The 57,671-nt window shown below is 74.2% G+C and carries 47 protein-coding genes and 1 riboswitch (1 of these 48 running past the window's edge); of the genes, 31 read left to right on the forward strand and 16 right to left on the reverse strand.

Annotated features, from left to right (window positions below; genetic code table 11):
• Positions 1-106: 106 nt before the first annotated feature.
• Genes AB0F01_RS19950 through AB0F01_RS19960 form a run of 3 tightly spaced genes read left to right on the forward strand, consistent with a single transcriptional unit; the run spans position 107 to position 2,705 of the window.
• Positions 107-1,066: a dihydrodipicolinate synthase family protein gene (locus tag AB0F01_RS19950; RefSeq protein WP_362097659.1), complete on the forward strand. Its 960-nt coding sequence runs from the start codon at positions 107-109 to the stop codon at positions 1,064-1,066.
• Positions 1,063-2,034 (forward strand): ROK family protein, encoded by a 972-nt coding sequence (locus AB0F01_RS19955; protein ID WP_362097216.1) that lies wholly within the window; start codon positions 1,063-1,065, stop codon positions 2,032-2,034. The genes AB0F01_RS19950 and AB0F01_RS19955 overlap by 4 nt, the downstream gene beginning before the upstream one ends.
• On the forward strand, positions 2,031-2,705 hold the full coding sequence (locus AB0F01_RS19960) for a putative N-acetylmannosamine-6-phosphate 2-epimerase (protein WP_362097219.1): 675 nt from the start codon (positions 2,031-2,033) through the stop codon (positions 2,703-2,705). Before AB0F01_RS19955 ends, AB0F01_RS19960 begins: the two co-directional genes overlap by 4 nt.
• 679 nt (positions 2,706-3,384) lie before the next feature.
• On the opposite strand, the gene AB0F01_RS19965 is transcribed toward AB0F01_RS19960, so the two are convergent.
• Entirely contained in the window at positions 3,385-4,173 is a 789-nt protein-coding gene (locus AB0F01_RS19965; RefSeq protein WP_362097221.1) for a GntR family transcriptional regulator, read from the reverse strand.
• A 368-nt stretch (positions 4,174-4,541) separates the two neighbouring features.
• Here AB0F01_RS19965 and AB0F01_RS19970 point away from each other — a divergent pair, with 368 nt between their 5' ends.
• From AB0F01_RS19970 to AB0F01_RS19985, 4 genes are all read left to right on the forward strand, one after another.
• Entirely contained in the window at positions 4,542-5,819 is a 1,278-nt protein-coding gene (locus AB0F01_RS19970) for an extracellular solute-binding protein (protein ID WP_362097224.1), read from the forward strand.
• Positions 5,820-5,908: 89 nt separating this feature from the next.
• Positions 5,909-6,895 carry a sugar ABC transporter permease gene (locus tag AB0F01_RS19975; RefSeq protein WP_362097226.1) on the forward strand — a complete coding sequence of 329 codons (987 nt, stop codon included), beginning with the start codon at positions 5,909-5,911 and terminating at the stop codon, positions 6,893-6,895.
• A complete protein-coding gene (locus tag AB0F01_RS19980; RefSeq protein ID WP_362097229.1) occupies positions 6,892-7,722 on the forward strand; it encodes a carbohydrate ABC transporter permease in 831 nt (276 codons plus the stop codon). The genes AB0F01_RS19975 and AB0F01_RS19980 overlap by 4 nt, the downstream gene beginning before the upstream one ends.
• Positions 7,723-7,732: 10 nt before the next feature.
• Positions 7,733-9,223, forward strand: coding sequence for a glycoside hydrolase family 3 protein (locus AB0F01_RS19985; protein WP_362097231.1), 1,491 nt, complete (start codon positions 7,733-7,735; stop codon positions 9,221-9,223).
• Between the two features lie 75 nt (positions 9,224-9,298).
• On the opposite strand, the gene AB0F01_RS19990 is transcribed toward AB0F01_RS19985, so the two are convergent.
• From AB0F01_RS19990 to AB0F01_RS20000, 3 genes are all read right to left on the reverse strand, one after another.
• Positions 9,299-10,315, reverse strand: coding sequence for a hemolysin family protein (locus tag AB0F01_RS19990; RefSeq protein ID WP_362097233.1), 1,017 nt, complete (start codon positions 10,313-10,315; stop codon positions 9,299-9,301).
• On the reverse strand, positions 10,312-11,658 hold the full coding sequence (locus AB0F01_RS19995) for a hemolysin family protein (RefSeq protein ID WP_362097236.1): 1,347 nt from the start codon (positions 11,656-11,658) through the stop codon (positions 10,312-10,314). Before AB0F01_RS19995 ends, AB0F01_RS19990 begins: the two co-directional genes overlap by 4 nt.
• Positions 11,659-11,978: 320 nt before the next feature.
• Positions 11,979-12,434 (reverse strand): TerB family tellurite resistance protein, encoded by a 456-nt coding sequence (locus AB0F01_RS20000; protein ID WP_164335231.1) that lies wholly within the window; start codon positions 12,432-12,434, stop codon positions 11,979-11,981.
• Between the two features lie 402 nt (positions 12,435-12,836).
• On the opposite strand from AB0F01_RS20000, the gene AB0F01_RS20005 reads away from it, so the two are divergent.
• From AB0F01_RS20005 to AB0F01_RS20020, 4 genes are all read left to right on the forward strand, one after another.
• Positions 12,837-13,232 (forward strand): cell division protein SepF, encoded by a 396-nt coding sequence (locus AB0F01_RS20005; RefSeq protein WP_362097239.1) that lies wholly within the window; start codon positions 12,837-12,839, stop codon positions 13,230-13,232.
• 184 nt (positions 13,233-13,416) lie between these two features.
• Positions 13,417-14,733, forward strand: coding sequence for an ATP-binding protein (locus AB0F01_RS20010; protein WP_362097242.1), 1,317 nt, complete (start codon positions 13,417-13,419; stop codon positions 14,731-14,733).
• Positions 14,726-15,073: a nucleotide pyrophosphohydrolase gene (locus AB0F01_RS20015; RefSeq protein WP_362097245.1), complete on the forward strand. Its 348-nt coding sequence runs from the start codon at positions 14,726-14,728 to the stop codon at positions 15,071-15,073. Before AB0F01_RS20010 ends, AB0F01_RS20015 begins: the two co-directional genes overlap by 8 nt.
• 278 nt (positions 15,074-15,351) lie before the next feature.
• Positions 15,352-15,822, forward strand: a complete 471-nt coding sequence (locus AB0F01_RS20020) for a DUF6099 family protein (RefSeq protein ID WP_362097247.1) — start codon at positions 15,352-15,354, stop codon at positions 15,820-15,822.
• 37 nt (positions 15,823-15,859) lie between these two features.
• Here AB0F01_RS20020 and AB0F01_RS20025 read toward each other — a convergent pair whose 3' ends face one another.
• On the reverse strand, positions 15,860-16,141 hold the full coding sequence (locus AB0F01_RS20025; RefSeq protein ID WP_362097694.1) for a hypothetical protein: 282 nt from the start codon (positions 16,139-16,141) through the stop codon (positions 15,860-15,862).
• Positions 16,142-16,385: 244 nt separating this feature from the next.
• Between AB0F01_RS20025 and AB0F01_RS20030 the strand changes: the two genes are divergently transcribed.
• The 5 genes from AB0F01_RS20030 to argF all read left to right on the forward strand — a co-directional run bounded on the left by AB0F01_RS20030 (position 16,386) and on the right by argF (position 24,406).
• A complete protein-coding gene (locus AB0F01_RS20030) occupies positions 16,386-17,309 on the forward strand; it encodes an LLM class F420-dependent oxidoreductase (RefSeq protein WP_362097250.1) in 924 nt (307 codons plus the stop codon).
• Positions 17,310-17,569: 260 nt separating this feature from the next.
• Positions 17,570-19,090, forward strand: a complete 1,521-nt coding sequence (locus AB0F01_RS20035) for a 3' terminal RNA ribose 2'-O-methyltransferase Hen1 (RefSeq protein WP_362097662.1) — start codon at positions 17,570-17,572, stop codon at positions 19,088-19,090.
• Entirely contained in the window at positions 19,087-21,651 is a 2,565-nt protein-coding gene (locus AB0F01_RS20040) for a polynucleotide kinase-phosphatase (RefSeq protein WP_362097253.1), read from the forward strand. Before AB0F01_RS20035 ends, AB0F01_RS20040 begins: the two co-directional genes overlap by 4 nt.
• Before the next feature lie 307 nt (positions 21,652-21,958).
• Positions 21,959-23,185 carry an arginine deiminase gene (locus tag AB0F01_RS20045; RefSeq protein WP_362097256.1) on the forward strand — a complete coding sequence of 409 codons (1,227 nt, stop codon included), beginning with the start codon at positions 21,959-21,961 and terminating at the stop codon, positions 23,183-23,185.
• 213 nt (positions 23,186-23,398) lie between these two features.
• Positions 23,399-24,406: an ornithine carbamoyltransferase gene (gene argF / locus AB0F01_RS20050; protein WP_362097259.1), complete on the forward strand. Its 1,008-nt coding sequence runs from the start codon at positions 23,399-23,401 to the stop codon at positions 24,404-24,406.
• Positions 24,407-24,469: 63 nt separating this feature from the next.
• Here the strand turns inward: argF and AB0F01_RS20055 are convergent, their stop codons facing one another.
• The gene (locus tag AB0F01_RS20055; RefSeq protein WP_362097261.1) at positions 24,470-24,925 is read right to left on the reverse strand and encodes an ATP-binding protein; all 456 of its coding nucleotides are present in this window, start codon (positions 24,923-24,925) and stop codon (positions 24,470-24,472) included.
• Positions 24,926-25,258: 333 nt separating this feature from the next.
• On the opposite strand from AB0F01_RS20055, the gene AB0F01_RS20060 reads away from it, so the two are divergent.
• Positions 25,259-26,086 (forward strand): enoyl-CoA hydratase family protein, encoded by an 828-nt coding sequence (locus AB0F01_RS20060; RefSeq protein WP_362097263.1) that lies wholly within the window; start codon positions 25,259-25,261, stop codon positions 26,084-26,086.
• On the forward strand, positions 26,071-28,377 hold the full coding sequence (locus AB0F01_RS20065; RefSeq protein ID WP_362097266.1) for a bifunctional salicylyl-CoA 5-hydroxylase/oxidoreductase: 2,307 nt from the start codon (positions 26,071-26,073) through the stop codon (positions 28,375-28,377). The genes AB0F01_RS20060 and AB0F01_RS20065 overlap by 16 nt, the downstream gene beginning before the upstream one ends.
• A gap of 81 nt (positions 28,378-28,458) precedes the next feature.
• Here the strand turns inward: AB0F01_RS20065 and AB0F01_RS20070 are convergent, their stop codons facing one another.
• Positions 28,459-29,271, reverse strand: a complete 813-nt coding sequence (locus AB0F01_RS20070; protein WP_362097269.1) for a PaaX family transcriptional regulator C-terminal domain-containing protein — start codon at positions 29,269-29,271, stop codon at positions 28,459-28,461.
• 1 nt (position 29,272) lies between these two features.
• Positions 29,273-30,970, reverse strand: coding sequence for an AMP-binding protein (locus tag AB0F01_RS20075; protein WP_362097272.1), 1,698 nt, complete (start codon positions 30,968-30,970; stop codon positions 29,273-29,275).
• A 187-nt stretch (positions 30,971-31,157) separates the two neighbouring features.
• Between AB0F01_RS20075 and AB0F01_RS20080 the strand changes: the two genes are divergently transcribed.
• Both AB0F01_RS20080 and AB0F01_RS20085 read left to right on the forward strand, forming a co-directional pair.
• On the forward strand, positions 31,158-32,285 hold the full coding sequence (locus AB0F01_RS20080; protein WP_362097275.1) for an acyl-CoA dehydrogenase family protein: 1,128 nt from the start codon (positions 31,158-31,160) through the stop codon (positions 32,283-32,285).
• A 119-nt stretch (positions 32,286-32,404) separates the two neighbouring features.
• Positions 32,405-32,803: a RidA family protein gene (locus AB0F01_RS20085; protein ID WP_362097278.1), complete on the forward strand. Its 399-nt coding sequence runs from the start codon at positions 32,405-32,407 to the stop codon at positions 32,801-32,803.
• 67 nt (positions 32,804-32,870) lie between these two features.
• On the opposite strand, the gene AB0F01_RS20090 is transcribed toward AB0F01_RS20085, so the two are convergent.
• Positions 32,871-33,065 carry a DUF5999 family protein gene (locus AB0F01_RS20090; RefSeq protein ID WP_362097281.1) on the reverse strand — a complete coding sequence of 65 codons (195 nt, stop codon included), beginning with the start codon at positions 33,063-33,065 and terminating at the stop codon, positions 32,871-32,873.
• Positions 33,066-33,302: 237 nt separating this feature from the next.
• Here AB0F01_RS20090 and AB0F01_RS20095 point away from each other — a divergent pair, with 237 nt between their 5' ends.
• Positions 33,303-33,758, forward strand: coding sequence for a DUF6299 family protein (locus AB0F01_RS20095; RefSeq protein ID WP_362097284.1), 456 nt, complete (start codon positions 33,303-33,305; stop codon positions 33,756-33,758).
• Positions 33,759-33,851: 93 nt separating this feature from the next.
• Positions 33,852-34,889, forward strand: coding sequence for a hypothetical protein (locus AB0F01_RS20100; protein ID WP_362097286.1), 1,038 nt, complete (start codon positions 33,852-33,854; stop codon positions 34,887-34,889).
• A gap of 92 nt (positions 34,890-34,981) precedes the next feature.
• On the opposite strand, the gene AB0F01_RS20105 is transcribed toward AB0F01_RS20100, so the two are convergent.
• On the reverse strand, positions 34,982-36,040 hold the full coding sequence (locus AB0F01_RS20105) for a helix-turn-helix domain-containing protein (RefSeq protein WP_362097289.1): 1,059 nt from the start codon (positions 36,038-36,040) through the stop codon (positions 34,982-34,984).
• A 308-nt stretch (positions 36,041-36,348) separates the two neighbouring features.
• Here AB0F01_RS20105 and AB0F01_RS20110 point away from each other — a divergent pair, with 308 nt between their 5' ends.
• The 4 genes from AB0F01_RS20110 (at position 36,349) to AB0F01_RS20125 (ending at position 45,347) form a co-directional block, all read left to right on the forward strand.
• Complete coding sequence (locus tag AB0F01_RS20110; protein WP_362097292.1) at positions 36,349-36,828, forward strand: hypothetical protein; 480 nt, start codon at positions 36,349-36,351, stop codon at positions 36,826-36,828.
• A 199-nt stretch (positions 36,829-37,027) separates the two neighbouring features.
• The gene (locus tag AB0F01_RS20115) at positions 37,028-39,073 is read left to right on the forward strand and encodes a flotillin family protein (protein ID WP_362097295.1); all 2,046 of its coding nucleotides are present in this window, start codon (positions 37,028-37,030) and stop codon (positions 39,071-39,073) included.
• Between the two features lie 68 nt (positions 39,074-39,141).
• Positions 39,142-44,244 (forward strand): DNA repair ATPase, encoded by a 5,103-nt coding sequence (locus tag AB0F01_RS20120; protein WP_362097298.1) that lies wholly within the window; start codon positions 39,142-39,144, stop codon positions 44,242-44,244.
• Positions 44,245-44,552: 308 nt separating this feature from the next.
• Entirely contained in the window at positions 44,553-45,347 is a 795-nt protein-coding gene (locus AB0F01_RS20125) for an SGNH/GDSL hydrolase family protein (RefSeq protein WP_362097300.1), read from the forward strand.
• 145 nt (positions 45,348-45,492) lie between these two features.
• On the opposite strand, the gene AB0F01_RS20130 is transcribed toward AB0F01_RS20125, so the two are convergent.
• The 4 genes from AB0F01_RS20130 to AB0F01_RS20145 are packed head-to-tail and all read right to left on the reverse strand — an operon-like array spanning position 45,493 to position 48,406.
• Positions 45,493-46,452, reverse strand: coding sequence for an ATP-binding cassette domain-containing protein (locus AB0F01_RS20130; RefSeq protein ID WP_362097303.1), 960 nt, complete (start codon positions 46,450-46,452; stop codon positions 45,493-45,495).
• On the reverse strand, positions 46,449-47,198 hold the full coding sequence (gene cbiQ / locus AB0F01_RS20135) for a cobalt ECF transporter T component CbiQ (protein ID WP_362097306.1): 750 nt from the start codon (positions 47,196-47,198) through the stop codon (positions 46,449-46,451). Before cbiQ ends, AB0F01_RS20130 begins: the two co-directional genes overlap by 4 nt.
• Before the next feature lie 6 nt (positions 47,199-47,204).
• On the reverse strand, positions 47,205-47,618 hold the full coding sequence (locus AB0F01_RS20140; RefSeq protein WP_362097309.1) for an energy-coupling factor ABC transporter substrate-binding protein: 414 nt from the start codon (positions 47,616-47,618) through the stop codon (positions 47,205-47,207).
• The gene (locus tag AB0F01_RS20145) at positions 47,615-48,406 is read right to left on the reverse strand and encodes an energy-coupling factor ABC transporter permease (protein ID WP_362097312.1); all 792 of its coding nucleotides are present in this window, start codon (positions 48,404-48,406) and stop codon (positions 47,615-47,617) included. The genes AB0F01_RS20140 and AB0F01_RS20145 overlap by 4 nt, the downstream gene beginning before the upstream one ends.
• A gap of 29 nt (positions 48,407-48,435) precedes the next feature.
• Positions 48,436-48,620, reverse strand: a riboswitch (cobalamin riboswitch).
• Positions 48,621-48,802: 182 nt separating this feature from the next.
• On the opposite strand from AB0F01_RS20145, the gene AB0F01_RS20150 reads away from it, so the two are divergent.
• The 5 genes from AB0F01_RS20150 to AB0F01_RS20170 are packed head-to-tail and all read left to right on the forward strand — an operon-like array spanning position 48,803 to position 53,942.
• Positions 48,803-50,392, forward strand: coding sequence for an ABC transporter substrate-binding protein (locus AB0F01_RS20150; RefSeq protein WP_362097315.1), 1,590 nt, complete (start codon positions 48,803-48,805; stop codon positions 50,390-50,392).
• Positions 50,393-50,412: 20 nt separating this feature from the next.
• Positions 50,413-51,381 (forward strand): ABC transporter permease, encoded by a 969-nt coding sequence (locus tag AB0F01_RS20155; RefSeq protein WP_362097664.1) that lies wholly within the window; start codon positions 50,413-50,415, stop codon positions 51,379-51,381.
• A gap of 5 nt (positions 51,382-51,386) precedes the next feature.
• Positions 51,387-52,283, forward strand: coding sequence for an ABC transporter permease (locus AB0F01_RS20160; RefSeq protein WP_362097318.1), 897 nt, complete (start codon positions 51,387-51,389; stop codon positions 52,281-52,283).
• Entirely contained in the window at positions 52,280-53,257 is a 978-nt protein-coding gene (locus AB0F01_RS20165) for an ABC transporter ATP-binding protein (RefSeq protein WP_362097321.1), read from the forward strand. Before AB0F01_RS20160 ends, AB0F01_RS20165 begins: the two co-directional genes overlap by 4 nt.
• Entirely contained in the window at positions 53,250-53,942 is a 693-nt protein-coding gene (locus tag AB0F01_RS20170; protein ID WP_362097324.1) for an ATP-binding cassette domain-containing protein, read from the forward strand. The genes AB0F01_RS20165 and AB0F01_RS20170 overlap by 8 nt, the downstream gene beginning before the upstream one ends.
• 218 nt (positions 53,943-54,160) lie before the next feature.
• Here AB0F01_RS20170 and AB0F01_RS20175 read toward each other — a convergent pair whose 3' ends face one another.
• Both AB0F01_RS20175 and AB0F01_RS20180 read right to left on the reverse strand, forming a co-directional pair.
• Positions 54,161-56,833, reverse strand: coding sequence for a SpoIIE family protein phosphatase (locus tag AB0F01_RS20175; RefSeq protein ID WP_362097327.1), 2,673 nt, complete (start codon positions 56,831-56,833; stop codon positions 54,161-54,163).
• Between the two features lie 420 nt (positions 56,834-57,253).
• On the reverse strand, positions 57,254-57,671 hold the final stretch of the coding sequence (locus tag AB0F01_RS20180) for a LysR substrate-binding domain-containing protein (RefSeq protein WP_362097330.1). The gene runs 497 nt beyond the window's last position; the window shows 418 of its 915 coding nt (coding positions 498-915); its start codon lies beyond the right edge, outside the window — the gene reads right to left on this strand; the stop codon is at positions 57,254-57,256.

The raw sequence follows: 57,671 nt of genomic DNA on the forward strand, positions 1-57,671 counted from the left end.
GCCCGCCCAGGACGAGCGCTACATGGTGATCGGCCGCGCGCCGGTCCGGCCGGCGCGCGGCGGCCCGTTCCCCCGATCCACCACTCGCAAGCCCAGGAGAACTCCCATGTCCCCGTCCCAGCCGCTGCGCGGCGTCGTCCCTCCCGTCTGCACCCCCCTGGACGCGTCGGGCGAGGTCGACACCGTCTCGCTCACCCGGCACGTCGAGCACCTCGTGGGCGGTGGGGTGCACGGGCTGTTCGCCCTGGGGTCCAGCAGCGAGGTCGCCTTCCTCACCGACCGGCAGCGCGACGTGACCCTGCGGACCGTCGTGGAGACCGTCGCCGGCCGCGTCCCCGTCCTCGCCGGGGTCATCGACATGACCACGCCCCGCGTGCTGGCCCACGCGGAGGCCGCCCGCGCGGCCGGGGCGGACGCGCTCGTCGCGACCGCGCCCTTCTACGCCCGCACCCACCCCGTCGAGATCGCCCGCCACTTCCGCACCCTGCGCGAGGCCGTCGACCTGCCCCTGTACGCCTACGACCTCCCGGTCTCCGTGCACAGCAAGCTCTCCGCCGGCCTGGTCCGCGAACTCGCCGAGGACGGCACGCTGGCCGGCCTGAAGGACAGCAGCGGCGACGAGGGCGGACTGCGCCGCCTGATCGTCGCCCTCGGCGGGCGGCACGGTCGCGCCACCGGCCCCGCGCCGGGCTTCAGCATCCTCACCGGCTCCGAACTCACCGTCGACGCCGCCCTGCTGGCGGGCGCCGACGGCGTCGTCCCGGGCCTCGGCAACGTCGACCCCGCCGGATACGTGCGCCTCTACGACGCCGTGCGCGCCGGGGACCTCGGCAGCGCCGTCGAGGAGCAGGAGCGGCTCGTGGAGCTGTTCGGCATGGTCGACGCGGGGCCGGAGAGCGAGATGGGCCGCAACTCCTCCGCCATCGGCGCCTTCAAGCACGCCCTGCGCCTGCTCGGCGTGTTCGCCGAGGGCACCACCGCCGCCCCCCAGGTCCAGCTGGGCGAGGCGTCGGTCGCCCTCGTCGAGGAGCGTCTGCGCGACGCCGGCCTGCTCCCCGTCCGATGACCGTGCGGCACGGCGCACCCTCGGTCATCGGCCTCGACCTGGGCGGCACGAAGATCGCCGCCGCCCTGGTCGCGGACGACGGCACGATCCTGGCCCGGCACTCCCTGCCCACCCCGGCGACGGCCGGCGCCGAAGCGGTGCTCGACGCGCTCGCCCAGGAGGTCCGCGCGGTGTGGGCCCCGGGGGCCACCGCGATCGGCGTCGCCGCCGCGGGCGTCGTCGACCCCGTCACCGGCACCGTCACCAGCGCCACCGACACCATCCGGGGCTGGGCCGGCACCGCCCTGGCGGACGGCCTCGCCGCCCGCACCGGGCTCCCGGTGGCCTGCGACAACGACGTCCGCGCGACGGCCGCGACCGAACTCGCCCCGCTCCCCGGCGGGCACCCGGACGGCGACCGGCCGGGACCCACGATGATCTACGCGGCCGTCGGCACCGGCGTGGGCGGCGCCGTCGCCGTCGACGGTCGCATGCTGAGCGGGGCGGCGGGCGTCGCCGGGCACCTCGGCCACCTGCCGAGCCCCGAGGCCGACGGACTGCCCTGCACCTGCGGCGCCACCGGCCACCTGGAGGCGATCGGATCCGGGCCCGCCATCACCGCCCAGTACACCAGGACCAGCGGCCTGTCCGCCGAGCGCCTGGAGCGGGTGGCCGCCCGTGCGGCCGACGGCGACCCGCACGCCACCGCGGCCATCGCGCTCGGCGCGCGGGCCGTCGGCCGGGCGCTGGGCGGCCTCGCCAACGCCCTCGGCGCCGACCGGGTCGTCGTCGGCGGGGGAGTGCCCCGGATCGGCGCCCGCTACCTCGACGCCCTGAACGAGGCGTTCACCGCCGAACTCATGCGCCCCCTGCGGCACCTGCGTCCGGTGCCGCCGCGCGGCGGACCCGACGCGGCGGTGCTCGGCGCCGCCGCGCTCACCCGCACCCTGCCCCTACACCACCCCCGCACCATCGGAGCACCACGATGACCCCGACCCTGGCCGACACCCTCCGGGGCCGCCTGATCGTCTCCTGCCAGGCCCCGCCCGGCGACCCGATGCGGCACACCGACACCCTGGTCCGGATGGCCCTCGCCGCCCGGGCCGGCGGTGCCGCCGCCGTCCGCGTCAACGACCCGGAGGTCGTCGCGGCCACCGTCGCGGCCGTCGACCTGCCGGTGATCGGGCTGTGGAAGGACGGCGACACCGGCGTCTTCATCACCCCGACGGTGCGGCACGCCCTCGCCCTGGTGGACGCGGGCGCCGCGGTCGTCGCCGCCGACGCCACCGACCGCCCGCGCCCGGACGGCAGTTCCTTCGCCGCCCTGGTGGAGGCCGTGCACGCGGCGGGGGCCCTGGTGATGGCCGACGTCTCGACCTACGAGGAGGGACGCCGGGCGGCCGAGGAGGGCGCCGACTTCGTCGCCTCCACGCTGTCCGGGTACGTGCCGGGCACCCCGCAGCAGGACGGCCCCGACCTGCGGCTCGTGGCCGACCTGGCGGTCGGCGCGGGCGCCCCGGTGATCGCCGAGGGCCGGATCGCCACCCCGGAGCAGGCCGCCGACGCGCTGGCGGCGGGCGCGCTGAGCGTGGTCGTCGGCACGGCCATCACGGCACCGACCGCGCTGACCCGCCGATTCGTCGAGGGGCTGCCGGGCTGAGGGTCGCTGCCGGGTCGACGGGCCGACCGATGGGGCGGCTGGTGCGGCCCGGCCGGTTGAGCGGCTGAGCGACTGAGCCGCCGAGCGGCTGACGCCCGGCCGGTGGTCCGCCGGCCGACGGACCGGGCGTCCTCGGGGCGTCTCGACGGCTCCGTCCCGGCGGCCTCCACGGCTGCGGAGGGCGGCGTGGATCCACGGTGAGCGTGGGCCCGCGCCGCCCTTTCGCGTGTCCGCGTCCCCTCGGGCGGCGGCTGTCGCGGTCACCCCGGCGGGCACGCCGTTGACCGGCGAGCCTCACCCGGCGGAGTCGGCGGAGGCGGCGTGCCCGGCCGGGGTCGGCCGGCGTCCGCCGAAGGCCCGCCGGGGTCCGCCGGAGTCGGCCGAAGCCCGCCGGAGTCGGGGAGGGGCCGGAGCCCGTTGGGGTCGTCCGGAGCCCGTAGAAGCCCGCCGGACCCCGCCCTCTCACCCGGCGACGCGGTCACCCCGCTGCCGCAGCGCCGTCAACGCCCGCCCCGCTGCGGCGATCCCCGACGCCCGCCCCGCTGCCGTCCCGGTCGTCCCGCGCCTGCCCGGCTCCCGCCGCGACCCTCGACGCCCGCCCCGCTGCCGCCCCGGTCATCCCGCGCCTGCCCGGCTCCCGCCTCGGCCCCCGACGCCTGCCCGGCTCCCGCCGCGCCCCTCAACGCCTGCCCCGCCGCTCCGGAGGTGTGAGGGTCGCCGTGAACTTGTAGCGCGAGCCCCGGTACACCGAGCGGACCCACTCCACCGGGGTGCCGTCCTCGTCGCGCGAGTGACGGGACAGCAGCAGCATCGGCAGTCCCACGTCGGTGCCCAGCAGCCCGGCCTCCCGCGGGGTGGCGGGGGAGGTCTCGATGGTCTCGTCGGCCTCCGCGAGGCGCACGCCGTAGACCTCGGACAGGGTCGAGTACAGGGAGGCGCTGCGGGACAGGTGGCGGCGCAGGCGCGGGAAGCGCCGCGCCGCCAGGTGGGTGGCCTCGATGGCCATCGGCTCGCCGCCCGCCAGGCGCAGCCGTTCGATGCGCAGCACCCGGTCGCCCCGGCCCACCTCCAGCAGGGCGGCGAGGTCCTCGTCGGCCGGGACGTATCCCAGGTCCAGGAGCTCGGAGGCGGGGCGGAGTCCCTGCGCGCGCATGTCCTCGGTGTACGAGGTGAGTTGGAGGGTCCGGTACACCTTGGGGCGGGCGACGAAGGTGCCCTTGCCCTGGATGCGGTCCAGGCGCCCCTCGCTCACGAGTTCCTGCAGGGCCTTGCGGACGGTGGTGCGGGAGGTGCGGAACTCGACCGCGAGCAGACGTTCGGCGGGCATGGGGGCACCGGGGCTGCGCTCCTCGGTCATCCGCAGCAACCGCTGCTTGATGCGGTAGTACTTCGGGACGCGGCCGACACGGCCGGGGCGGCCGGGCGTTGCCCCCGGGTCGGCCGGGGCGCTGCTGACGTCCGTGCTCATGACCTGCCTTCCGCCTGGTGTCCGGCGCGCGGACGGCAGGTGCCGGCCGCGGTGCACGTCGGCGGACGGCCGGTGTCGGCGCCGCACGCTCGGCGGTCCCGTTATAACCGCCCCCGGCCGGTTGGTCTAGTCCAACCCTCGACCCGTCCGAGTTTGGGCGGAATCCGGCGCCCCAATTGGCGTTGCCGTGCCGTTATCGACTGGCGCGGGTACGACCCTTGACAGGGCCATAGGTCTAGGCCAAGCTCCCCTTGCTGGTCTAAACCATTTAGAGGAAGCCGGGTCCCAGCCCACCGAGCTGTTGCGCCGTAGTGGGGGTCACCGCCGAGGGCGTGGGTGTGCAAGGCATTCCTGAGGAGGGGTGGCGCGTGAAGCGCAAGCTGATAGCCGCGATCGGAGTCGCGGGCATGCTGTTCTCCGTGGCGGCGTGCGGCGGGAACGACGGTGACGGTGACAAGAAGGCCGGCGCGGACGGCTACGCCGGCCAGACGCTCACGGTCTGGGTGATGGACGGCTCGTCGCCGGACCAGTGGCAGAAGGACCTCACCGCCGAGTTCGAGAAGAAGACCAAGGCGAAGGTCAAGTTCGAGGTACAGCAGTGGAACGGCATCCAGCAGAAGCTGACCACCTCGCTGTCCGAGGAGAACCCGCCGGACGTCTTCGAGATCGGCAACACCCAGACCCCGGCCTACGCCAAGACCGGCGGCCTCGCCGACCTCGGTGACCTCAAGGCCGAGATCGGCGGCGAGTGGACCGAGTCGCTCAACGAGTCGTCCGTCTACGAGGGCAAGCAGTACGCGGCGCCCTGGTACTTCGCCAACCGCGTCGTCCTCTACAACAAGAAGGTCTGGGCGGACGCCGGTCTCAAGGACACCCCCAAGACCCGCGACGAGTTCTACGACGCGCTCCAGACGATCGGTGAGAAGACCGACGCCGAGCCGATCTACCTGCCGGGCCAGAACTGGTACCACTTCGTCGGTCTGGTGATCGGCGAGGGCGGCGAACTGGTGAAGAAGGACGGCGACAAGTACGTCTCCAACCTCGACGACCCGAAGGTCGCCGCCGCCGCGGAGACCTACAAGAAGTTCCAGGCGCTGTCCAAGGCGCCCAAGGACAAGGACGAGGCCACCCCGCAGCAGGGTGAGGTCTTCGCCGACGGCAAGGTCGGCGCGTTCATCGGCATGGGCTGGGAAGCGGGCATCGCGACCGAGGCCAACCCGAAGATCGAGAAGGACATCGGCTACTTCACCATCCCCGGTGCCACGGCCGACAAGCCCGAGGGTGTCTTCCTCGGCGGATCCAACCTCGCCGTCGCCGCGGGCAGCAAGAAGCAGGAGCTCGCCAAGGAGTTCCTGAAGATCGCGCTCTCCGACAAGTTCGAGGGCCAGCTGGCCAAGCTCAACGGCGTCATCCCCAACAAGGAGTCGCTGCAGAGCAACCTGGAGGGCAACGCGCCCGCCGAGGCCGCCGCCCCGGCCGCCGCCGTCGGCGGCACCACGCCGCTGATCCCGCAGTGGGCGGCCGTGGAGAACGACCCGAACCCGATCAAGACGTACCTGACCGCCGTCCTGAACGGCAAGTCCCCGGCCGAGGCCGCGAAGCAGGTCGAGGGCGAGTTCAACAAGCGCCTGGCGCAGCAGCAGTAGTCGCACCGCGAGCGCACGGAACGGGCGGGGGCCGGCCACTCGCCGGCCCCCGCCCGGCGTCGAGTATGTCGAGAAGAGAGATCGCGAGCATGACCGTGCAGACCGAACGGCCGCCCTCCGGCCCGGCGGACGTCCGCAAGGCGGACGACGGGCGGCCCGGCAGGCCGACACCGAGAGCGGCGTCGCGCGTCGGCGCGCTCGCCCCGTACCTGTTGCTGCTGCCCGCCTGTGTGGCCTCCGTGCTGCTGCTCGGCTGGCCGCTGCTCAAGGACGTGCTGCTGTCGTTCCAGAACCTCAACATGACGCAGCTGATCCAGCGCGTCACCGAATGGAACGGAGTCGACAACTACCGGGCGGCCCTCACCAGTGAGGACTTCTGGCGGGTCACCCTTCGCTCGATCCTCTTCACGGCGGTCAACGTCGCCCTGATCATGGTGCTGGGCGCCCTGGTCGGGCTGCTGCTCGCCCGCCTCGGCAAGTGGATGCGGTTCACCCTGCTGCTGGGCCTGGTCCTCGCCTGGGCCATGCCGATCGTGGCCGCCACCACCGTCTACCAGTGGCTGTTCGCGCAGCGCTTCGGCGTCGTCAACTGGGTCCTGGACAAGCTCGGCTGGCACTCCATGGCCGACTACAACTGGACCAGCAGCCAGATGTCGACGTTCTTCGTCATCACCCTGCTGATCGTGTGGATGTCCATCCCGTTCGTGGCGATCAACCTCTACGCGGCGACCACCACCATCCCCAAGGAGCTCTACGAGGCCGCGTCCCTCGACGGCGCCGGCGCCTGGCGGAGCTTCACCACGGTCACCATGCCGTTCCTGCGGCCGTTCCTCTACGCGACCACGTTCCTGGAGGTCATCTGGGTCTTCAAGGCGTTCGTGCAGGTCTACCTCATCAACAAGGGCGGTCCCGACCGGCTCACCGAGATCCTGCCCGTCTACGCCTTCGTCGAGGGTGTCGGCAACCAGCACTACGGCATGGGTGCGGCGATCGCCGTCCTGACCATCGTGATCCTGCTCGCCCTGACCGCCTACTACCTCCGGATCGTGCTCAAGCAAGAGGAGGACGAGCTGTGAAGCGCTCGCTCTTCGGCCGCCTGTGGCCCAACGTCACGGCCGCCGTCCTGTTCATCGGCTTCGTCTTCCCCGTGTACTGGATGTTCAACACGGCCCTCAAGCCGACCGGGGACATCCTCTCCGAGGACCCGGTCTGGTTCCCGGCCGACCTCACCTTCGACCACTTCAGTACCGCGATCAACGTCGACCACTTCTGGACCTACGTCGCCAACTCGCTGACCGTCACCGTCCTGGCCGTGGTCTTCTCCCTGGTGATCGCGCTGGCCGGTTCCTTCGCCCTCGCGCGGATGCGCTTCAAGGGGCGGCGCGGCTTCATCATCGGATTCATGCTGGCCCAGATGGCGCCCTGGGAAGTCATGATCATCGCGATGTACATGATCGTGCGGGACGCGTCCATGCTGAACAGCCTCGTGCCGCTGACGCTCTTCTACATGATGATGATCCTGCCCCTCACCATCCTGACGCTGCGCGGCTTCGTCGCCTCCGTGCCCAAGGAACTGGAGGAGTCCGCCATGGTCGACGGCTGCACCCGGGCCCAGGCGTTCCGCCGGATCATCCTGCCGCTGCTCGCGCCGGGCCTGATGGCCACCTCGCTGTTCGGATTCATCACGGCCTGGAACGAGTTCGCGCTCGTCCTGGTCCTCAACAAGGACCCCGAGTCGCAGACCCTGCCGCTGTGGCTGTCCAGCTTCCAGAGCCAGTTCGGCAACGACTGGGGCGCGACCATGGCCGCCTCGTCGCTCTTCGCCATCCCGATCCTGATCCTCTTCGTCTACCTGCAGCGCAAGGCCGTCAGCGGCCTCACCGCCGGCGCCGTGAAGGGATGACCGCCACCCCATGACGACATTCACCACCGGCACCGACACCCTCACCCGGGACGCGCTCGCCGTCCTGCAACCGGGCTTCGACGGCACCACTGCGCCCGACTGGGTGCGCCGCCGCCTCGGCGAGGGCCTCGCGTCCGTCGCCCTGTTCGGCCGCAACGTCGCCGGCGCCGAACAGGTCGCCGCGCTCACCGCCCAGCTGCGGGCCGAACGGGACGACCTCCTGGTCGCCATCGACGAGGAGAGCGGCGACGTCACCCGCCTGGAGGTCCGCACCGGCTCCTCCTTCCCCGGCGCCCACGCCCTCGGCGCCGTCGACGACACCGGCCTCACCCGGGACGTCGCCCGCGAACTCGGCCGCCGGCTCGCGGCCTGCGGCGTCAACTTCAACTGGGCGCCCTCGGCCGACGTCAACGCCAACCCGGCCAACCCGGTCATCGGGGTGCGCTCCTTCGGCGGGGACACCGCCCTGGTCTCCCGGCACACCGCCGCCTACGTCGAGGGCCTGCAGTCCACCGGCGTGGCCGCCTGCGCCAAGCACTTCCCCGGGCACGGCGACACCAACGTCGACTCCCACCACGCCCTCCCGCACATCGACCTGGACGCCACGACCCTGCACGAGCGCGAACTGGAGCCGTTCCGGGCGGCCATCGCGGCCGGCACCCGGGCCGTCATGAGCGCCCACATCCGGGTCCCCGTACTCGACCCGGACCGCCCCGCCACCCTGTCCCGCCGCATCCTCACCGGCCTGCTCCGCGAGGAACTCGGCTACCGGGGCCTCATCGTCACCGACGGCATGGAGATGCAGGCGATCTCCGGCACCTACGGGCTGGAACACGGGGTGGTCCTCGCCCTCGCCGCCGGCGCCGACGCCATCTGCGTGGGCGGCGGACTGTGCGACGAGGGCACCGTGCAGCGCCTGCAGGACGCGCTCGTCACCGCCGTCCGCACCGGTGAACTCTCCGAGGAGCGGCTCGCCGACGCCGCCGCCCGGGTCCGAGAACTGGCCGCGTGGACGGCGAGCGTCCGCGACGCACCCGACGGCGACGGGGCGCCCCAGCCGGAGATCGGCCTGACGGCGGCCCGCCGCGCGGTCGCGGTCACCCGCACCGCGCCCGCCGCACCGGTCACCGGGCCGGTGTTCGTGGCCACGTTCAGTCCCGCGCCCAACATCGCGGTGGGCGACGAGACCCCCTGGGGGGTCGGGGCCGAACTGGAGCGCCTGCTGCCCGGCACCGCCTCCGGCACCTTCACCGGGCCCGACGCCGGAACGCGGGCCCTGAAGGCGGCGGGCGGGCGCCGCGTCGTCGCGGTGGTCCGCGACGAGCACCGGCATCCCTGGATGGGCACCGCCCTGGACACGCTGCTCCACGCGGATCCGGACACCGTTGTCATCGAGATGGGCGTGCCGCAGTCCGCCCCGCGCGGTGCCCTGCACATCGCCACCCACGGCGCGGCCCGGGTGTGCGGGGTGGCCGCCGCGGAGGCGGTGGTCGCCGGCTGACCGCGGCCGGCCCCGCGGCACGACGCGACGGGAGCCCGGGACACGGCCGACCGTGTCCCGGGCTCCCGTCGTGCGTCAGGCCGCCGGCTGCATCAGCCGGGCCAGCAGGTCGTCCAGGGTGACCATGCCGACCAGACCGCCCTCGGCGTCGCGGACCACCGCCAGGGTGGACCGGCGGCGGCGCAGCACGTCGATCGCGTCGGCGACCGTCGTGGTGACCGTCACCTCCGGCACCGGACGGGCCAGTTCGCGGGCGCTCGTGACGCGCCCCCGGGCCCGGGCCACCAGGGCGTCCCGGGCGTGCACCGAGCCGAGCACGGCGCCGCCGTCCCGGACCAGCAGCCGCGTCCGGTCATGGGCCGCCGCCACCCGCAGCAGCTCCTCCACGCCCGCGCCGCCGGCGACTGAGACGATCTCCGGGGCCGGCACGGCCAGCTCACCCACTGGAGTCTCCGGCTCGGTCAGCGACCGGGTCAGCAGCTGCGAGTCCGCCGCACTGATCAGGCCCAGCCGCTCCGACTCCGCGACCAGGTGCGTCAGCTGCTCCCGGTCGTGGACCGAGGCCAGCTCGTCGCGCGGGGTCACCCGGCACATCCGCACCAGCACGTTGCTCACCGCGTTCAGGACCCGGATGAGCGGCCGGACGGCCTTCACCAGGGCCCGGAACGGCGGTGCGAGCAGCATCGCGGAGCGTTCCGGGTGGGCGATCGCCCACGACTTGGGCGCCATCTCGCCGATCACCATGTGCAGGAACACCACGACGATCATCGCGACGGCGAACGCCACCCCGTAGCTGAGCGCGCTGGGCAGGCCCAGGCTGTGCAGCAGGGGGTCCAGTTCGTGCGAGATGGCGGGCTTGGACACCGAGCCCAGGCCCAGCGTGCACACCGTGATGCCCAGCTGCGCGCCGGCGAGCATCAGCGACAGCTCGCGCATCCCGGCCAGTGCGGCACCGGCGCCGCGCCGCCCGTCGGCCGCCGCCTTCTCCATGCGGTGCCGCTTGGCGGCGACCAGCGCGAACTCGGCGGCCACGAAGAACCCGCTGCCGATGAGCAGCAGCACGGTCACGAAGAGAGCCATCGGGAAACTCATGAACCCTCCTCGACCGGGTGCCGTTCCTCGGTGAGCGACGTGATCCGGACCCGTTCGGCCACGTGCCGGTCGAGCGTGCGCACGTCCAGCACCGCGTGGCCGCCGGCGGGCAGCTCCACGGTGATCCGGTCGTCCACCGTCGGGAAGCGGCCCAGCCGGTCCACGATGAGACCGGCCACCGTCTCGTAGTCGTCCTCCTCGGGCAGCCGGACGCCGGTCGCCTCGGCGACCTCGTCCAGCCGCCGCCCGGCGTCGACCAGCCAGCCGTCACCGTCGGCCACCGCCAGCTGCGCGACCGTGTCGCTCTCGTCGGCGATGTCCCCGACCAGCTCCTCGGCGATGTCCTCGTAGGTGACGATGCCGGCGACACCGCCGTGCTCGTCGAGGACGACGGCGAACTCGTCGTCCTGCTCCCGCATCCGCGCCACCGCGTCCGGCAGCTCCAGCGTGTCCGGCAGCAGCAGGGGCCGCCGGGCCACGTCGGCGGCGGTGGCCCCGGCCAGCCGGGAGGCGGGCAGCGCCATCAGCTCGCGCACCCCCACCACGCCGGTGACGTCGTCGGGGTGGTCGCCCAGCACGGGGTAGTTGGAGTGGCCGTGGGCGGCGATCAGGCCGACCGCCTCCTCGGCGCTCGCGTCCCCGCGCACGAACACGGAGTCCCGGCGCGGCACCATCACCCCGTGCAGGGTGCGCTCGGAGAACTCCAGCGCGTGGTCGAGCAGGGTGGCGGTGTCCCGGGGCAGGGCGCCGTTCTCGTGGGACTCGCCGATCAGGTGGCCCAGCTCCTCCAGCGTGGCACCGTGGTGCAGCTCCTCGACCGGCTCGATGCCGACACGGCGCAGCAGCCGGTCGGCCGCCCCGTCGAAGATCCGCACGACCGGGCCGACGACCTTCAGGTACGCCAGGGTGGACCCGGACAGCGCCTTCGCCAGCCGTTCCGGCACCGCGATCGCGAGGTTCTTCGGGGCCAGCTCGCCCAGCACCATCTGCACGACGGTGGCCAGCACGAACGCCAGCACCACGGAGATGCCGCTCACGGCGGCGTCGGGCAGCCCCACCCCGGACAGGGCGGGCCGCAGCAGGGCCGACACGGACGGCTCGGCGATGAAGCCGACGACCAGTCCGGTGACGGTGATGCCCAGCTGCGCGCCGGACAGCATGAAGGACAGCCGCTCCAGCACCTTCAGGGCGCGGGCGGCCTTCCGGTTCCCGGCCTCGGCCTCACGGGCGAGGGCCAGCCGGTCGGCGGAGACGTAGGCGAACTCCTGGGCCACGAAGTAGCCGGTTCCGGCGGTGAGCACGAACACGGCGAGCAGGCCCAGCAATGCTTCGGCGGCACTCATCGAACACCACCCCGTCGCGTGCCGCGGTCACTCGAAAGGTGACGGGATGGTCGGGGACTGGGTCCCGGGGGGTCCGTCGATCTGGCGGACACGTATGCACTCCTCATGGATGGGTCGGTCTCGGATCCAACGATTATGACCGGGCCCGTGTTCCCGGGCAGGCCGGGCCGATGCCCGCGGGCATCGGCCGACCCGCACGGTGCGGAGTGCCGCGTCCGGACGCCCGGTCCACGGATGTCGGCATGTCCGTGGACCGGGGACGCCCGGTGTCCGTCCGGAGCGGGGAGGTCCGGATCACGGACGTCCCCGCCGGGGCGCGGTCAGAGGTCGAACTCGTGCGGCGGCAGGTCGAGGGCGTAGCACGCCTCGCGGACGACCGCCTGCTCGTCCTTGTCGAAGTCGCCGTCGGCGCCGCCGATGACGATGCCGATCTGGATCACGGCCCGCGCCTCGGCCGGCTTCTTCTTGGCCTTGGCGACCTCCTGGAGCACGCTCACCTTGCCGAAGGCGAAGTCGGCGGTCAGCTTGTTCAGGTTGTCCTCGAACCGTCGGCGCAGGTCGTCGGCGGGGAAGTTCTGCAGCACGTCGTTGGTGCCGATGAGCTGGGCCACGCGCTGCCGCTCGGACGGGTCGACGGTGCCGTCGGCCGCGGCGACCAGGGCGCACATGGCCATGCTCGCGTCCCGGAACGCACCGCTCTTGAGGTCGTTCTTCTTCGCCACCAACTGGTTCTGCATCTGCGACGCGGAATCCTTGAGTCGGTCCCACAGGGCCATGCCCACTCCATGTTTCTCGGTGTGCTCGGGAGGTTCCCGGGCCGGTCGGAGCGCCCGGCCCGCGACGCGGACCCGGCCCCCCATGTCTACAGCACTGTAGAAACTAACGGTCGGGCGCGGAAGTTCCCCGCGTGGGTCCCGGAATGCGGGGCAGCCGGAGGTGTGCGTGCGCGGAGACGGTGCCGCGTGCGCCGGTTCGCACGACGCGCGCGAGGTTCACGCGTCCGTGCGGCGACACGGTCCGCACGGGCGGTACGGCCGGGACGGTGGCCGTCCGGTGCGGGTCCCCCGGCCCGGGCGGTGACGGTCCGGTGATGGCGGAGCGTGTCGTTATTGGGCCGAACGGGTGACCATGCGTAAGAATTGCCCGATGCAGACTGCCAGCGCGACCCAGGACGGAGCATGCCGGTGAGCAGCCACGACGTCACCGACGAACAGTGGGCGGGGCTCGCCCAGGTCGTTCCGCTGCGCGGCCGCGACGCCTGGCCGTCCGCCGTGGACCACCGGTCCGTGCCCGAGGCCGAGACTCAGGCGCGCCGACGCTTCGTCGTCCTGCGCGTCAACATCTTCGCGGACGCCCGCGACGTCGCCGAGACCCTGATGTCCGGCGTTCCGGTGCTGCTCGACCTCACGGGCGCGGAGACGGAGGTCGCCAAGCGCGTGCTGGACTTCAGCACCGGCGTGGTCTTCGGCCTGGCCAGCGGCATGCACCGGGTCGACCGCAACGTGTTCCTGCTCACCCCGGCCGGTATGGAGGTGACCGGCCTCATGGAGGAGGCGGGGGTCCCGGGGGTCTGACGGAGGCGGAGCGGGCTCCGCGCGCCCACGGACCGCCGGCGCGCCGCCCGTGGCCGGACCCGGCCGCGCGGGCGCGCCGGGGTGCGCAGGGGCGTGCGGTGCGGAGGGGTCCGCCTCGCCGTTCGTGGGAAGCCCGCCCGAGCGGAACGGTTCGCCCCGCGGACGCGGTCCTAACGTCCCGTCCATGACCCCGCCCTCCCCGGCCCTCGGCCGACTCCGGCCGCACGCGCCGGACCCCCGCCCCCTCGACGCGGCCCCGGACGGCAGCCGCTCCCTCGACGCCGCCCCGGACCCCCGCTCCTTCGGCACGGCCCGGGACGTCCGCCGCCCCTTCGACGCCGCCACCGGCACCCGTCCGCCCGACGGCGACCCGGCCCACCCCCGTCCCGGCCGGCCGCGGGTGACCGAGCTGCTGCTGTCGGCGTTCGCCGGGCACCGCGGTACCGTCCTGCCGTTCGGACCGCTCACCCTCCTCGCCGGCCCCAGCGGCAGCGGCAAGAGCAGCGCCCTGCGGGCCTACGAGGCGCTCGCCCGGCTCGGCGGCGGGGCGTACCTCGGCGAGGCGTTCCCCGACCCCGGCGCCTGCGTGCCCGAACGCTCCCGGCCCGACGCCCAGCGCCGCCGGGGCTTCCGCATCGGCTGCACCGCCGACGGACCCGAGGGCCCGGTCCGGCTCGAAGTCGCCGTCCAGGCCGAACCCGGCCTGCGCATCGTGGGGGAGCGGCTGACGGCCGGCGGGCGGGTCCTGCTGGAGACCGCGCTGCGCGACCCCGCGCGGCGCGTGGTCCAGGCCGCGTGGCACACCGCCGGGGCCACCCCGGTGACCCGCGGCCCGCTTCCCGACGACCTCCTCGGCACCGCCCTGCTGCCGCTGCGCGTCGCGGGCCGGACGCCGGGCCAGCGCAGGGTGCTCGCCGCCGCCGAGCAGATGGTCGTCGCCCTGCGCTCGGTCTTCGCCTGCGACCCCCGGCCCGGCCGTATGCGCGCCCCCGTCCCGAGGGGCGGCGGGCGGCTCCAGGGCGGTTGCGACAACCTCGCCGACGTGCTCCTGCGGACCCGGACCGAATGCGGACGGCGGCACGCCCTGCTCGTCGCCGCCGTCCGCGCGGGGTGCGCCGGGCCGGTCGCCGACCTGCTCGCCGAACCGGCGCCCGGCGGACGGGTCCGTGCCCTGCTCGACCGCGGCACCGGGGTGCGCACCGACCTCGCACGGCTCGGCGACGGCGAACTGCGCTACGTCGCCCTCGCCCTGGTCCTGCTGACCGGCCCCGGCGTGCTGGAGGTCGACGCGCCCGGCGAGGTCCCCGCCGCCCTGCGGACCCTCACCGTGCTCGCCGACGGCCTCGACCGGGGGCTCGACCCGGGCCAGCGTACGGAGCTGCTGCGCCTGGCGGCCCGGATGTGCGAGCGCGGGCACATCCGGCTGACCGGCACGGTGAGCGACCCCTCCTGGGCCGGCGGGACGGACGGCGTGACGGTGGTACACCTGGACCGTGACTGATCCCCACCACGACGACCCGCCCGCGCTCCTCGACCTGCCGGGACTCCAGCGCCGCCTCGCCGCGTTCGCCGCGGCGCGCGACTGGCAGCCGTACCACACGCCGAAGAACCTCGTCGCCGCCCTCAGCGTCGAGGCGTCCGAACTGGTCGAGATCTTCCAGTGGTTGACGCCGGAGGAGTCGTCCCGGGTGATGGACGACCCGGACACCGCGCACCGCGTCACCGACGAGGTCGCCGATGTCCTGGCCTACCTCCTGCAGTTCTGCGAGGTCCTCGGCGTGGACCCGTTGGCCGCCCTCGCCGCGAAGATCGACCGCAACGAGGACCGCTTCCCGGTCTGAGGCGACAAGGGGGAGACGTCTGAGGAGACAAGGGCGGGACGAAGGGCGAGACATAGGGGTGAGACAGGGGCGACAAGGGCGAGGCAAGGAGGAGACAAGGAGGAGGTAAGGGCTCCGCTTTCACTCTCCGCATACGAACTGCGGTCCGTAGCACGTTCGTATCCCCCGATTTCGGCCTTCCCCTGGCTTTCTGTCTCAGCCTCTCTCACTCTGGGTAATGGACAAGGGAGTTCACGTGGGCGCGTGGGCAGCGCGTCCGGACCGGACGGGGGCAGCGCATGGACGCTGTGCGGCTCATCGAGACGAGCAGGCGGGCCCTGGCGGCGAGCACCGACCTGCCGGGCCTGCTGACCGAGGTGTGGCAGGCGCAGGCGCTCGCCCAGGCGATCGGCAGCCGGCTCGCGGTCTCGGGGCCGCCCGAACTGCGGGGCGAGGCCGTCGGGTTGACCGAACTGGCGGGGCGCGGCTGCGGAGTGCTGGACGTCCCCGGCCTGAAGGGCGTCGACCTGCGCGCGGCCCGGCTCACCGACCTGGGCGACGTCCGGCGGGCGCTGCTGGACCTCGGGGGGCTCCTCGGGGACGTCGGCATCACCCTGGTCGGTCTGGCCTGTGCCGCCCGGGACGAGGCGACGTACTGGCAGTGCATGGAGGCCATCGACGCCGCGGACGAGTCCCGCGACCGGGTCGTCGACATGCTCCGCAAACTGGCCGACCGCGAGGCGGCGTTACCGGAGCGGGAGGCGGGCTGAACCCGCCGGCCCGCTCCCGCGCCACCCCCGGCCGCCCTCAGAGGGTGACCGGGTGCTCCTCGCCCGCCCCCGGCCCAGCCGCTGCCACCGGTCCCGCCGCCGTGACCGGTACCGATCCCCCTCCTGTCCCCGTCCCCGTCCCTGTCCCCGTCCCCGCGCGGTCGCCCGCCGCAGCCGCCCGGTCCGCCGAGGCGTCCCGGAGGTCCGCGTCCAGGGCCGAGAGGTCCGCGTTCAGCGCCGCCATCAGCTCCTCCATCTGCTGCAGCAACCCCTTCGGCTGCCCGCCCCCGCCCTGCTGCGGCACGCTCTCTGTGGACACGACGGCCTCCTCGGCCCCTGGCCCCCGCCGGGGCCGACACGGTGGCGCACCGGCGCACACCGGCCGGCGCGGGCGCCGGGTGGTCCGGCTCCGACCCGGCCAACGATCTTCACCGGGACGGGTCACCGGCCCGGTCGTACCGCGGTCGCCCGACCGTCCCGAATTCACCCGACCGTGGAGCGAAGCGCGGGGGGCGCGCCGGGTCCGGCGGAACGTTCCGGCCAGGAATTGGCAGGATGGAGGCATGGACCTGCGCCTTTTCACCGAGCCCCAGCAGGGGGCCACCTACGACACCCTGCTCACCGTCGCCAAGGCCACCGAGGACCTCGGGTTTGATGCCTTCTTCCGCTCCGACCACTACCTCAGGATGGGTTCCGCGGACGGCCTGCCCGGCCCCACCGACGCCTGGATCACCCTGGCCGGCCTCGCCCGCGAAACCAGCCGCATCCGGCTCGGCACCCTCATGACCGCCGCCACCTTCCGCCTCCCCGGCGTCCTCGCCATCCAGGTCGCCCAGGTCGACCAGATGTCCGGCGGGCGGATCGAACTCGGCCTGGGCGCCGGCTGGTTCGAGGAGGAGCACGCGGCGTACGGGATCCCCTTCCCGAAGGACAAGTTCAGCCGCCTGGAGGAGCAGCTGGAGATCGTCACGGGTCTGTGGGCCACCGGCCCCGGCAAGACCTTCGACTTCCACGGCAAGCACTACGACCTCACCCGGTCGCCCGCCCTGCCCAAGCCGGTCCAGTCCAGGATCCCCGTACTGATCGGCGGCCATGGCGCCGTCCGCACCCCGAGGCTCGCCGCCCGGTACGCGGACGAGTTCAACATCCCCTTCGCGTCCCTGGGGGACACCGAGCGCCAGTTCGGCCGGGTCCGCTCCGCCGCGCAGGAGGCGGGCCGCGACCCGGAGGAGATCGTCCTGTCCAACGCCCTGGTGGTCTGCGTCGGCAAGGACGACGAGGAGGTCGCCCGCCGGGCCGCCGCCATCGGCCGGGAGGTCGACGAGCTCAAGGCCAACGGCCTGGCGGGCTCCCCGGCCGAGGTCGTCGACAAGATCGGACGGTACGCCGAGGCCGGCTCCCGGCGCATCTACCTCCAGGTGCTGGACCTGCACGACCTCGACCACCTGGAACTGATCTCGGCCCAGGTGCAGTCGCAGCTCTCGTAACGCCCCGCGTCCCCGCCACCCACGCCGGACATCCCCGGCACACCCCGACGGGACCGCCCCGCACCCCGGGACGGTCCCGTCCGCCTTTCCGCCCCGGACGCACGCGCGGCTCGCCGGAAGCACGCGCGGGCCCGCCCCGGCATCCCGGCCGGTGCCCGCCCGAAATTCGAAAGTCTTTCGCCGCCCATCCCGGTACGTTGGCACGACGCGCCGGAAAACCGCGCGTTCCCGCACTTCAGAAGGTGTCCCAGGGGTTCACCGTGTTCCTGACGATCAGTACCACCGGCTCTCCCGACAGCCCCGCGACCGACCTCGGTTTCCTGCTGCACAAGCACCCCGACAAGGCGCAGTCCTTCTCCACGACCTGCGGCCGGGCGCACGTCTTCTACCCCGAGGCCGACGCGGAACGCTGCACCGTGGCGCTGCTGCTGGAGGTGGACACGGTCGCCCTGGTGAAGCGGGGGCGGGGCAAGGGCCGCGGCGGCGCACCCGACGCCGCCCTCGCCCAGTACGTCAACGACCGCCCCTACGCGGCCTCCTCGCTGCTCTCGGCCGCCCTCGGCAACGTCTTCTCCAGCGCCCTGCGCGGGGTGTGCGCGGCGCGCCCCGGCATACCCGGCCTGCCGCGTCCGCTGCGCGTCGAGGTACCCGCCCTGCCCGCCCGCGGCGGCGCCGCGCTGGTCCACCGGCTGTTCGAACCGCTCGGCTGGACCGTCACGGCCGATCCCGTGCCGCTGGACACCGAGTTCCCCGAGTGGGGCGACTCCCGCTACGTGCGGCTCGTCCTGGAGTCGGACACCCTCACCCTCGCCGAGGCCCTGCGCCACCTGTACGTGCTGCTGCCGGTCCTCGACGACGCCAAGCACTACTGGGTCTCCCCGGACGAGGTGGACAAGCTGCTGCGCGTCGGTGAGGGCTGGCTGCCCGGCCACCCGGAGCACCGGCTGATCACCAGCCGCTACCTGACCCGCCGCTGGTCGCTGACCCGGCAGGCGCTCGAACGCCTGGAGATGGTCCGGCTCGCCGAGTCCGACGACAGCGACGTCCAGGAGATCGACAACGCGGTCGCCGAGGAGAAGGAGACCGAGGAGAAGCCGACCCCCCTCGCGGTGCAGCGCCGGGACGCCATCCTCGCCGCCCTGCGCGAGGCCGGGGCCGCCCGGGTCCTCGACCTGGGCTGCGGACAGGGCCAGTTGGTGCAGGCGCTGCTCCGCGACCCGGCGTACACCGAGATCGTCGGCGTCGACGTGTCGATGCGCGCCCTGACCATCGCCTCCCGACGGCTGAAGCCGGACCGCATGGGGGAGCGGCAGGCGGCCCGGGTGAGGCTCCTGCAGGGCTCGCTCGCCTACACCGACCGCCGGCTCAAGGGCTACGACGCCGCCGTGCTCAGCGAGGTGATCGAGCACGTCGACCTGCCACGGCTCCCCGCGCTGGAGTACGCCGTGTTCGGCGCCGCCCGCCCCCGCACCGTCGTCGTCACCACACCGAACGTCGAGTACAACGTCCGCTGGGAGACCCTCCCGGCCGGTCACGTCCGGCACGGCGACCACCGCTTCGAGTGGACCCGCGACGAGTTCCGCGCCTGGGCCACGAAGGTGGCCGAACGGCACGGCTACACCGTGGAGTTCGTCCCCGTCGGACCCGACGACCCCGAGGTCGGCCCGCCCACCCAGATGGCCGTGTTCCGCACCGGCACCACCAGCACCACCGGCACCACCGGCACCACCGGCACCACCGGCACCGGCACCGAGACGAAGAAGGAGGCGAAGGCCGCATGACCACCACGACGACCGGGGCGGACGACGCCCGCCCCCAGGGCCGCGTCCTGCCCGTCACCGACCTCTCCCTGGTGGTGCTCGTCGGTGCATCCGGCTCCGGCAAGTCCACCTTCGCCCGGCGCCACTTCAAGCCGACCGAGGTAATCTCCTCGGACTTCTGCCGCGGCCTGGTCGCCGACGACGAGAACGACCAGAGCGCCAGCCGGGACGCCTTCGACGTGCTCCACTACATCGCCGGAAAGCGCCTGGCCGCCGGGCGCCGCACCGTCGTCGACGCCACCAGCGTCCAGCAGGAGTCCCGCAAGCCGCTCATCGAGCTGGCCAAGCGGCACGACGTGCTGCCCATCGCCATCGTGCTCGACGTGCCCGAGGAGGTGTGCGCCGAGCGCAACGCGGCCCGCACCGACCGTGCCGACATGCCCCGCCGGGTCATCCGGCGCCACACCCGCGAACTGCGGCGCTCGCTGCGCCACCTGGAGCGCGAGGGCTTCCGCAAGGTGCACGTGCTGCGCGGCGTCGAGGAGGTCGAGCGGGCCACCGTCGTCACCGAGAAGCGGTTCAACGACCTCACCCACCTCACCGGCCCCTTCGACATCATCGGCGACGTCCACGGCTGCTCCGCCGAACTGGACTCCCTGCTAGCCAAGTTGGGCTACGCCGACGGTGTGCACCCCGAGGGCCGCACCGCCGTGTTCGTCGGCGACCTCGTCGACCGCGGCCCGGACAGCCCCGGCGTGCTGCGGCGGGTGATGGCCATGGTCCGGTCGGGCAACGCGCTGTGCGTGCCCGGCAACCACGAGAACAAGTTCGGCCGCTTCCTCAAGGGCCGCAACGTCCGGCACACCCACGGGCTCGCCGAGACCATCGCCCAGATGGAGGGGGAGAGCGAGGAGTTCCGCGCCGAGGTGCGGGAGTTCATCGACGGACTCGTCAGCCACTACGTCCTCGACGGCGGCAAGCTCGTGGTCTGCCACGCCGGCCTGCCCGAGAAGTACCACGGCCGCACCTCCGGCCGGGTGCGCAGCCACGCCCTGTACGGCGACACCACCGGCGAGACCGACGAGTTCGGCCTGCCCGTACGGTATCCGTGGGCCGAGGACTACCGGGGCCGGGCCGCCGTCGTCTACGGCCACACCCCGGTCCCGGAGGCCACCTGGCTCAACAACACCATCTGCCTCGACACCGGTGCCGTGTTCGGCGGCAAGCTGACCGCGCTGCGCTGGCCGGAGCGGGAACTGGTCGACGTACCGGCCGAGCGGGTCTGGTACGAGCCGACCCGCCCGCTGCGCACGGAAGCCCCCGGCGGTCAGGACGGCCGGCCGCTGGACCTCGCCGACGTGCACGGCCGGCGCGTCGTCGAGACCCGGCACGCGGGCCGGGTGTCCGTGCGGGAGGAGAACGCGGCGGCGGCCCTGGAGGTCATGAGCCGGTTCGCGATCGACCCGCGGCTGCTGCCCTACCTGCCGCCGACCATGGCCCCGACGGCCACCTCGCGCCTCGACGGCTACCTGGAGCACCCGCAGGAGGCGTTCGCCCAGTACGGTCAGGACGGGGTCGCCCGGGTGGTGTGCGAGGAGAAGCACATGGGCTCGCGCGCCGTCGCCCTGGTGTGCCGGGACGCGGAGACGGCCCGGACCCGCTTCGACGCCGTCGGTGTCACCGGCTCCCTCTACACCCGCACGGGCCGCCCCTTCTTCGACGACGCCGCCGTCACCGAGGAGATCCTCGGCCGGCTGCGCTCGGCGGCGACCGCGGCCGGCCTGTGGGAGCGGCTGGAGACGGACTGGCTGCTGCTGGACGCCGAGCTGATGCCGTGGTCCCTGAAGGCCGGCGGGCTGCTGCGCTCCCAGTACGCGGCCGTCGGCGCCGCCTCCGCGGCGGTGTTCCCCGGCGCCCTGACGGCTCTGGAGGGCGCGGCGGCCCGCGGGGTCGACGTGGCGGACCTGCTGGGTGGCCAGCGCGAACGGGCCGCCGCGGCCGACGCGTTCACCCGCGCGTACCGCAACTACTGCTGGACCACCGACGGCCTGGACGGGGTGCGGCTCGCGCCGTTCCAGATCCTGGCCGTGCAGGGCCGCAGCCTCGCCGCGCTGCCGCACGACGAGCAGCTGGCCCTGATCGACCTCATGGTGGAGCACGACGGCACCGGACTGCTGCGGACCACCCGGCGGCTGTACGTCGACACCGGCGACCCGGAGTCGGTGCGCGCCGGCGTCGACTGGTGGCTGGAGATGACCGGACGCGGGGGCGAGGGCATGGTCGTGAAGCCGGTGGGCGCGCTGGTCCGAAGTCCCGAGGGCCGGCTGGTGCAGCCGGGCATCAAGTGCCGGGGCCGCGAGTACCTGCGGATCATCTACGGCCCCGAGTACACCCGCCCGGAGAACCTGGCCCGCCTGCGCGGCCGCTTCCTCCACCACAAGCGGTCCCTGGCGATCCGGGAGTACGCACTCGGCCTGGAGGCCCTGGACCGGCTGGCCGAGGGCGAGCCGCTGTGGCGGGTGCACGAAGCGGTCTTCGGCGTCCTCGCCCTGGAGTCCGAGCCGGTGGACCCGCGGCTGTAGCGGCGGCGGCACCGGACCCGTGCCGGTGCCCGGCCGGGTGCCCGCCCGGGGGCTCCGGGCGGGCACCCGGTGTGCCTCGGCGGGCACCCGGCGGGCCCTCCCGGTGCCGTGCGCCGTGCCGTGCCCTGCCGTCCCGTGCCGTGCCGCCCCGCCCTGTGTCGCGTCGTGCCCGGCCACCGGTGGCTCACGGCGGGCACGGGCCGGGGGGCGGCCGGGAGCCGCGCCGCTGTCATGGGCGGCACGCCGCACACCTTCACTTTCCCCCGGGAGAGGGGTGAACCCGGGCTCGGGTGGTCAGGATGGAGTCATGACCTACCATGTCGCCTCGGAGACCGGACGCCTGCGCCGGGTGATCCTGCACCGGCCCGATCTCGAGCTCAAGAGGCTCACCCCCAGCAACAAGGACGAGCTGCTCTTCGACGACGTGCTGTGGGTGCGCCGGGCGCGCGCCGAGCACGACGGGTTCGCCGACGTGCTGCGCGACCGCGGGGTCGCCGTCCACCTCTTCGGCGACCTGCTCACCGAGACCCTCGACATCCCCGAGGCCCGCACGATCGTCCTGGACCGCGTCTTCGACGAGAAGGAGTACGGGCCGCTGGCCACCGACCACCTGCGGGCCGCGTTCGAGACGCTCCCCTCGCGGGACCTGGCGGAGGCCCTGGTCGGCGGCATGACCAAGCGGGAGTTCCTCGACACTCACCCGGAACCGGTCTCCGTGCGCTTCCACGCCATGGAGCTCGACGACTTCCTCCTGGGACCGCTGCCCAACCACCTCTTCACCCGGGACACCTCCGCCTGGATCTACGACGGCGTGGCCATCAACGCCATGCGGTGGCCCGCCCGGCAGCGCGAGACCGTGCACTTCGAGGCGATCTACCGGCACCATCCGCTGTTCCGGGACGAGACGTTCCGGGTCTGGTCCGAGGGGCAGGCCGACTACCCGTCCACCATCGAGGGCGGGGACGTGCTGGTCATCGGCAACGGCGCGGTGCTGATCGGGATGAGCGAGCGGACCACCCCGCAGGCGGTGGAGATGCTCGCGCACAAGCTGTTCGCGGCCGGCTCCGCGGAGACCATCGTGGCGCTCGACATGCCCAAGCGACGTGCCGTGATGCACCTCGACACGGTGATGACCATGGTCGACGGCGACACCTTCACCCAGTACGCCGGCCTCGGCATGCTCCGCTCGTACACCATCGAGCCGGGCGTGGGGGACCGGGAGCTGAAGGTCACCGACCACCCGCCGGAGCACATGCACCGGGCGATCGCCGCCGCGCTGGGGCTCAGCGAGATCCGGGTGCTCACCGCGACCCAGGACGTGCACGCCGCCGAGCGGGAGCAGTGGGACGACGGCTGCAACGTGCTGGCCGTAGAGCCCGGCGTGGTCATCGCCTACGAACGCAACGCCACCACCAACACCCACCTGCGCAAGCAGGGCATCGAGGTCATAGAGATCCCCGGCAGCGAACTCGGCCGGGGCCGGGGCGGCCCGCGCTGCATGAGCTGCCCGGTGGAACGCGATCCGGTGGCGTGAGCCGGTGTGGTGAGCCGGTGTGGTGATCCGTCCCGTGGACCGGTGACGTGAAGCGGGGGCATGACCGGTGACATGATCCGGGGCCGCACCCTCACCGGTACGCGGGCCGGGCGGTATCGCCCCGCACCGGCCCTTACCCCCACCCGACGCATAGAAATTCTAAGTATCGTATAGAATTCCAGCCGTCCTGTCCCCGACCCCTGGAGCGCCCCCATGGCGACTGTCCCGACCGCCCTCGCCGGCCGCCACTTCCTCAAGGAGGCGGACTTCACCGAGCAGGAGTTCCTCGGCCTGCTCGACCTGGCGGCGGAGCTGAAGGCCGCCAAGAAGGCCGGGACCGAGACCCGTCACCTGGTGGGCAGGAACATCGCGCTGATCTTCGAGAAGCCCTCCACCCGGACCCGGTGCGCCTTCGAGGTGGCCGCCGCCGACCAGGGTGCGTCGACCACCTACATCGACCCCAGCGGCTCCCACATCGGCCGGAAGGAGTCGGCGAAGGACACCGCCCGGGTGCTCGGCCGGATGTTCGACGCGATCGAGTTCCGGGGGGACGCCCAGGAGACCGTCGAGACCCTCGCCGAGCACGCCGGAGTGCCGGTCTACAACGGTCTCACCGACGCGTGGCACCCCACCCAGATGCTGGCCGACGTGCTCACCATGACCGAGCACAGCGCCAAGCCGCTGACGGAGATCGCCTTCGCCTACCTCGGTGACGCCCGCTTCAACATGGGCAACTCCTACCTCGTCACCGCCGCGCTGCTCGGCATGGACATCCGGATCGTCGCCCCGAAGAGCTACTGGCCCGCCCAGGACGTCGTCGACCGCGCCCGTACGCTCGCCGAAGCCTCCGGGGCCCGCGTCACGCTCACCGAGGACGTCGCCGAAGGGGTCGTGGGCGCCGACTTCGTCGGCACCGACGTGTGGGTGTCGATGGGGGAGCCGCAGGAGGTGTGGGACGAGCGGATCGCCGCCCTCGCCCCGTACGCGGTGACCATGGACGTGCTGCGCGCCACCGGCAACCCGGACGTCAAGTTCCTGCACTGCCTGCCCGCCTTCCACGACCTGGGCACCCAGGTCGCCCGCGATGTCCACGAGCGGCACGGCCTGACGTCGCTGGAGGTCACCGACGAGGTCTTCGAGTCGGCCCACTCGGTCGTCTTCGACGAGGCGGAGAACCGGATGCACACGATCAAGGCCGTGCTGGTCGCGACGCTGGCCTGACGCCACGCCCGGCTCGTCGGCCGGCCGGTCCGGCCGGTGGGCCGGGCGGCGACGTCGGCCCGTTCAGGCGGACGGCCGGCGCGGGCCCGGCACGGCCGACAGGCGGAACCACACCGCCTTGCCGGTCGGTGTGGGCCGGTGACCGCACGACGAGCTGAGGGTGCGGATCAGCAGCAGGCCGCGCCCGTGTTCCTGCCAGGGGTCCGGTTCGCCGGGCACCGGCAGGGTGAGCCGGAGCGGCGGTTCGGGGTCGGGGTCGTGGACCTCCACCCGGCAGCCGGTCGGCAGCAGCTCCACCACCAGCTCGATCGGACTGCTGCCCGTGGTGTGCTCCACCGCGTTGGCCACCAGTTCCGCCGTGAGCAGCTCCGCCGTGTCGCTGTCCGCGGAGTGCTCCACCTCGGCCAGGGCCGTCCGGACCAGGGCACGCGCCACGGGCACGGCCGCGGTCGTGTGCGGCAGCGCGACGCGCCAGGAGGCCGGGGCGGAGGGGTGATCGTGCAAGGCGGGTCCGTTCATGGAGCAGGCTGTCCTGCTTTCAATTACTCAATGGTACGGCGCCCCGGGCGCGCCCTGCGGAGGGACCCCGCCGGCCCGGCGCCGGGTGCCGTACCGGGACGTACGGCCCCGGCACCGCAGGGCGTACCCACCCCCGGGCCCCGCCTCGCGCAGCAGGTCACCGCTGTGACCCGCCCGTCGACGAGCCGTGACGGACGTGACCGGCCCTCGACCCGGACGACGGCGCCCCCGGGCGCGGTATCGCGCACCCGTGACGACAGTCACAAACAGGTGATAGCGTCGAGGGGCAGCACTCAGTGAGCCGCGCAGTGCCCGCCCGAGGAGGCCGCCCTCATGAGTCCCTTCACCGGCTCCGCCGCCCGCACCGCCCGCTGGGAACACCTGCGGGTCGAGCTGGCGGACGGCGTCGCCACCGTCACCCTGGCCCGCCCCGAGAAACTCAACGCCCTGACCTTCGGGGCCTACGCCGACCTGCGCGACCTCCTCGCCGAGCTGTCCCGGGAACGCTCCGTGCGCGCGCTGGTGCTGGCCGGGGAGGGGCGCGGCTTCTGCTCGGGCGGCGACGTCGACGAGATCATCGGCGCCACCCTCGGCATGGACACCGCCCGGCTGCTCGACTTCAACCGCATGACCGGCCAGGTGGTCCGCGCGGTACGGGAGTGCCCGTTCCCGGTGATCGCCGCGGTCCACGGGGTCGCCGCGGGAGCCGGCGCCGTCCTGGCGCTCGCCGCCGACTTCCGGGTCGCCGACCCCACCGCCCGGTTCGCCTTCCTCTTCACCCGGGTCGGCCTGTCCGGGGGCGACATGGGCGCCGCCTACCTGCTGCCCCGGGTGGTCGGGCTGGGCCACGCCACCCGCCTGCTGATGCTCGGCGAGCCCGTACGGGCGCCCGAGGCCGAGCGCATCGGACTGATCAGCGCACTCACCGACGAGGCCGGCGCCGACGAGGCCGCCCAGGCCCTCGCCCGGCGCCTGGCCGACGGCCCCGCCCTGGCGTACGCCCAGACCAAGGCACTGCTCACCGCCGAACTCGACATGCCGCTGGCCGCCTCCGTGGAACTGGACGCGGCCACCCAGGCGCTGCTGATGAACGGCGAGGACTACGCCGAGTTCCACGCGGCCTTCACCGAGAAGCGCCCCCCGAAGTGGCGGGGGCGGTAGCCGTGCGGGTCGCGGTCATCGGCGGCGGACCCGGCGGCCTGTACGCGGCGGCGCTCCTCAGACGCCAGGACCCCGCCCGCGAGATCACCGTCTTCGAGCGCAACGCCCCCGACGACACCTTCGGCTTCGGCGTCGTCCTCTCCGACGAGACCCTCGGCGGCATCGAGCACGCCGACCCCGTGGTGTACGAAGCGCTGCGCCGGGACTTCGTGCGCTGGGACGACATCGACATCGTGCACCGCGGCACCCGCCACACCTCGGGCGGCCACGGCTTCGCCGCCCTCGGCCGGCACCGGCTGCTGGAGATCCTGCACGCCCGCTGCCGCTCCCTCGGCGTGGAGCTGCGCTTCGGCACCGAGGCGCCCGACCCGGCCGGACTGGCCCGCACCCACGACCTGGTGGTGGCCGCCGACGGCGTGCACAGCGGCACGCGCGCCGCCTTCGCCGACGTCTTCCGCCCGACCGTCACCGGCCACCGCTGCCGCTACATCTGGCTGGCGGCGGACTTCGCCCTCGACGCCTTCCGCTTCGAGACCGCCGAGACCGAGCACGGCGTGATGCAGCTGCACGGCTACCCGTTCGCGGCCGACGCCTCCACCGTGATCGTGGAGATGCGCGAGGAGGTCTGGCGGGCCGCCGGATTCGACCGGATGCCCGAGGACGAGTCCGTGGAGCGCTGCGCCAAGCTGTTCGCCGACGCGCTCGGCGGACGCCCGCTGCGCTCCAACAAGTCGGCCTGGACCACCTTCCGCACGGTCACCAACGCCCGCTGGTCGCACGGCACCGTCGCCCTGCTCGGCGACGCCGCGCACACCGCCCACTTCTCCATCGGCTCCGGCACCAAGCTGGCCGTCGAGGACGCGCTGGCCCTGGCCGGCTGCCTCGGTGAGCACTCCTCGACCACCGGCGCCCTCGCGGCCTACGAGGCGCAGCGCCGCCCCGTCGTCGCCTCCACCCAGCGCGCCGCCCGGGCCAGCCTGGAGTGGTTCGAGGACCTGGCCCGCTACGTCGGCCAGCCGCCCCGCCGGTTCGCCTTCAACCTGCTCACCCGCAGCCGCCGCGTCACCCACGACAACCTGCGGCTGCGCGACCCGGAGTTCACCGCGGCCGTGGAGGAGGAGTTCGGCTGCCCGCCGGGCACCCCGCCGATGTTCACCCCGTTCCGGCTGCGCGGACTGACCCTGCGCAACCGGGTCGTGGTCTCACCGATGGACATGTACTCCGCCACCGACGGCGTCCCCGGCGACTTCCACCTGGTCCACCTCGGGGCGCGGGCGCTGGGCGGGGCGGGGCTGGTGATGACCGAGATGGTGTGCGTCAGCGCCGAGGGACGCATCACCCCCGGCTGTGCGGGCCTCTACACGGCCCGCCAGGCCGACGCCTGGCGGCGGATCACCGACTTCGTGCACGGCAGCGCCCCCGGCACCGCGATCGGCGTCCAGCTCGGCCACAGCGGTCGCAAGGGCTCGACGAAGCGGATGTGGGAGGGCATGGACGAGCCCCTCGACGAGGGCAACTGGCCCCTGGCCGCCGCCTCCCCGCTGCCCTACCGGCCCGGCAACCAGACCCCGCGCGAGCTGAGCCGGGCCCAACTGACGGACATCCGCGAGCAGTTCGTTGCGGCGGCCCGGCGGGCGGCCCGGGCCGGCTTCGACCTGCTGGAGCTGCACTGCGCCCACGGCTACCTGCTCTCCGGCTTCCTCTCCCCGCTCACCAACCGCCGCACCGACGCCTACGGCGGCTCCCCGGAGAACCGGCTCCGCTTCCCGCTGGAGGTCTTCGACGCGGTCCGCGCCGCGTGGCCCGGGGACCGGCCGATGACCGTCCGCATCTCCGCGACCGACTGGGCCGAGGGCGGCACCACCGGCGACGACGCCGTCGTCCTCGCCCGGGCCTTCGCCGCGCACGGGGCGGACGCCATCGACGTGTCCACCGGTCAGGTGGTCGCCGAGGAACGGCCGGAGTTCGGGCGGTCGTACCAGACGCCGTTCGCCGACCGCATCCGCCACGAGGTGGGCGTCCCGGTGGTCGCCGTGGGCGCGATCTCCTCCTGGGACGACGTCAACTCCCTGATCCTGGCGGGCCGTACCGACCTGTGCGCGCTGGCCCGCCCGCACCTGTACGACCCGCACTGGACGCTGCACGCGGCGGCGGAACAGGGCTACGACGGCCCGGGCGTGGTTTGGCCGGCCCCCTACCGGGCGGGCAGCCGGCCCCCGCAGACCGGCCGCAAGGACCCGGTGGGCACCCTGGCCACCCGCCCCGGCCCGGCGGGCCGCACGGGGGCGTGAGCCCCACGGGCGCCCCACCGAGGGCGCCCGCACCGGACGCCCGCGTGTGCACCCGAGGGGCCTCGCCCGGCGCCCCCGCCGTCAGAGGCCCGCGAACGCGGCGCCCGCGTCCCGCAGACGGGTGTGCAGGCCGTGGAAGACGGCGGCCGACCGCGCCCCCGGCCAGTCCTCGGGCAGCAGGGCGGCCGGCAGGCCCGGGTCGGTGTAGGGCAGGTGGCGCCAGGAGTCCAGCGCGAGCAGGTAGTCGCGGTACGCCTCCTCGGGCGGGGTGTCCGCGCGCCCCTCCCAGGCGCGCAGCACCTCGGCGTGCCGGTCCAGGAACGCCTCGTGCTCCTCCGCGATCCGGGACAGGTCCCACCAGCGGGCCACCGCGTCCGCGGTGGCGGCGAAGCCGAGGTGCTCGCCGCGGAAGAAGTCGACGTACCGGTCCAGGCCCAGCCGCTCCAGGGTGTGCCGGGTCTCCTCGTGGAACCGCGCGGGGGCGATCCACACCCCGGGGGCCGCCGTGCCGAAGCCGAGCCCGGCCAGGCGGGAGCGCAGCACGTGCCGCTTCTGCCGCTCCGACTCCGGCACGGAGAACACCGCGAGCACCCAGCCCTCGTCCCGCGGCGGGGCGGTGGCGTAGATGCGGCGGTCGCCGTCCTCCAGCAACTGCCGTGCGTCGGCCGACAGTTCGTAGCCGGCGGCGCCCTGTGCGGTGCGGGCCGGGACGAGCAGTCCGCGCCGCTTGAGACGGGACACCGAGGAACGGACGGAGGGGGCGTCCACGCCCACCGCCGCCAGGAGCCGGATCAGCTCCGCGACGGGCACCGGGCCCGGCACGAAGCGGCCGTAGGCGCCGTAGAGCGTGACGATGAGAGACCGTGGAGCAGGCTGGTCGGACACATTGATCATCTTAGGTCGTGCCGTCGGAGTCCGTCCCACCGCATCGCGCCCGCTCCCCGGTCCGCTCTCCCGGCCCGCCGTGGCCCTCGTCGGCCCGGTCGCCGTCGTCGGCCCGGCCGCCCGCGGCGGACCGCAGCCGGAAGCGCTGCAGCTTGCCGGTGGCGGTGCGCGGCAAGGCGTCCAGGAACACGATCTCCCGCGGGCATTTGAAGGGCGCCAGCTCCGACTTCACGAAGGCGCGCAACGCCTCCCCGTCCCGCTCGGCGCCCTCCCTGAGCACCGCGTACGCCACCACCACCTGGCCGCGGGCCTCGTCGGGCCGTCCCACGACGGCCGCCTCGACGACGTCCGGGTGCCGCAGCAGGGCGTCCTCCACCTCCGGTCCGGCGACGTTGTAACCGGCGGTGATGATCATGTCGTCGGCGCGGGCGACGTAGCGGAAGTAGCCGTCGGGCTCCCGGACGTAGGTGTCGCCGGTGATGTTCCAGCCGTCGCGCACGTAGTCCCGCTGCCGCGGGTCGGCGAGGTAGCGGCAGCCGACCGGACCGCGCACCGCCAGCAGACCCGGCTCGCCGTCCGGGACCGGCTCGCCGTCGGCGTCCTGCACGCGGGCCTGCCAGCCCGGGACCGGGACGCCGGTGGTGCCGGGGCGGATCCGCTCGTCGGCGGCGGAGATGAAGATGTGCAGCAGCTCGGTGGCGCCGATGCCGTTGATGATGCGCACGCCGGTGCGTTCGTGCCAGGCCCGCCAGGTCGCGGCCGGCAGGTTCTCGCCCGCCGAGACGCAGCGCCGCAGCGAGGACACGTCGTGCGCGTCCAGGCCGTCGAGCATCGCCCGGTAGGCGGTGGGTGCCGTGAACAGCACCGACACCCGGTGCGCGGCGATCGCCGGCAACAGCTGGTCCGGGTGGGCCTGTTCGAGCAGCAGCGCGCTGGCGCCCGCCCGCAGCGGGAAGACGACCAGACCGCCGAGCCCGAAGGTGAAGCCGAGCGGGGGACTGCCCGCGAACACGTCGTCGGCGCGTGGGCGCAGGACGTGCCGGGAGAAGGTGTCCGCGACGGCCAGCACGTCCCGGTGGACGTGCATGCAGCCCTTCGGGCGGCCGGTGGTGCCCGAGGTGAAGGCGATCAGGGCCACGTCGTCGGCCGCGGTGGGCACCGCCTCGTACGGCGTCCCGGGTGCCGGACGGCGCAGCAGGTCGTCCGGGGCGTCGCCGCCGTAGGTCGTGATCCGCAGCCCGGGGATCTCGGCCTTGGCGAGGTCGTCGACCGACCGGACGTCGCACAGGGCGTGCCGGACCTCGGCGATCTCGCAGAGGGTGCTCAGTTCGTGCGGGCGTTGCTGGGCCAGCACGGTGACGGCGATCGCGCCCGCCTTGAGCACCGCCAGCCAGCAGGCCGCCAGCCAGGGGGTGGTCGGGCCGCGCAGCAGCACCCGGTTGCCCGGCACCACCCCGAGGTCACCGCTGAGCAGGTGCGCGAGCCGGTCCACGCGGGCCCGCAGCTCACCGTAGGTCCAGGTGCCCCCGTCGGGGGTGCGGAAGGCCGGGCGGTCGCCGGGCGGGCCGTGCAGCAGTTCGGCGGCGCAGTTCAGCCGCTCGGGGTACGCCAACTCCGGCAGATCGAAGCGGAGTTCGGGCCACTGCCCGGGTGGCGGGAGGTGGTCGCGGGCGAAAGTGTCGACGTGCGCGGTGGCCCGTGGCTTCATGACGGTTCGCCCCCTCGGCGTGGTGGGCTCGCAGAAGGAGCGTATCGTGTTGGTGACGACAGTCAACGGTTCGCGATAACCTCGGACGGCCGCCCGGTGCGCCCGGGCCGGGAGGCCGCCGGCGCGGTCGGCCCGCTGCCCAGGGGTGTTCCGTGGGGCGGCCCCGGCGGGGAGGAAGGGACCGGCGATGACCGCATTCTCGCTCGAACCGGCACAGACCGCCTGGTGCGCCGAACTACGGGACCTGGCCGCCCGACGCCTGCGACCGCTCGCCGACCGGGGCGAACCCGGCCACGTCAACCGCGCCCTCGTCGCGGAACTCGGCCGGCTCGGCCTGCTGTCGCGGCTGTTCACCTCCGGCGCCCTCGACCTGTGCCTGATGCGCGAGTCCCTGGCCCGCGCCTGCACCGAGGCCGAGACCGCGCTCGCCCTCCAGGGGCTGGGCGCCCACCCCGTGCACGCGCACGGCACCGAGACCCAACGCGCCCGCTGGATCCCCCGGGTGAGCGACGGCAGCGCGGTCGCCGCCTTCGCCCTCAGCGAGCCCGGCGCCGGCTCCGACGCCGCCGCCCTCGCCCTGGCCGCCGACCCGGACGGCACCGGCGGCTGGCGCCTGACCGGCGACAAGTGCTGGATCTCCAACGCGCCCGAGGCGGACCTCTACACCGTCTTCGCCCGCACCGGGCCCGGCGCCGGCGCCCGCGGCGTGACCGCGTTCCTCGTCCCCGCCGACCGCCCCGGTCTCACCGGCACCCCTCTCGACATGCTCTCCCCGCACCCCATCGGAGCCCTGCGCTTCGACGCCGTCCCGGTCACCGCCGACGACCTGCTCGGCGAGCCCGGGCACGGCTTCCGGGTCGCCATGGACACCCTCAACCTGTTCCGGCCCAGCGTCGGCGCCTTCGCCGTCGGCATGGCCCAGGCGGCACTCGACGCCGCCCTCGGACACACCGCCGACCGGGAGGCGTTCGGCGGACGGCTCGCCGACCTCCAAGCCGTCTCCCACCAGGTCGCCGAGATGGCCGTGCGCACCGAGGCGGCCCGCCTGATGGTCTACGCGGCGGCCGCCGCCCACGACGCCGGTGACCCGGACGTCCCCCGGCGCGCGGCCATGGCGAAACTGCTGGCCACCGAGACCGCGCAGTACGTCGTCGACCGCTCGGTGCAACTGCACGGCGCCCGGGCCCTGCGCCGCGGCCACCTGCTCGAACACCTCTACCGCGAGGTGCGCGCCCCCCGCGTCTACGAAGGGGCCAGCGAGGTGCAACGCGGCATCATCGCCAAGGAGTTGTACAAGAGCCTGGAGGATCGTTGACCACCGAGCGCAGCAACCCGCCAAGAGCGAAGGGACCTTGACCGCCGATCGCGTCAATCCAACGAACCCTGAGGGTCGTCAACCGACCAGCGCATCAATCCGCCCAGCCTGGAGGACCGTTGACCGCCGAGCGCATCAACCCGCCCGACCTCTCCCCGCCGGCCGGCTTCTCCCACGCGGTCGTCGCGACCGGCTCCCGGGTGGTGTTCCTGGCCGGCCAGACCGCACTCGACGGGGACGGCAAGGTCGTCGGCGACACGCTGCCCGACCAGTTCACCCGGGCCCTGGCCAACCTCCTGGGCGCCCTGCGCGCGGCCGGCGGCACCTCGGCCGACCTGGCCCGCGTCACCGTCTACGCCACCGACATCGCCGACTACCGGGTGCACGCCCGGGACATCGGCCGCATCTGGCGGGAGGCGGCGGGCCGGGACTATCCCGCGATGGCGGTTGTCCAGGTGGTGCGCCTCTGGGACGAGCGGGCGCTGGTGGAACTCGACGGGTTCGCGGTCCTGCCCTGACCGGCGGTACGGTCCCGCGTCACCGCCACCCGCTCCACCCGGCGCCCCGTGCCCCGGTGCCGTCCGGTCAGGCGGCGACCACGAGCGGGCCGACGGGCGCCCGGTGCGGTGCGACCACCCGGCCGTCGGGCAGCAGTTCACCGGTGTCGTCGAAGACGATGGAGCCGTCGCACAGCAGGCTCCAGCCCTGTTCGGGGTGGGCGGCCACCACGTGCGGGGCGGGGGCCGCGGTCCGGGCGCAGGAAGGCTGGTGGGCACACATGGCGCACCTCCACATCGGTGGGACGGTTCCTGAGGGGCCGTACCCCTCGACGATGCGCCCGCCCGGTCCGCCGCGGAACGGGCGGACGCGAAGCGTGACAGCTCCCGGACATTCCCGGGACGGTTCCCCGACGCCCGGTGCGGACTCGCCACCGAAGGGGTGAGGGTCACGTCCCCGGGCCCTCCGGCCCGGTACTGGTGGAGGCCCTCAATCACCCCATACCGGGAGGTTCCCCCCATGGCTCCACGCTCCCTCTCCCCGCGCTCCGCCCTCGGTGCCGCCGTCGGCGCCGCGCTGCTGCTCCTCGGCTCCGCCGCCGCGGCTCCCACGGCGGCGGCGTCCACCGCCGTGCAGGAGGTGGTCACCGTCGACTCCGTGGGCCGCGTCGCCGCCGACGGGACCGTCACGCTCACCGGCACCTACCGCTGTCTGGCCGCCGTGGGACCGGTGTTCGTCAGCTCCTCGCTGCACCAGGACCCGTCCACCGTCCGCTACGGCATCGGCGGCACCCGCGCGGTCTGCGACGGCCTGCCGCACCGCTGGGAGAACACCGGCACCGTGCCCGAGGGGACGTTCACGCCCGGGGCGGCCGACGTGGAGGCCACGCTGCTGGAACTCCGGCCCGCGGGCGGCATGCCGCTGCCCGCCTTCCACGCCGTCAGCAGGAACGGCATCACCCTCGTCGAGGGCTGAGCACCCGCCCTGCCGGATGCGGGCAGGCTGTGGCGCCGGGTCCTGCCGACTCCCGGCCTGGAACCCGCGCGTCCCGACCGCCACCCTGGTGCCATGGTCTCCCTCCGTCACACGGTGCTGCTCACCCCGGTCCCGCGCGCCTGGCCCGCCGACGCCCTCGCCGTCGCCCTCGACGTGGTGGAGGCCACCCGCCCGGAGGCGGACGGCCGGCTCGTCCTCCCGGACGGCCGGCCGGTGCCGGACGTGCGGCTGACCGGCGGCCGTCACCTGGCACGCGGCGCGGTCTACGAGGTCGAGCCCGGCGCCGGGGTGGCCCGGGACGGCGGCCCGGAGACGGTGCCGGACACCGGCCCCAAGGCGCACGGCGCGCCGGCATCGGCAGTCGGTGACACCGTGACGCCGGCCCTGGAGGGGCACCCTGCGGCAGCGGCCGGGGACACCGCGCGGGAGGCCCGCCCCGGGGACGCCGGCCGCACCGGGCGTACGGGCGGCACCGGCAGCCACCCGGGCCGCACCGCTCACGCCCCCCGGGAACCGGCCGCCGGTGGCAGCGGTGAGGCGGCGGCGCCCGAGCACTCCGGGCACCCCGAACGGGTCCGTGTCTCGGTCGAGGAGTGGAACCGGCGCCGGGCCCTGCGTCTGGGGGTCACGACGACGGGCCCGGAGGGGGAGATCACGGCGGACTTCGCCCTGCGCGCCCCGGACCGCCCGCGCGTCGTCGAGGTCGCCGGGCGGGCGCACCTCGCCGGCGTCATGCCGTTGCTGTCCCGTTTCGAGGGCCGGGCGCTGCTGCGGTTCGACGACTGGTGGGAGGCGGCGGACACCGGCCGGACGTCCCGCTCCGCGCCTCTGCGCGCCCGGCTGCGCTGCGGCGCCGCCCGTGCCGACCTGCGGGCGACCCCCCGGCCGGGCCCCGAGGGCACCTGGCAGGTGACCGTCACCGCGCGGATCCGCGGCCGCCACCTGTTCCGCCCGGTGGCGGCCCTCGTCCTCGCGTTCGTCCACGCGCACCTGCGACGGGCCTTCGCCGACGGCCTGGAGCGCATGGCCCGCGACTGGAACGAGGAGGCGCCCCGCCTGACGGCGATGCCGGCCGACGCACTGCGACGCGAGATGCTGAAGGACGTCTGACGGCGCCGCGCGAGCCGGGCCGGGCCCGCGGGAGCCCGAGCCGGTCCGCGGGCCGCCCCACCCGGCGCTCGGCGTCACCGACCGCCCCCGCGTCACAGCTCCGTCGTCGGCCAGTCCAGCAGCCGGGCGCCGATGACCGCCGTCTGCAGCATGTAACGGTGCGCCGGATCCGCCGGGTTGGCACCGGTGAGGCTGCGGATGCGCTCCAGGCGGTAGGTCAGCGCGCGCACGCTCAGGGAGAGCCGGCGGGCCGCCTCCGCGGCCACGCACCCCGCGTCGAAGTACGCGGTGAGGGTGTCCAGCAGCGGCATCGGACCGCCGCGCGCCGTGGTGAGCGGGCCCAGGGTGTTCTGCACCAGGTCGGCCATGGCCTGCCGGTCGCGGGACAGCACCGGATAGACGAGCAGGTCCCCGGCCCGCAGCACCGGTTCGTCCATCCCCAGCCGTTCGGCGATCTCCAGCGTGCTCAGCGCCTCCTCGTACGACTGGACGACCCCGCCGGGCCCCGACCGCGCGCGTCCGACGGCGACCTGGCCGCCGTCGGTGGCGGCGTGCGCCTGCTTGGCGAAGTAGGAGAGGACCTCCTCCTGGTGTCCCGGCGCGATGCACAGCAGGCGCCCGTCCTTGGTGGTCAGCAGCACGTTGCGGTCGTCGAACCGTGAGATCAGGGCGAGTTCCACCCGGCGGGCCACCGGGTCGCCCTCGTCGTAGGCGACCGGGCCCCGGGCGACGGCCACCGCGTGGGCGTGGGACAGCCGCAGGCCGAAGCGTTCCGCCCGTTCCGCGAGCCGGCCCAGGTCACTGCGTCCGTGCAGCAGGTCGTCGATGAACTCCCGTCGGGCGGCCTCCTCCTGACGGACCGCCATGCGCTGGGCCCGCTCGTACCCCTCGGCGAACGCGTCCACCACCTGCTGGACGGCGGCCAGGGCGTCGGCGGCCGATGCGGCGGTGCGCGGCCAGGCGTCCCGGGCGGCCGCCAGATGGGCGCTGACCAGGCGGCGCAGTCCGAAACCGTCCTCGGCGGCCCGCTCGCCCAGGGCCCGGCGGGACGCGATCTCGTCCCGGGTGAGGCGTCTGCCCGTGGCGGCGACCTCCACCAGGATCCGGGCATAACCTTCGAGATACTCCTCCGGGATCTCGCGATCCGCCACTGTTCCCCCTCAATATTGACGCGCTCCTGACGCGCCTCTGACGTTGTCCTGACGCGGAGTTGGCCCGCCCCCGGCATGCAGACCCTAGTGAACATTGCCGGAATCCGGCAATGCGCGAGTGGATCAGCGTCCGGCATCATGGACCGCGGGGAGCACCACGGAAGGTTCCGGTGCCGAGCACCGGCAGGTGCGGGTACCGGAACCGGAACCGTGCGGTGCCACCCGGCGGTGCCGTCCGAACAGGGCACCGCGGACGTGCGCGGCGAGCGCGAGGACGCAGCGGGACGACGAACGGAAGGGGGCCGGGGATGCGCGTACTGATCGAGACCGCGACCGGCCTGCCCGTCCTGTTGTTCACCGCCGGCCTGGTCGTGGCCGCGGGCTTCTGGCTGCTGGTCGCCCTGGGTGTCACCAGCGCCGACGCCTTCGACGGGGACGCGGACCTCCGAGCGTGGGGTCTGGGTGGAGCGCCGGTCGCGGTCGTGCTGTCCCTGCTGACCCTGACGGCGTGGCTGCTCGCCCTGGGCGCCGCCGTCCTGCTGGCCGCGTTCGGGCCGACGGCTTCCGGAGGCGGACTGCTGCGCCTGCCGGTCGCGGCCGGCGCGCTGTTCGCCGCCTGGCGGCTCACCCGCTTCTTCGTCCGGCCGCTGCACCGGCCCTGCCCCGACGAACCCGCGCCGTCCCGGTCGGTCCGCGGGCTCGACGGGGACCGGGGCGGCCTGCCGCACGCGCCGCACCACGGGGCCGACACGCCCCTCCCGCACGTGCCGCACGACCGCGCCGCCTGACCCCGCGGCACCCCCGCGCCCCCGGCGCGACCGCCCTCCGGCACCTCGCCACCCCACCCGATCGCACCCGTCTCCTGCCCGACGGGCCGGGCCCCGCGCCCCTGCCCCCGGCCCGTCACACCCCGTCGGGCCCCGACACCGCTCCGTCACCGCAGCGCACCTCCCAGCTCTCGAACCAAGCTTCCGAAGGACGTGTCCCATGGATGCCGCCACCGTGGGCGTCGCCGTAGTCGCCGGCGTCTCCCTGTTGTTCGTACTCGTCGCCCTGCTGGTCGTCTCGACCCTGTTCCGCAAGGTGGAACAGGGCAAGGCGCTGATCGTCTCCAAGATCCGCAAGGTCGACGTCACCTTCACCGGACAGGTCGTGCTGCCGGTGCTGCACAAGGCCGAGGTCATGGACATCTCGGTGAAGACCATCGACATCACCCGGGCCGGCAAGGAAGGGCTGATCTGCCGGGACAACATCCGCGCGGACATTCGCATCACGTTCTTCGTCAAGGTCAACAAGACCGTGGAGGACGTCATCCGGGTCGCCCAGGCGGTGGGCACCGCCCGGGCCAGCGACCGCGACACGCTTCAGGAGCTGTTCCACGCGAAGTTCTCCGAGGCGCTGAAGACCGTCGGCAAGCAGATGGACTTCACCGACCTCTACACCAAGCGTGAGGAACTGCGGTACCGGATCATCGAGGTCATCGGCGTCGACCTGAATGGCTACCACCTCGAGGACGCGGCGATCGACTACCTGGAGCAGACGCCGCTGACGCAGCTCGACCCCGGCAACGTGCTCGACGCGCAGGGCATCCGCAAGATCACCGAGCTGACCGCCGTGGAGCACATCCGCACCAACGAGGCCCAGCGCGGCGAGGAGAAGGAGATCACCCGGCAGAACGTCGACGCCCGCGAGGCGATCCTGGAGCTGGAGCGGCGGCAGACCGACGCCGAGATCAAGCAGCGCCGCGAGATCGAGACCGTGCGGGCCCGTGAGGAGGCGGAGACGGCACGGGTGGTGGAGGAGGAGCGGCTGCGTGCGCAGAGCGCCTTCCTGCAGACCGAGGAACAGCTCGGCGTGCAGCGCGAGAACCAGGCCCGCGAGGTCGCCGTGGCCGCCAAGAACCGTGAGCGGGTCATCGCCGTGGAGAGCGAGCGCATCGAGAAGGACCGCCAGCTGGAGGTCATCGCCCGCGAGCGGGAGACCGAACTGACCCGCATCGCCGCCTCGAAGGAGGTCGAGGCGGAGAAGCGGGAGATCGCCGAGGTCATCCGGGAGCGGGTCGCGGTGGACCGCACGGTCGCCGAGCAGGAGGAGTCCATCAAGCGGCTGCGGGCCGTGGAGGAGGCCGAGCGCGAGCGGCAGGCCGTCGTCATCGCCGCCGAGGCCGAGGCGCAGGAGAAGCTGGTCAAGGACATCAAGGCCGCCGAGGCCGCCGAGCAGTCCGCCACCCACCGTGCCGCCGAGGAACTCACCCTCGCCGAGGCCCGGTTGAAGACCGCCGACCTGGACGCGCGGGCCAAGCTGCGGACGGCCGAGGGCATCCAGGCGGAGGCCGCCGCCGAGGGACTGGCGGCCGTCCAGGTCCGGGACAAGGAGGCCGACGTCATCGAGAAGGCGGGCCGTGCCGAGGCCGAGGCCACCCAGGCGCGGATGCGCGCCGAGGCCGAGGGCGCCCGGGCCCGGGCCCTCGCCGAGGCGGAGGCCATCGGCGAGAAGCTTCGCGCGGAGGCCGCCGGCCTCACCGAGAAGGCGGCGGCGATGGCCGCCCTGGACGAGGCGTCCCGCGGGCACGAGGAGTACCGGCTGCGCCTGGAGGCGGAGAAGGACGTCCGGCTGGCCGGCCTGGAGGTGCAGCGGCAGGTCGCCGAGGCGCAGGCCACGGTGCTCGCGACCGGCCTGGAGAACGCCGACATCAACATCGTTGGCGGGGAGTCCGTCTTCCTCGACCGCCTGGTCTCCTCGGTCTCGCTCGGCAAGGGCATCGACGGCTTCGTGCAGAACTCCGAGACCGCCCAGGCCCTCGCCGGCCCCTGGCTGGACGGCACCGCCAGCTTCACCGACGACCTGAGCCGCGTCCTCGGCTCCGTGTCGACGGCCGACGTACAGAACCTCACCGTCTCCGCCCTGCTGATGCAGCTGATGCGGGCCGGCGGCGAGAACACCGGTCGGTTCGAGGAACTGATCGCCAAGGCTGGTGAGTTGGGGCTCGCGGACACTCCGCTGGCCGCGTTGAACGGCCACGCCCGGGCCTGACCCACCACGGACCGGGAGCCGCCGCACAGGGGACGGCGGCTCCCGGTCGTCCCACCCGAGAGGCAGCCATGACCACCGGCACGCACGACACGGCCACCCCGCACGCCCCCGGCACGGCGCACCCGTCCACCCACGACTCCACGGTCCCCGGCGCGACCCCCGGCGGCGACGGCAGCCCCAGCACCCCGGGCACCCCGGCCCCCGGCACCGACACCCCCGCCGGCGGGGCCGCCGACCGCACGCCCGGCGCGGAGGCCGCCGACGGCGGCGCCTACCAGGTGCTGCGGGACCGCCTCGGCGCCGAGGCCGCCGACCTCGCCCGCCGCGCCGAGGAGCTGAACCGGCGCCGCATCGAGGAGTTCGGCTCCGCCGGACTGAGCCTGACCGGCACCGAGCGGCTGCGCACCGAGCGCACCAGCGTGCCCCGCGACCTCGTCGCCGTGGGCGACGCGCTCCTCTTCGGCTACGAGGCCCGCCCCCGCCCGGAGAACGAGACCGCCGTCGGCGACGTCCTCGCCCTCCACGACCGCGACCTGAACCGGCTGCCCGACGACGCCGTGCCCGGACTCCTCGACGACCCCGCGTTCGTCCGCGAGTTCGCCGCCCTGCACCGCTACTACCGCCAGGCACGCCTGCTGCGGCTGCGCCGCGTCGACGGCACACTCCTCGCCGTCTTCCAGACCGGCGAGAAGGCCGACGACATCCGCGTCCTGCGCTGGTCGGTCACCGAGGACGGCCGGACCGCCTTCCTCGACGCACGCGGCGACCGCGACCACGCCCGCACCCCGGCCCCCGACATCGAGTGGACCCGCACCACCCGCGAGGACCACGTCCTCGGCCGCCACCCGCACGTCTCCGTGCTCGGCGAGGTCTTCGTCGACACCCTCGGAGGCACCCTCACCGTCAAGACCGCGAACGACACGGACAGCCCCGACGGCATCCACTCCGAGCCCGTCGACGAGCCCCTGCAGTCCCTCGCCGACGCCGAGATCGCCCACGCCCGCGTCGGCGCCCTCGTCCTGCTGCGGGTCCTGCCCTACAAGGAGACCGCCCACCGCCACCTGGTCTTCAACACGCTCACCAGGACCGTCGTCCGCCTCGACGGCATCGGCCGGGGCTGCCGCCGCCTCCCCGGCGACCAGGGCATCGTCTTCCCCGGCGGCTACTGCCTGGCCGCCGGGCCGCACAAGACGTACGACCTCGACACCACCGGCACGGACTTCGAACGCGAGGTGCGCTCGCCCAACGGCGAGGACGTGCTGTACGCCTTCCACGCCCCCGCCCGGGGCCGCGCCCTGCTGCTGTCGTACAACGTCATCCGGGAGGAGGTCGCCACCCCCCTCACCGGCCACGGCTGGGCGCTCACCGACGACGGCACGCTCACCCTGCTGCGGCCCGACGGCGACGACCCCGCCCGCGTCCACCCCGTCCAGGTCTGGCACACGCCCTACGTCTCCGACACCCACGCCGCCGCCCGGCCGCCCGGCGACGGCCCGCTCGCCCGGCTCGGCAACGCCGACCTGGTGCGCGGCATCTCCGACTGCCTGTCCCTGGCCCGCTCCGTCGCCGAGACCACCCCGACGACCGAGGTCCACCAGGCCCTGGTCACCGCCTGCGTGCGCACCCTCGACGCCCACCACTGGCTCGGCGACGCCGACCTGGGCGACCTGCGCTCCCCGCTGGAGCGGATGCGCGGCACCGCCGAACAGGTCCTCGCCGAGTTCGAGACCGTCCGCTCCCTCACCCGCCACGCCGCCGACGCCCTCGACGAGGCCGCCGGGCGGGTCGCCGCCGTGGTGCGCCGACTGCGCGGCGAACAGCCCCGCGAGGCAGCCGCCTGGGTCACCGGACTCACCGAACTCCGGCACGCCCAGGGCCACCTGCTCACCCTGAAGGACCTGCGGTACGCGGACCGCGCCCGCATCGACGAACTGGCCGCCGGCGCCGAGGCCGACCTCGCCTCCTTCGGCCGGCGCGCCGTCGACTTCCTCGCCCGCGAGGACGCCTTCGCCGCCCACCACGCCGACGTCGAACGTCTCGTCGCCGACGCGGAGGCGATCACCACCGCCGCCGGGGCCGCTCCGGTCGCCGCCCGCCTGGAGGAACTCGCCGACGGACTGCGCACCGTCACCGAGGTGGTCGGCTCCCTCGACATCGCCGACACCACCGTCCGCACCGCCGTCCTGGAACGCGTCGCCGAGGCTCTCGGCGGCGTCAACCGCGCCCGCGCCACCCTCGACACCCGCCGCCGCGCCCTCCTCGACCGGGAGACCCGCGCCGGGTTCGCCGCCGAACTCGCCCTGCTCGGCCGCACCGTCACCGGCGCGCTGGCCGCGGCCGACACCCCCGAGGCGTGCGACGACCAACTGGCCCGCGCCCTCGCCCAACTGGAGGTGCTGGAGTCCCGCTTCGCGGAGTCCGACGACGTCCTCGGCGAGCTGATGGACCAGCGCACCGCGATCCACGAGGCGTTCACCGCCCGCCGGCAGAGCCTCACCGACGCCCGCGCCCACCGCGCCGAGCAGCTCGCCACCGCCGCCGAGCGCGCCCTGGAGGCCGTCGCCCGCCGCTCCGCGGCCCTCGCCGACGCCGACGCCGTCAGCACCTACTTCGCCTCCGACCCGCTGATCGTCAAGGTCCGCCGCACCGCCGACGAACTGCGCGCACTCGGCGACCGCGTCCGGGCGGAGGAACTCGACGGCCGCATCCGCACCGCCCGCCAGGAGGCGGACCGGGCGCTGCGCGACCGCACCGACCTCTACGCGGACGGCGGCCGGGCCGTCCGCCTGGGCGGACACCGCTTCGCCGTCACCGGCCGGAGCCCCGAACTCACCCTCGTCCCGCAGGGCGACGGCCTCGCCTTCGCCCTCACCGGCACCGACTACCGGGCCCCCGTCGACGACCCCGCGATCCTCGCGGCCCGCCCCTACTGGAACCGGCACCTGCCGTCCGAGTCGCCCGAGGTCTACCGCGCCGAACACCTCGCCGCCCGCCTGCTCCACGACCACGGCCCCGACGCGCTGAACGCCGCCGACGACCTCGGCGCCCTGGTCCGCCGGGCCGCCGAGGAGGCGTACGACGAGGGGTACGAGCGCGGGGTCCACGACCAGGACGCCACCGCGATCCTCACCGCCGCCCTGCGCCTGCACGGCACCGCCGGCACCCTGCGCCACGAGCCCGCCGCCCGCGCCGCCGCCCTGCTGTACTGGGCCCACGGCACCACCCCGGAGCAGCGGTCCGTCCTCACCCGCCGGGCGCGCTCCCTGGCCCGCGCGGCCGACGCCTTCGGCCCCACCCCCGCCCTCGACGACCTCCGGGCGGAGACCGAGCGGGCGGTCGCCGCCTGGCACGGCGACGCGACCGTCCCCGCCGGTGCCTCGGCCGCCTACCTCCTGGAGGAACTCACCACCGCCCCCGAGGGGTTCGTCCTCGCCGCCCGGGTGCACACCCTGCTCGACCGCTTCCGCGAGGCGGCCCCCGCCGCGTACCAGGAGGACCTGCCCGCCCTGGCGGACCTGTCCGCGCGCCGCCGCCTGGTCGAGGCGTGGCTGACGGCCTACGCCACGGCCACCGGTGCCGACGTCACCCCCGGCGACCTCGCCGAAGCGGTGGCCGCCGAGCTGTGCCCGGACCTGCCGCGCCACGTCTCCGACGCGCCCCTGACCACCACCGTGGAGGGTCTGCTCGGCACCCATCCCCGCATCACCGACCGCCGACTCGGCCTGCGCGTCGACGAGTTCCTCGCCCGCACCCGGCGGTTCCGGGAGCAGGACGTGCCCGCCTTCCGCGCCTTCCAGCGCCACCGCACCGAGCTGGTGACCGCCGAGCGGGCCCGGTTGCGGCTGGACGACCACCGCCCGCGCGTGATGTCCTCGTTCGTCCGCAACCGCCTGGTCGACGAGGTGTACCTGCCGCTCGTCGGCGACAGCCTCGCCAAACAGCTCGGCACCACCGGCGAGGACGCCCGCACCGGCACCGGCGGCCTGCTGCTGCTTCTGTCCCCGCCCGGCTACGGCAAGACCACGCTCATGGAGTACGTGGCCCACCGGCTCGGCCTGCTGCTGGTCAAGGTGAGCGGCCCGGCCCTCGGCCACGCCGTCACCTCGCTCGACCCGGCCGAGGCGCCCGACGCGACCGCGCGCCAGGAGATCGAGAAGATCAACTTCGCGCTGGCCGCCGGCAGCAACACGCTCCTCCACCTCGACGACATCCAGCACTGCTCGCCCGAACTGCTCCAGAAGTTCATCCCGTTGTGCGACTCCACCCGCCGCGTGGAGGGCGTCTGGCAGGGCGAGCCGCGCACCTACGACCTGCGCGGCAAGCGGTTCGCGGTGTGCATGGCCGGCAACCCCTACACCGAGTCGGGGGAGGCGTTCCGGGTGCCGGACATGCTCGCCAACCGCGCCGACGTGTGGAACCTGGGCGACGTCCTCACCGGCAAGGAGGAGGTGTTCGCCTCGAGTTTCGTGGAGAACGCGTTCACCGCCAACCCGGTGCTCGCCCCGCTCGCCGCCCGCGACCGCGCCGACCTCGCCCTGCTGCTCCGGCTGGCCGCGGACGACCCCACGGCCCGTCCCGACCGGCTCGCGCACCCCTACGCGCCCACCGAACTCGACCGCGTCCTGGCCGTGCTGCGCCACCTGCTCACCGCCCGCCGCACCGTCCTCGCCGTCAACGCCGTCTACATCGCCTCCGCCGCGCAGTCCGACGACGCCCGCACGGAACCGCCGTTCCGGCTCCAGGGCTCCTACCGCAACATGAACAAGATCGCCCAGCGCATCCAGCCGGTCATGAACGAGGCCGAACTCGCGGCCGTGGTCCACGACCACTACACGGCCGAGGCGCAGACCCTCACCACCGGCGCCGAGGCGAACCTGCTCAAGCTGGCCGAACTGTGCGGCACGCTCACCCCGTCGCAGGCGGACCGCTGGGCCGAGGTGAAGGCCGCCCACGTCCGCACCAGCACCCTGGGCGGCCCGGACGACGACGCGCTCACCCGCGCCATCGCCGCCCTGGCGGTGCTGGGGGAGCGGATCGCCGCCGTCGAGACCGCCATCACCCGGGCTGCCGACCCGCGCCGCCTCCTCGCCGGCCCGCCGACGCACCCCGCGCCGCCGGCGCCCCCGTTCACCGCGCCCCCCAACGGGGCCGGACGGGCGGAGGTGGGCTGAGCGGGGCGAGGGGAGCGAGGGGACGTCGGCCACCGTCCCGGCCGGGGGGCGGGACGGTGGCCGGCCGGCGGTTTCCCCGGTGCGCGGCGCCGGGGGTAACCGCACCGCTCCAAGTCCCGTCGGACCTTCACGACAAGACCCCACGTCAGAGGTTTATCCACGCGCGTAGTTGATGTGAGCACCTCAGTATTCGGGGCATTCCGGATGACTTCCAGCGCGACGGTTACCGCGCGGTATCCCGGCCTGCTACAACCGTGCTTGCTCCCTCAACTACCGGTGCAAGTAACGCGTGTGAAGGGTGGATACACGTGTCAGTGCGTTCCCTCGCGGCTTCTCTGGCGACCCTCCTGCTGGGTGCCGCCACCGTCCTCGGCCTGGCGCAACCCGCCTCGGCGGCCGGACAGCACTACGTCGCCCTCGGCGACTCCTACTCCTCCGGCGTCGGCGCCGGCAGCTACACCTCCGAAAGCGGTGACTGCAAGCGGAGCACCAAGGCGTACCCGCAGCTGTGGGCGAACGCCAACTCCCCGGCCTCCTTCCGCTTCGTCGCCTGTTCGGGTGCGACGACCTCCAGCGTCTCCAGCGGGCAACTGGGTGCGCTGACCTCCTCCACCACCCTCGTCAGCGTCTCGGCGGGCGGCAACGACATCGGCTTCGCGGACGTCATGCAGGCCTGCGTGCTGCAGAGCGAGGCCACCTGTGTCAGCCGCGTCAACACCGCCGTCGGCCAGATGCAGAACTCCCTGCCCGGCAAGCTGGACTCGCTCTACAACGGCATCCGCGCCCGCTCCCCGCAGGCGCACATCGTGGTCCTCGGCTACCCCCGCTTCTACAAGCTGTCCGGCACCTGCATCGCCGGCCTCACCGAGACCGAGCGCGGCGCCATCAACAACGCGGCCGACGTCCTGAACGGCGTCATCGCCAAGCGGGCCGCCAACGCCGGGTTCACCTACTCCAGCGTGGTCGACGAGTTCACCGGACACGAGCTCTGCTCCGGCGACGCCTGGCTGCACAGCGTGACCCTGCCGGTCACCAACTCCTACCACCCGAAGGCCGTCGGCCAGTCCAGCGGCTACCTGCCCGCCTTCCGCTCGGCGCTCTAGACCTCGCGCCGTCCGCAGGACGCCCGTCGGCGGGCGCCCGCCCGTAGGCCGTCCCCCGGAAGGCCGCCGAGGGCCCGCCGCCGAAGTCCCTTCTCCGAGGGCCCGTTCCCCCCACCGCGCACCACCGGGGGAACGGGCCCTCGGCTCACCGTCCCGGGGCCCCCGGCCCCCGGCGGCCTCCGGCCGCATCCGGACCACTCGGCGCGTCTGGCGCATCCGGCGTGTCCGGCGCCCCGCGCACCCCACGGATCGCCTCCTCGTCCGCCACGCCCCCGTCGGCGGCGAGGGCGAGAAGCTCCTCCGCCGTCCGCGGCCCCGCGGACGCGTCGCCCAGCAGGCCCCGGGTCCGCAGGACATGGCCGGCCGCCACGCCCCACGGCAGCCGCAGACCGGCCGCGGCGAGCAGGTCCGTACGGGCCAGCAGGCCGGCGACCGGGCCGGTGCGCACCCCCGACGGCGTGAGCAGCGCCGCGTCGTCGGCCCAGCGCAGCGCCAGGTCCACGTCGTGGGTGGCCATCACCACCGTGGTGCCGCCCGCGCGCAGCCCGTCGAGCGTGGTGAGCAGGCGTTCCTGCCCGTCGGGGTCCAGGCCGGCCGTGGGCTCGTCGAGGATCAGCACCCGGGGCCGCATGGCCACCGCCCCCGCGATCGCCGCCCGTTTGCGCTGCCCGTAGGAGAGCAGGTGGGTCGGCCGGTCGGCCAGGGCGGTGATGTCCAGCGCGGCCAGCGCCTCGGTGACCCGGTGCCGCACCTCGGCGTCGGGCAGCCCGAGGTTCAGCGGCCCGAACGACACGTCCTGGCCGACGGACGCGGCGAACAACTGGTCGTCGGGGTCCTGCACCACCAGCTGCACCGCCGTCCGCAGCCGCGTCAGCCCGGCCCGGTCGTACCGCACCGGCTGCCCATGGACCGTCAACTCCCCGGTGTGCGGGCGCAGTCCGCCGCTGAGCAGACGCATCAGGGTGGTCTTGCCACTGCCGTTGCGCCCCAGCAGGGCCAGCGCACGCCCCTCGCGGACCGCGAAGTCCAGGCCGCTGAGCACGGCCGGACCGTCCTCGTAGGCGAAGGACGCGCCCCGCAGGGCCACCAGTTCGCACTCGCTCACGACAACGGCCCTTCCAGGACGAGTGCCAGGGCCGCGAGGGTCGCCAGTAGGGCCAGGCTCGCGGTCGTGAAGGGCACCGAGACGCGCACCTCGGGCACCAGTACCCGCAGGGTGCCGTCGTAGCCGCGCCCGGCCAGCCCGGCCTGGAGGCGCGCCGCCCGGTCGAAGGAGCGCACGAAGGCGGTGGCGCCGAGCCCGCCCAGCGAGCGCCAGGTCGCGGCCCGGGTGGTGTGCCCGAGCCGGGCGGCCTGCGCCTCACGGACCCGGCGGACGGCGTCGAGCAGCAGGAAGCTCATGCGGTACGTCACCAGCGCCACGTCGACGAGCGGCGCCGGCACCCCGGCCCGGACCAGGCGGGGCAGCAGGTCGGACATCGGGGTGGTGAACGCGAACAGCAGCACGCCGAGGGAGGCGGCGGAGGTCCGCAGCAGCACCTCCGCGGCCCGCTGCGGGCCGTGGGCCGCGGGGGAGAGGAACCCTCCGGGACCGCCCACCTGCACCAGGAGCGGGAGCGCCCCGGTGACGCAGAAGGCCAGCGGCACCCGGTAGGCGCGCCACAGCCGGCGGCCGGGCACCCGGGCCGGGCCCAGCAGCAGGGCGACGGCGGTCACCAGCACCAGGGCCGCGCCCGGCCAGGGCGGCAGCGAGACCGCGAGCACGGTGAGCCCGAGCCCCAGTACCGCCTTGTCCACGGGATGGCGGCGGCGCCAGTGACTGCTGTGCGCCGCCGCGTCGATCGGGAGCACCCGGGATCAGACCCGCCGCTCGCCGGCGTCGTCCCCGGGGCCGGGGACCGCGTCCGCCCGCGCGCCCGGACCGGCTGCCGTGACCCCCGCGTCCGCCCCTGTGGCAGTGGAGGCCGACGCCCGCTCCTCGCCCTGCCGGCGGCCCCGCCGCAACCCGAAGTAGTACGCGAGGACGCCCGCGCCGATCGCCGCCTGGAGGGCGAACAGGGCCGACTCGACCTCTCCGGACGGGGGTTCGTACAGCGGCGAGAACCACGGTTCGTAGTCCGGGGCGATCTCGGTGATCGCCGTCTCCGCCTCGGCGTCCGCACCGGCGAAGGGCTCCTCCTTGTGGTCGCCGAGCCCGAACACCAGCGGGATCACCGCGAGCACGACGACGGCGAGCAGCAGCAGCGTGTTGATCCTGGCGTTCCGGCTCATCGGGTCACCGCCCCGGAGGTCGTACCGGAGGCGCCGGGAGCACCAGAAGCGCCAGAAGCGCCCGAAGTGCCGGACGCGCCGGACGGGTGGGACGGGTCCGCGGCGTCCGCCGTCCCGCGCCCGGCCCGCGTCACCAGCACGCCGAGCCGGGTCAGCTCGCCCCGGCTGGAGCGCACCAGCAGGCGCATCACCAGCACGGTGAGCAGTCCCTCGCTGACCGCCAGCGGGATCTGGGTGACGGCGAAGACGGCGCCGAACGTGCCGAGCGCGCCGGCGAAGCCGCTGCCCGGGTCGGGGAAGGCGAGCGCCAGCTGCACGCTGGTCACGCAGTACGTCGACAGGTCGGCGGTGAACGCGGCGGCGAACACCGCGCCCATCAGCGGCACGTCCGCGCGGCGCAGCAGCCGGTAGACGCCGTACCCGGCCCACGGTCCGACGACCGCCATCGAGAAGACGTTGGCGCCGAGCGTGGTCAGGCCGCCGTGGGCGAGCAGCAGCGCCTGGAACAGCAGGGTGATGGTGCCCAGGACCGCCATGACCGGCGGCCGGAACAGGATGGCGCCGAGTCCCGTCCCCGTGGGGTGGGAGCAACTGCCGGTCACCGACGGCAGTTTCAGCGCGGACAGCACGAACGTGAACGCTCCGGAGGCGCCCAGGAGCAGGGTGCTCTCGGGATGGTTCCTGACCTCACGGACGAGCGACCGGGCTCCGTGGACGACGAACGGCGCCGACGCGGCACCCCAGGCGACCGCGTGCGCCGGTGGCAGAAAACCCTCGGCTATGTGCATGGCTCAGCAGACCCTCTCCAGCACCTCGTGGATGGTTGACGCGCCTTGGCCGGTCTCCTGGCTGACGGGTACCACCGCCCGTGCTCCGCCTTCCCGGGTCCCGAAGGACCCAGTGGCCGCCCGTGGGGGCAGGAGCAGGACTTCCCGATCACAGTGGCGAGGGCCGCACCGGTGTCGCACCGGATTTCCCGTCACCAAGGCGTGGCGACAGTAGTGCCCGTTCCCGTCCGGTGACAAGCGGTCACAGGGGGCGCACGCACGGCGCCCGGGCTGCACGGACGCCGCGCGCCCCGGAGTGAGGGGGTGCGCGGGGACTGGGGGGAGCCGGTATCGGGTAGCCCCTTGCTGCAACTAATATGCAACAACGATGATCGGTCAACTGGAGTGTGAGGTTCGATGACGACCCGACGCGTACGGAGCGCCGCCGTCGCCGCGGTGATGGCGGGCACGGTCGCCGCCTGCTCGGCACCGGGCAGCGGCGGTGCGGACGGCGGTGCAGCCGCCGACGCCGTGGTGATCGGGGTCCCCTCCGAGCCGGACACCCTGAACCCGCTGCTCGGCTACGGCAAGGACGGCAACTCCAAGATCTTCGACGGGCTGCTGGCCCGCGACGCGGAGATGAACCTCCGGCCCGCCCTCGCCAAGGACCTCCCCGAGGTCGCCGACGACGGCCGCACCTACACCTTCACCCTCCGCGACGACGTGAAGTTCAGCGACGGCGAGCCGCTGACCAGCGAGGACGTCGTCTACACCTACCGCACGGTGCTCGACGACAAGACCAACAACACCGCGAAGAGCGAACTGGACGCCATCAAGGAGGTCCGGGCCGACGGCGACCACAAGGTCGTCTTCACCCTCGACTACCCCTACGCGGCCTTCGCCTCCCGCACCGTGCTGCCCATCGTCCCCGAGCACGTGGCCGGAAAGCAGGACCCCAACACCGGCTCCTTCAACACCCGGCCGATCGGCACCGGACCGTACGTCCTCACCGACTGGCGCAAGGGCGAGAAGCTTACCTTCAAGGCCAACCCGGACTACTGGGGCGGCGCCCCCAAGGTGAAGAAGCTCACCATGGCGGTCATCGCCGACGACGACGTCCGCGCCACCCGGCTGCGCTCCGGCGACCTCGACGGCGCCACCCTGCCGCCCAACCTCGCCGCCACCTTCGAGAAGGACGACGACCGCAGGACGTACCGGGCCACCTCCTACGACTTCCGCGCGGTCACCCTCCCCACCGAGCACCCCGTCACCCGCGACACCGCCATCCGCCGGGCCCTGGACCTCTCCGTCGACCGCAAGGCCATGGTCGACAAGATCCTCGACGGCGCCGGCCGGCCCGCCTACGGCCCCCTCCCCGTCGACGACTCCTGGTTCGCCGAGGACGTCGAGCGCCCCCGCGACCTCGACCGCGCCAAGAAGATCCTCGACGACGCCGGCTGGAAGCCCGGCAAGGACGGCATCCGCGCCAAGGACGGCCGCCGCGCCGCGTTCACCCTCTACTACCCCTCCGGCGACAAGGTCCGCCAGGACCACGCCCTCGCCTACGCCTCCGACGCCAAGCAGGCCGGCATCGACGTCACCGTCGAGAGCGGGACCTGGGAGGTCATCGAGCCCCGCATGAAGCGGGACGCCGTCCTCGCCGGCTTCGGCAGCGTCGGCGACCCCGACTTCGGCCTGTACACCCTCCTGCACTCCTCCCTGGCAGGCGACGGCTTCAACAACATGGCCCGCTACGACGACCCGGCCGTGGACAAGGCCCTCGACGCGGGCCGCCGCACCCGCGTCCAGGCCGAGCGCGAGGCCGCCTACGACGACCTCCAGCGCGCCCTCGTGAAGAACCCCGGCTACACCTTCCTCACCCACATCGACCACCTCTACGTCCTCGACGACGACTGGGACGGCCTGACCACCCAGACCGAACCGCACGAGCACGGCTTCGCCAGCGGCCCCTGGTGGAACGTCGAGGACTGGAAGCCGAAGAAGTGAGCACCCTGCCCTGGGCGGCGATGGGACGGCTCGTGGCACGGCGGGCCCTGTTCGCCGTGCCCGTGCTCCTCGTCGTCACCTTCGGCGCGTTCGCCCTCGCCGCCGCCTCCCCCTTCGACCCCGTGAAGGCGTACGCGGGCACCGCCGCCCTCGGCGCCGACCAGGAGACCCTGGACCGGCTGCGCGAGAACCTGGGCGTCGACCGCCCCCTCACCGCCCGCTGGTGGGACTGGCTGACCTCCGCCGTCACCGGCGACCTCGGCCAGTCCACCGTGATGCGCCAGCCGGTCGCCGAGGTCATCGGCGAACGGCTGCTGTGGTCGACGCTGTTGTGCGCCGTCGCCTTCGTGGTCGCCGTCCTGCTCGGCACCCTGCTCGGCGTGCTGGCCGCCCGCCGCCCCGGCTCGCTCGTCGACCGGGCGATCACCTCCGTGTCGTACTCCCTGGAGGCCGCCCCGGTCTTCTGGATCGCCCTGCTCGCCATCTGGCTGTTCGCCCTGAAACTGGACGTCCTGCCGGCCGGCGGCCTCACCGACACCGGCAGCGACCACGTCACCGCCGGACAGCTCGCCACCCACCTCGTGCTGCCCGCCGGCGTCCTCGCCGTCTCCCAGCTGCCCTGGTTCACGCTCTACGTCCGCCAAGGCGTCGGCGACGCCCTCGCCGAGGACCCCGTGCGCGGCGCCCGCGCCCGCGGCCTCGCCGAACGCACCGTCCTGCTCGGCCACGCCCTGCGCTCCGGCCTGCTGCCCGTCCTCACCCTGATCGGCTCCCGCGTCCCCGAACTCATCACCGGCGCCCTGCTGGTGGAGACCGTCTTCAGCTGGCCCGGCATCGCCGCCGCCACCGTCGAGGCCGCCACCGCCGTCGACTTCCCGCTGCTGGCCGCGCTGACCACCCTCGCCACCGCCGCCGTCCTCGCCGGAAACCTGCTCGCCGACCTGCTGTACGGACTCACCGACCCGAGGGTGAAGCTGGATGAGATGTGATCCCCATGGCTGACACCACCCTGGAGAAGACCCCCCTCCCCGGGCCCGCCCCGCGCGGGCGCGGCACCGCCCGCCGCTCCACCCACACCCTCCGGCTGCGCGTCTCCGCCACGCTGGTCGCCCTGACCGTCCTCGCGGTACTGCTCGTCCCGCCGCTGGCCCAGCTCGACCAGCAGGCCGTCGACCTCTCCGCGAAACTCCTACCGCCCAGCTGGTCCCACCCCTTCGGCACCGACGACGTCGGCCGCGACCTCCTGCTGCGCTGCGTCTACGGCCTGCGCGTCTCCCTGCTCGTCGGCCTGGTCGCCGCGCTCACCGCCACCGTCATCGGCACCGCCGTCGGCGCCACCGCCGGCGCCCTAGGCGGCTGGGTCGACCGGCTGGTGATGCGCGTCGTCGATGCCATCGCCTCCGTGCCGCACCTGCTGCTCGGCATCTTCATCGTGGCCATGTTCCGGCCCGGCGTCTGGCCCGTGGTGATCTCCGTCGCCCTCACCCACTGGCTGTCCACGGCCCGCATCGTGCGCGCCGAGGTGCTGTCCCTGCGCTCCCGCCCCTACATCGACGCGGCCGTCTCCGGCGGCGCCTCCCGGTGGCGGGTCGCCCTGCGCCACCTGCTGCCCGGCGTCCTGCCCCAGGCCGGACTCGCCGCCGTCCTGATGGTCCCGCACGCCATGTGGCACGAGAGCGCCCTGTCCTTCCTCGGCCTCGGCCTGCCCCCGCACACCGCCAGCCTCGGCACCCTCATCCAGGGCGCCCGCGGCTCGCTGCTCGCCGGACAGTGGTGGCCCACCCTGTTCCCCGGCCTCTTCCTGATCATCCCCACCCTCGCCATCGCCGGGCTCGCCGGAGTCTGGCGGGAACGGATCAACCCCCGCCGCCGATCGGAGCTCACGCTGTGACCGCGTCACCCCCCGTGCTGTCCGTCCGCGGCCTGACCGTGCGCTTCCTGATGCCCGGCGGGCGTCAGGTCCCCGCCGTCACCGACGCCCACTTCGACGTCACCCCCGGCGAATGCCTCGCCCTGGTCGGCGAGAGCGGCTGCGGCAAGTCCGTCCTCGCCTCCGCCCTCCTCGGCCTGCTCCCCGCCAACGCGCGCACCGCCGGCCACGCCCGCCTCGGCGACCTCGACCTGCTCACCGCCGACGAAGCCACCCTGGCCGGCAGCGTCCGCGGCCGCCGCATCGGCCTCGTCCCGCAGAGCCCCGCCGCCCACCTCACCCCCGTCCGCACCATCCGCGCCCAGGTGGAGGAGACGGTCGCCGAACTCACCGGCGTCCGCGGCCGGGACGCCCTGCGCGAGGCCGCCGAACAGGCAGCCGCCCGCGCCGCGTTCCCCGCCGACCACCTCGACCGCTACCCGCACGAACTCTCCGGCGGCCTCGCCCAGCGCGCCGCCACCGCCCTCGCCCTGATCGGCGACGCGCCCCTGCTCCTCGCCGACGAACCCACCACCGGCCTCGACCGCGACCTGGTCGAGCGCACCGTCGACGAACTGCGCCGCCACGTCGACGCCGAACAGGGCCGCGCCCTGCTGATGATCACCCACGACCTGGCCGCCGCCGCCCGCATCGCCGACCGGGTCGCCGTCATGTACGCGGGACGCATCGTCGAACTCACCCCGGCGGACACCTTCTTCGGCGCACCCGGCCCCCGCCACCCCTACAGCCGCGGGCTGCTGGACGCCCTCCCCGAGCGCGCCTTCACCCCCATCCCCGGCCTGCCCCCCGAACTCGGCAGCCTCCCCGACGGCTGCGCCTTCGCCCCCCGCTGCGACCGCGCCACCCCGGCCTGCGCCACCGTCCCGGTCCTGACCGCGTCCGTCGCCTGCCACCACCCGGTCCCGGCCCGCACCCCGGAGGACGCCCGTGCTTGAACTGCGCACCGTCACCGCCGGCTACGACCGCCGCGCCCCCGCCGTCCGGGGCGCCTCCCTCACCGTCGCCGCGGGCGAATCCGTCGGCCTGCTCGGCCCCAGCGGCTGCGGCAAGTCCACCCTCGCCCGGGTCGCCGCCCTGCTGCACCGCCCGGACGCCGGGACCGTCCTCCTCGACGGCACCCCCGTACGGCACTGGCGCCACCGCGCCCCGCGCGCCGCCCGCACCGCCTTCGGCGTCGTCTTCCAGCAGCCCCGGCTCTCCGCCGACCCCCGGCTGCGCCTGACCGACCTGATCGCCGAACCGCTGCGCGCCACCGGCCGCCGCGAGGAGATCCCCGCCCGGGTCCCCGAACTCGCCGGGACGGTCGGCCTCACCCCCGACCTGCTCACCCGCCGCCCCCACGAGGTCAGCGACGGCCAGCTCCAGCGCGCCTGCCTCGCCCGCGCGCTGGTACTGAAGCCGCGCCTGCTCATCTGCGACGAGATGACCGCGATGCTGGACGCCTCCACCACGGCCGCGCTGGTGGCCGTCGTCGAGGACTACCGCGCGGCGACCGGCGCCGCCCTGCTCGCCGTGGGCCACGACCAGATCCTCCTCGACCGCTGGTGCGACCGCACGGTGCACTGGGACACCGTGACCGCCCCGTCGGCGGCGGGGGCCGGGGCGGTCCTCACGAAGTAGCGGCACCCGGGCGGGACGGCTCCCGCCGCCGGGGCGCCGGGGTGGGACGGCCGGGAGGCGCGGAGGTGTCGAGGCGGGAAGACCGGGAGGCGGGCCGCCCGGGCGGGACGACCGGAGGCGCCGGCACCCGGGGGAGCAGTCCCGAGGCGGGGACGCCGGGCAGGGCGTCCGGCGGGGGCGCCCGGATCAGGGAGATCGCCTGCTCCCCGCCGCCGGGTTCACAGCGTCACGTCGGCCCACTGCGCCAGCAGGTCGTCGTCGCTCACCGGCTCGCCGGGCTCGCTGCCGCCGTCCAGCAGCTGCTCGGTCCAGATGACCTTCCCGCCGGGCGTGTACCGGGTGCCCCAGCGCTCCGCGTACCGGGCGACCAGGAACAGGCCCCGTCCGCCCTCGTCCGTGGCCGACGCGTACCGCAGGTGCGGCGAGGTGCTGCTGCCGTCGGACACCTCGCAGATCAGATGGCGGTCCCGGAGCAGCCGGACGTGGATCGGCGAGGTGCCGTAGCGGATCGCGTTGGTGACCAGCTCGCTGAGGATCAGCTCGGTGGCGAACCCCACCTCCGCCAGCCCCCACGCCTCCAGCTGCCGGGCGACCTCCGCGCGGACCCGGGACACCGCCGACGGCTCCCTCGGCACGTCCCAGTCGGCCACCCGGTCCGCGTCCAGCACCCGGGTCCGGGCCACCAGCAGCGCCACGTCGTCGGTGGCCCGGTCCGGCGGCAGCGCCTCCAGCACGGCCCGGCAGGTCTCCTCCGGCGCCCGCCCGGGCCGGGACAGCGCACCCTGCAGGAGCGCCAGGCCCACGTCGATGTCCCGGCCCCGCTTCTCGACGAGCCCGTCGGTGTAGAGCACCAGCTGACTGGCCTCGGGCACGCGGATCTCGGCCGACTCGAAGGGCAGCCCGCCCAGGCCCAGCGGGGGACCGGCCGGCAGGTCGACGAACGTGGTGGTGCCGTCCGGGTGGACCAGCGCGGGCGGCGGATGCCCGGCCCGGGCCATGGTGCACGCGCCGGAGGCCGGGTCGTAGACCACGTACAGGCAGGTCGCCCCGATCAGCGTCTCGTCGTCCCGTCCCGCCTGCTCCCGGTCCATGCGCGCCACCAGGTCGTCCAGCCGGGCCAGCAGCTCGTCCGGCGCCAGATCCAGCGTCGCGAAGTTGTGCACGGCCGTGCGCAGCCGGCCCATGGTGGCCGCCGCGTGCAGCCCGTGCCCCACCACGTCACCGACCACCAGCGCGACCCGGGCGCCGGACAGCTCGATCACGTCGAACCAGTCACCGCCCACCCCGGCCTGCGCGGGCAGGTAGCGGTGCGCCACGTCCAGTGCGCTCAGCTCGGGCAGGTCCCGGGGCAGCAGGCTCTGCTGGAGCGTGACCGCCATCGTGTGCTCGCGGGTGTACCGGCGGGCGTTGTCGAGCGCCACCGACGCCCACGCGGCCAGCTCCTCCGCGAACGCCGTGTCGCCCTCGTCGAACGGCTCCTCCCACCGCGACCGCCAGAAGTCCACCACCCCCAGCAGCCCGCCGCGGGCCCGCAACGGCACCGTGATCAGCGAGCCCCCGCCGTTCGCCAGGACGTTCGCCGCCTCGTCCGGGGCGTGCTCCCGCCACTCCTCGGCGGCGGTGAGGTCCTTCTCCAGCACCGCCCGGCCGCTCTCCACACTCCGTGCCTGCGGCGTACCGGGCGGGAAGCTGACCTGCCCGCCCACCGGCACCAGTGGCCTGTCGGACGCGACCCCGCTCACGGCCACCCGCCGCAGGCCCGTGGACGTCCCGGACGGCTCCTCGCCGCGCAGCACCGCCTCGCTCAGCTCGACCGTGACCACGAAGGCGAACCGCGGCACCGCCACGTCGGCGAGCTCCTGCGCGGTGTTGCGCAGATCCAGGGTGGAGCCGATGCGCGCCCCCGCGTCGTAGAGCAGCGTCAGCCGCTCGCGCGCCACCTCCGCCCGGCCCGACAGCGTCCGCAGCTCGGTGGTGTCGCGGAGCGTCACCACGCTCCCGGCGCGCCCGCTGACGGGCGCGGGCGTGGTGCGGCGCTTGTTGACCGCCAGCAGACGCCCGCCCGCCTGGTGCACCTCGTCGGTGGCCGTGCGGTCCGAGGTCAGCATCTCCAGCAGCCCCGGCTCCAGGCCCAGCTCGCCGACCTCCCGCCGCTCTGCGTCCGGCGGCAGGTCCAGCAGCCGCCGCGCCTCGTCGTTGGCCAGCACCAGCGCCCCGTCACCGTCCGTGATCAGCACGCCCTCCCGCACCGCATGCAGCACCGCGTCGTGGTGGTCGTACATCCGGGTCATCTCCACCGGACCCAGTCCGTGGGTCTGGCGCAGCAGCCGCCGGCTGACCAGGGCCGTGCCGGCCGCGCTCAGGGCGAGCGCCCCGACGGCCGCCCCGACCAGCACCGGCAACTGCGCCGTCGTCATGCTCGCCACCTTGTCCACGGTGATCGAGACCGCGACGGTGCCCAGCACCGTGCCGTCGCGGTCGGTGACGGGCACGTAGGAGGCCACGGCATCGCCCTCGGTGGTGTCGAAGTTCTCCGTGCGCGGCTCGCTCGGCAGGTTGAGCGCGTTCGGGTCGAACTCGCCGATCTCCGCCGGATCCGGGTGGGTGTAGCGCAGCCCGGTCGGCGAGAGCACCACGATCAGGTCGACCCCGCTCTCCCTGCGGACCCGCTCGATGTAGGGCTGGAGCTCCGCCGTCGGATCGGGTGCCTGGAGGTTCTCCACCATGTTCGGGGCGTACGCCAGTGTCCTGGCGATGTCCATGGAACGGGCCCGCGCGTCCCGCGTGCCGTCCCGCTGTGCCTGGAGGAGGAGGGCGGCCAGGGCGGCGGCGATGACCAGGGCGACGACCAGCACCTGGAGCAGGAAGACCTGGCCGGCCACACTGCGCACCCGGAACAGCGAACGCAATCGGCCCGTGGGCGGTTCCCGGGACCCCCTCCGGGCGCCGTCCCCCGTTCCTTCCCTGGCCCGCCGCCGGCTGGGCGCCGCCGCCCTCGCCCCCCGGGCGCCGAGGAGGCGGGGCGACAGAACCGGGGGGCGCCGGGAATCACCGCTCACTGTCCCGATTCCCTCCTTCTGCGCGTCCTGACCTGCCGGAAGCGCCGAAAAGTCGTTCGCCATGCTCACGAATGTGTCAACGGTACTCTTTTCGGGCGGTGGCGTCGTGTCGCGGCCGGAAATGCGCCGGGCGGCTGGGGTGAGGCGGAGTCGCGGCGGAGCCCATGTGGGGGACCGGGAGTCCCTCCGCACCAGCCAGGGACTGGCGGCACCGCCCCGGGCCGGCCCGACTCTCCCCCTTCCGAGCCCGGCTCACTCCTTTCGCCCCCGACCCTCCGTCCCGCTCGCCGCCACCCTCGCCAGGCACTCCACGGCCCGTGCCACATGGGGCTCGACCCGGTCCCGGCGGACCGCCACCAGTTCGACCGGCGGAACGCCCTGCAACGGGAGCCAGACCACCCCTTCCAGGGCCAGCGCCCGGGCCGGCTCGGGAAGCACCGCCAGGCCGAGGCCGGCGGCCACGAACGTGAGCAGGGTCGACGTCTCGGCCACCTCCTGCACGGCCCCGGGAGCCACCCGCGCCTCGGACACAGCCCGCGTGACCACGTCGAACATGGCGGACCGCCCACCGCCCGGATGCGTGAGCAGCGTCTCGCCTCCCAGGTCCCGGACGAAGGCCCGCCGCCGTCGTGCCAGCGGATGCTCGTCCGCGACCGCGAGCACGAGCCGG

This window comes from Streptomyces sp. NPDC029526, from assembly GCF_040637405.1.
Taxonomy (GTDB): Bacteria; Actinomycetota; Actinomycetes; order Streptomycetales; family Streptomycetaceae; genus Streptomyces.

Coding starts and splice junctions, on each gene's coding strand:
- AB0F01_RS20155 (WP_362097664.1), top strand. CDS start 50,413: ATGGGACGGCTCGTGGCACGGCGGGCCCTGTTCGCCGTGCCCGTGCTC.
- AB0F01_RS19965 (WP_362097221.1), bottom strand. CDS start 4,173: ATGAGCACGGACGTCAGCAGCGCCCCGGCCGACCCGGGGGCAACGCCC.
- AB0F01_RS19990 (WP_362097233.1), bottom strand. CDS start 10,315: ATGAGTTTCCCGATGGCTCTCTTCGTGACCGTGCTGCTGCTCATCGGC.
- AB0F01_RS20145 (WP_362097312.1), bottom strand. CDS start 48,406: ATGCACATAGCCGAGGGTTTTCTGCCACCGGCGCACGCGGTCGCCTGG.
- AB0F01_RS20075 (WP_362097272.1), bottom strand. CDS start 30,970: ATGAAGCCACGGGCCACCGCGCACGTCGACACTTTCGCCCGCGACCAC.
- AB0F01_RS20040 (WP_362097253.1), top strand. CDS start 19,087: ATGACCACCACGACGACCGGGGCGGACGACGCCCGCCCCCAGGGCCGC.
- AB0F01_RS20005 (WP_362097239.1), top strand. CDS start 12,837: ATGCCGGTGAGCAGCCACGACGTCACCGACGAACAGTGGGCGGGGCTC.
- AB0F01_RS20110 (WP_362097292.1), top strand. CDS start 36,349: ATGCGCGTACTGATCGAGACCGCGACCGGCCTGCCCGTCCTGTTGTTC.
- AB0F01_RS20000 (WP_164335231.1), bottom strand. CDS start 12,434: ATGGCCCTGTGGGACCGACTCAAGGATTCCGCGTCGCAGATGCAGAAC.
- AB0F01_RS20070 (WP_362097269.1), bottom strand. CDS start 29,271: ATGATCAATGTGTCCGACCAGCCTGCTCCACGGTCTCTCATCGTCACG.
- AB0F01_RS19955 (WP_362097216.1), top strand. CDS start 1,063: ATGACCGTGCGGCACGGCGCACCCTCGGTCATCGGCCTCGACCTGGGC.
- AB0F01_RS19950 (WP_362097659.1), top strand. CDS start 107: ATGTCCCCGTCCCAGCCGCTGCGCGGCGTCGTCCCTCCCGTCTGCACC.
- AB0F01_RS20030 (WP_362097250.1), top strand. CDS start 16,386: ATGGACCTGCGCCTTTTCACCGAGCCCCAGCAGGGGGCCACCTACGAC.
- AB0F01_RS19960 (WP_362097219.1), top strand. CDS start 2,031: ATGACCCCGACCCTGGCCGACACCCTCCGGGGCCGCCTGATCGTCTCC.
- AB0F01_RS20120 (WP_362097298.1), top strand. CDS start 39,142: ATGACCACCGGCACGCACGACACGGCCACCCCGCACGCCCCCGGCACG.
- AB0F01_RS20045 (WP_362097256.1), top strand. CDS start 21,959: ATGACCTACCATGTCGCCTCGGAGACCGGACGCCTGCGCCGGGTGATC.
- AB0F01_RS19995 (WP_362097236.1), bottom strand. CDS start 11,658: ATGAGTGCCGCCGAAGCATTGCTGGGCCTGCTCGCCGTGTTCGTGCTC.
- AB0F01_RS20020 (WP_362097247.1), top strand. CDS start 15,352: ATGGACGCTGTGCGGCTCATCGAGACGAGCAGGCGGGCCCTGGCGGCG.
- AB0F01_RS20150 (WP_362097315.1), top strand. CDS start 48,803: ATGACGACCCGACGCGTACGGAGCGCCGCCGTCGCCGCGGTGATGGCG.
- AB0F01_RS20115 (WP_362097295.1), top strand. CDS start 37,028: ATGGATGCCGCCACCGTGGGCGTCGCCGTAGTCGCCGGCGTCTCCCTG.
- AB0F01_RS20055 (WP_362097261.1), bottom strand. CDS start 24,925: ATGAACGGACCCGCCTTGCACGATCACCCCTCCGCCCCGGCCTCCTGG.
- AB0F01_RS20060 (WP_362097263.1), top strand. CDS start 25,259: ATGAGTCCCTTCACCGGCTCCGCCGCCCGCACCGCCCGCTGGGAACAC.
- AB0F01_RS19985 (WP_362097231.1), top strand. CDS start 7,733: ATGACGACATTCACCACCGGCACCGACACCCTCACCCGGGACGCGCTC.
- AB0F01_RS20100 (WP_362097286.1), top strand. CDS start 33,852: ATGGTCTCCCTCCGTCACACGGTGCTGCTCACCCCGGTCCCGCGCGCC.
- AB0F01_RS20090 (WP_362097281.1), bottom strand. CDS start 33,065: ATGTGTGCCCACCAGCCTTCCTGCGCCCGGACCGCGGCCCCCGCCCCG.
- AB0F01_RS20095 (WP_362097284.1), top strand. CDS start 33,303: ATGGCTCCACGCTCCCTCTCCCCGCGCTCCGCCCTCGGTGCCGCCGTC.
- AB0F01_RS20160 (WP_362097318.1), top strand. CDS start 51,387: ATGGCTGACACCACCCTGGAGAAGACCCCCCTCCCCGGGCCCGCCCCG.
- AB0F01_RS20080 (WP_362097275.1), top strand. CDS start 31,158: ATGACCGCATTCTCGCTCGAACCGGCACAGACCGCCTGGTGCGCCGAA.
- AB0F01_RS20140 (WP_362097309.1), bottom strand. CDS start 47,618: ATGAGCCGGAACGCCAGGATCAACACGCTGCTGCTGCTCGCCGTCGTC.
- AB0F01_RS19975 (WP_362097226.1), top strand. CDS start 5,909: ATGACCGTGCAGACCGAACGGCCGCCCTCCGGCCCGGCGGACGTCCGC.
- argF (WP_362097259.1), top strand. CDS start 23,399: ATGGCGACTGTCCCGACCGCCCTCGCCGGCCGCCACTTCCTCAAGGAG.
- AB0F01_RS20010 (WP_362097242.1), top strand. CDS start 13,417: ATGACCCCGCCCTCCCCGGCCCTCGGCCGACTCCGGCCGCACGCGCCG.